A 56,587-nucleotide genomic window follows, 5' to 3' on the forward strand; every position below is an offset into this window, starting at 1 on the left:
CGAGATCGGCCTCGACGCGACGGTCCACGCGATCGGCGATGCCGCCGTCACCGCCGCCATCGACGCCTTCGAGCGCGCGGGCATGACGGGCGGACGGATCGAGCACGCCCAGCTCGTCGCGGGCGTCGACATCCCGCGGATGGCGAGGCTCGGCATCGTCGCCTCGATCCAGCCGGAGCACGCGCTCGACGACCGCGAGCTGACCGCCGCCCTGTGGGCCGACCGCAGCCGCGACGCCTTCCGCATCCGCAGCCTGCTCGACGCCGGCGTGCCCGTCGTGCTCGGCTCCGACGCGCCCGTCACGCCGCTCGACCCGTGGCTCGCCATCGCGACCGCGGTGACCCGCACGCGCGGCGACGAGTCGCCGTGGCAGCCGGAGGAGGCGGTCACGCTCGAGCAGGCCGTCGGCATCTCCGCGCGCTCCCGGCTCGCGGCGGGGGAGCCCGCCGACCTCGCGGTGCTCGGCGCTCCGCTGCCGGAGGGCGACGACCCGCACGCGGTCGCCGCGGCGCTGCGCGCCATGCCCGTCGCGCTCACGATGATCGAGGGCGAGACGGTGTTCGAGGGCTGACGCCGCCCGATCCGCGCCTGACCCTGCCCTCCGCCCGGCCGAACTGGCAGGATCGGTCCCGGCGAAGGAGCTCCTCATGCGCGATCGGATCACGCTGCGGTTCATGGCCGCACCCACGGATGCCGCGCATGGCGGCGGCACCGTCCAGGCCGGCCGCGTGCTCGAGTGGATCGACAAGGCCGGCTTCGCCTGCGCCGCGGGCTACTCCGGGTCGTACTGCGTGACGGCCTACGTCGGCAACGTGCACTACACGGCGCCCATCCGGCCGGGCAGCCTCATCGAGGCGAGCGCCCGCATCACGCACACCGGCCGCTCGAGCATGCACGTGTTCGTCACGGTCGAGGCCGCCGACCCGCGCACCGGCGAGTTCGAGGTGGCGCTCGACTGCCTGCTCGTGTTCGTGGCGGTCGACGAGCAGGGGAAGGCGAAGGCCGTGCCGCCGTGGCGGCCCCGCACGAGCGACGACGAGCTGCTCGCCCGCGGCAGCGAGGAGCGCATCGAGGCGCGGAAGCGCATCCACGACCTGCACACCGCGATCCAGTTCTCGCCGGCGATGACCGGCCCGTCCGAGACCTTCCGCTTCCTCGCGAACCCCACCGACGTCAACTGGGGCGGCAACGCGCACGGCGGCATCGTCATGCGCTGGATCGACGAGACCTCGACCGCGTGCGCCGCAGGCTACGCCGGCGCCGACCCGGTGGCCGTCTACACCGGCGGCATCCACTTCTACCGGCCGATCCACATCGGCCACATCGTCGAGATCGAGACGCGGCTGCTGCACACCGGCCCGCGCTCGATGCACATCCTCGCCCGCACCCGCACGGGCGACCCGCGCACCGACGAGCTCGAGCTCGCGACCCAGTGCATGTCGGTCTACGTGGTGCGCGGCGCCGACGGCGACGCGATGGCGATGGCGCCGCTCGTGCTGCGCTCGGAGGCCGACCGCGTCGCCGACGCCCAGGTGCGCGAGATCATCGCCGAGCGCGCGCAGCTGCCGCCGCTGCCGGTGCCGCGGCGCGACTGAGCCGATCTCGAGGGGTGCCTGTTCCGACAGCGGATGCGTCGGGCGGTTGTGGATGCGGCACAAGTGCCATCGGCCGGGTCCCTGGCCGTTCTGCGGGGGTGGCCAACGCCCGCGACAGACCCCGCGGGCGCGCCTACCGTGGGGGCGCATCCGATCCGTAAGGGGGATCCATGGCCGACCGCACCGCATCCGCACGCCTCGACCGTCGCCAGCGCTCGCGCAGCTCGGAGCCGCGACAGCACGCGCAGGTGGACGTCGACTGGCTCGGCCGCGACCTGCTCGGCGCGTGGCCCGAGCGCCGCCTCGCCGCCCGCGCGAAGGCCGCCGACCCGCGCTACCAGCGCCTCGACGACCTGACCGTGGCCGCGCACCGCGAGCGCGTGATGGACCAGATGCGCCAGCTCGTCGACGACGGCGCCGTGCTCGCCGCGTTCCCCACGCGCCTCGGCGGCCAGGACGACCACGGCGGCAACATCGCGGGCTTCGAGGAGCTCGTGCTCGCCGACCCCAGCCTGCAGATCAAGTCGGGCGTGCAGTTCGGCCTCTTCGGCGCCGCGGTGCTGCACCTCGGCACGCAGCGCCACCACGACGCCTTCCTGCCGGCGATCATGAGCCTCGAGATCCCCGGGGCGTTCGCGATGACCGAGACCGGTCACGGCTCCGACGTCGCGTCGATCGGCACCACCGCCACCTACGACCCGGAGACCGAGGAGTTCGAGATCCACACGCCGTTCCGCGGCGCCTGGAAGGACTACCTCGGCAACGCCGCGCTGCACGGCCGCGACGCCGTCGTGTTCGCCAAGCTCGTCACCCGCGGCGTCGACCACGGCGTGCACGCCTTCTACGTGCCGCTCCGCGACGAGACCGGCGCCTTCCTGCCCGGCATCGGCGGCGAGGACGACGGCTACAAGGGCGGCCTCAACGGCATCGACAACGGGCGCCTCCACTTCACGCACGTGCGCGTGCCCCGCACCAACCTGCTCAACCGCTACGGCGACGTCGCGGCGGACGGCACCTACTCGAGCCCCATCCAGAGCCCGGGCCGCCGCTTCTTCACGATGCTCGGCACCCTCGTGCAGGGTCGTGTCTCGCTCGACGGCGCGGCGGTCATCGCCCAGCAGGCGGCGCTCGCGATCGCGATCCGCTACGGCGCAGAGCGGCGGCAGTTCAACGCGTCGAGCGACGTGCAGGAGGAGGTGCTGCTCGACTACCGCCGGCACCAGCGCCGCCTCTTCACGCGCTTGGCGAAGGCCTACGCGCAGACCTACGCGCACGCGATCCTGCTGACGCAGTTCGACGGCGTCTTCTCCGGCCGCACCGACACGCCCGAGGAGCGCGAGGACCTCGAGACCCTCGCGGCGGGCCTCAAGTCGCTCTCCACCTGGCAGGCGCTCGACACCCTGCAGGAGGCGCGCGAGGCCTGCGGCGGCGCGGGCTTCCTGGGCGAGAACCGGCTCGTGCAGCTGCGCGCCGACCTCGACGTCTACGCGACCTTCGAGGGCGACAACACGGTGCTGCTGCAGCTCGTGGGCAAGCGCCTGCTCGGCGACTTCGCCAAGCAGTTCAAGGGCGCGTCGAAGGCCGACATCGCGCGCTTCGCCGCCGACCAGCTGTTCGACCGCGCGACCGCGCTCGTCGGCCTCCGGACGCTCGGGCAGGACGTGCGCGACCTGCGCCGCGTGCAGAACGCGTCCGTCGCCATCCGCGACCGCGACTTCCAGCGCGACATGCTCGAGGACCGCGTCGAGACGATGGTCGCCGAGATCGCCGGCCGCCTGCGCCACGCGCCGCGCGACCAGGCGAAGGCCGCTGCTGCCTTCAACGCCGAGCAGCACGAGCTCATCGAGGCCGGGCGCGCGTGGGTCGAGCTGCAGCAGTACGACGCGCTCGACGCGGCGGTCGAGCGGATGCCCGAGGCCACGAAGAAGGTCATGACGCACGTGCGCGACCTCTTCGCGCTCACGATCATCGAGGAGCACGCCGCCTGGCACCTGGAGAACGGCCGCCTGTCGGGCGCCCGCTCGAAGGCCGTCACCTCGACGATCGAGCGGCTGCTGCAGAAGCTGCGCCCGCACGCGCTCGACCTCGTCTCGGCGTTCGGGCTCACCGATGCGCACCTGCGCGCGAAGATCGCGACCGGCGCGGAGAGCGAGCGCCAGGCGGAGGCGATCGCGCACTACGAGGCGCTGCGCGCGTCGGGCGCGATGCCCGTGCCCGAGAAGCAGGCGCGCGAGGCGGCGGGGGAGGAGCGGCTCGCCGGGGCGGGCGCCGCGCCGCTGCCCCCGGAGGAGGTCGTCGCGATCGACCACGAGCTCGGCGACGAGCGGGACGCCGACGCGGTCGAGGCAGCGGATGCGGAGGCGGCGACCGAGGTCGCAGCCCGCTGACGCACGACGAAGGACCCGAGCGCCCACCCGGCGCTCGGGTCCTTCGCCGTCCCGGGACGGTGGGGTCGCGCATGGTGGGGTACAGCGCATCCATCTGCGAGTCATAGGTCGCATGCGGCTGGTGGCATTGCGTACGGCATACGCTGAAAGCATCCGGGGTTCGGAGCATGGATGCTCCCGACCCGTATGGACTGGGAAGTCGCTGCAGAGCCCGAGAGGGGCACAATGACCACCACGATGACCACTGGAGCCCTCCGCTCCACGATCCCCGCGAGCGAGCGCGCAGAGCGCGCCGAGCGCGCGGACTTCCGCGTCGTCGCGAAGGCCGTCCGCGATGCGGGCCTGCTCGAGCGACGCGTCGGCTTCTACGTCGGCGTGATGGTCGTCCTCGGCGTCGCCCTCGCCGGCCTGCTGGTCGGCTCGTTCCTGCTCGGCGACAGCTGGTTCCAGCTGCTCATCGCCGGCGCCCTGGGCATCCTCTTCACGCAGATCGCCTTCATCGCCCACGAGGCCTCGCACCGCCAGGTGCTGAAGAACGGCCCCGCCAACGACCGCCTGGGGCGCATCCTCGCCGCCGGCGTCGTCGGCATCAGCCACCAGTGGTGGATGACGAAGCACTCCCGCCATCACGCGAACCCGAACCAGATCGGCCGCGACCCGGACATCGACATCGACACGATCTCGTTCCTGCCGAGTGACGCGAAGAAGGCCCGCGGCATCCAGCGCTGGGTCACGCAGCGACAGGGCTGGCTGTTCTTCCCGCTGCTCACCTTCGAGGGCGCCAACCTCCACGTGCGCTCGATCATGACGCTGCTCGAGCGCCGCCCGGTCGTCGGCCGCTGGCTCGAGCTCGGCCTCATCGCCACCCGCTTCACGCTCTTCATCACGTTCCTGCTGCTCGTCATGCCGCCGCTCATGGCGCTGGCGTTCCTCGGCGTGCAGCTCGCCGTCTTCGGCATCGGCATGGGCGCCTCGTTCGCGCCGAACCACAAGGGCATGCCGACCGTCGGTCGCGACGTGAAGCTCGACTTCTTCACGAAGCAGGTGCGCACCTCCCGCAACATCCGCGGCTGGGGCATGAGCACGCTCATGGGCGGCCTGAACTACCAGGTCGAGCACCACCTCTTCCCGAACATGGCCCGCCCGCACCTCAAGGCGGCGAGCGAGATCGTGCGCGCGCACTGCGCCCAGCACGGCATCCCGTACACCGAGACGAACCTCGTCGGCGCGTACGGCTCCGTCATCCGGTACCTGAACCGCGTGGGCCTCGCCGCCCGCGACCCGTTCGACTGCCCGATGCTCGACGCACGCCGGTGACCGGAGGCCCCACCCGGCCGCGGCTCCCCGTCCGCCACGCGCTCGCCGCCCTGCACTGGCGGCTGAGCCCGTGGCGGCTCGTGCGCGAGCAGCCGCCCTATGACGGCCCGCGGCTGCTCATCGGCGCCCCGCACACCTCGAACCGCGACTTCGTGCTGATGCTCGCCATCTCGTGGGATGCGCGGCTGCCGGTGCGCTGGCTCGGCAAGCGGGAGCTCTTCCAGGGCCCGTTCGGCCGCGTCATGCACTGGCTCGGCGGCATCCCCGTCGACCGGGATGACCCGGCGGGCCTCGTCGACCGCATCGTGCAGCTCGTGCGCGACGACCCGCACGCGGCGATCGTCGTCACGCCTGACGGCACCCGCAGCTCGACGCTGTGGAAGAGCGGCTTCTACCGCATCGCGCTCGAGACGGGCATCGGCGTCACGCTCGGCTGGGTCGACAGCGCGACCGGCACGACGGGGCTCGGCCCGACCATGACGATGACCGGGGATGTGCCGGCCGACATGGACCGCATCCGCGCCTTCTACGCGGGCAAGGTGGGCATCAACCCCGAGCGGACGACCGAGCCGCGACTGGCCGACGAGGCCGGCCTCGCCGCGCGGCTCGCCGAGGAGCGCGGCCGGCGCTGACCGCAGCGGCGCCGGTGCGCCCCTGGTGCGCCGGCCCCGCCGGTGCGAGCATGAGGCCATGGACGAGAGCCCCGTGCACGAGATCAGCGAGGCGGAGTGCCGCAAGCTGCTCGCGGCCTTCGAGTTCGGGCGCATCGCGTTCCGGGTCGGCGACGTGCTCGAGGTGTTCCCGGTGAACTACCACGCCGACGGCAGCGCCATCACGTTCCGCACGTCGCCCGGCACGAAGCTCGCCGGGGTGCTGCTCGCCGACGACGTCGTGTTCGAGATCGACCACATCGGCGTGCGCGAGGCCTGGAGCGTCATCGGCCACGGGCAGGCGCGCCACCTCGAGTCGAGCGACGAGATCGCGGCGGCCGAGCGGCTGCCCATCCACCCGCTCATCCCGACGGTCACCCGCGAGTTCGTGCGCATCGATCTCGCCCGCCTCTCCGGCCGGCGCTTCCACCGCCAGGCGGCCCCGGCGCCCGAGAGCGAGCCGGCGGCCAGCGCCACCGACTGACGGCCCGGCCGCGGCCGCGGGAATGCCGTGCCGGGGCCCTCGCGTTGGATGATGGTGACGGGTCGCGGACGAGCGCGCCCGCAGCAGGGGAGCATCCGCATGACGCAGCCGGCCGAGTCCAGCACGAGCACGCTCGACGCCGATCGATCGATCGAGCGCGCGGGCGGCGCGACGCTGACACTCGGCATCCTGGGTGCCGGCAAGGTCGGCACGGCGCTCGCGCGGCGCGCGCTCGCGGCCGGGCACCGCACGCTCATCGCAGGCTCCGGCATCCCCGAGCGCATCCGCCTCATCACGCAGTACCTCGCGCCGGGCGCCGAGGCGATGACGGCGGCGGAGGTCGCCGCAGCCGCCGACGTCGTGATCCTCGCGCTGCCGCTCGGCCAGCACACCGCGCTGCCGGTCGAGGCGCTGGGTGGCAAGCTCGTCATCGACGCGATGAACTACTGGTGGGAGACCGACGGCATCCGCGACGAGTTCACCGACCCGTCTCGGCCGACGAGCGTCATCGTGCAGGAGTTCCTGCCGGGCTCGCGGGTCGTCAAGGCCTTCAACCACATGGGCTACCACGACCTCGCGGACTGGCCGCGGCCCGCGGGCAACCCGCAGCGCCGCGCGATCGCCGTCGCGGGCGATGCCGGCGCCGACGTCGACCTGGTCGCGCGGCTCGTCGACGAGTTCGGCTTCGACCCCGTGGTGCTCGACTCGCTCGAGGCGGGCCTGCGGCTGCAGCCGGGCTACCCGGCGTTCGGCGCGAACGAGGACGCCGCGACGCTCCGCGCGCTCATCGGCTGAGCGCTCAGGTCAGAAGACCTCGATGCCCTGGCGGTCGGCGGCGAGCAGGAGCTCGTCGTAGGTCGAGCGCGTGCCGAACGCCGGGCACGAGTGCGTCGAGTCGCTCCGGGCGATGAAGCTGCCGCTCCAGGGCGAGCCGAGCGGGTAGTCGATGCGCACCTGGTCGAGCCGATGCGTCACGCGCGCGCCGTCGAGCAGCGAGAGCCGGCCGTCCTCCTCGATGTAGACGAGCGCCTGGTCGGGTCCGCGCTCGGGCCACACGTGCGCCTCCGCCCCGGACACGGCCAGGCTGAGGTGCGGCAGCAGGTGCCCGCCGTCCTTGGCGCAGCGACGCCCATCCGGGTCCGTCTCGCTGCAGCGCGCGGGTGCCGCGATCGCCTCGCGGCGCCGCGTCGGCGGCCGATCCAGCACCATCGACCTCAGCACCTCGACTGCCCGCATGTGCGCCCCCTCGCGTCGCGAACGACGTTACAGAACGAGGCAGCGGGTCCAGGGCAGGATTCGCTCAAGGCGAGGTGAGCACGTGCTTCGGTCGCTCGCTCCGGGAACGACGAAGCCCCCGCGCGGCGGGGGCTTCCGGTGTGGCTCCGACGGGCGTCGATCCCGTGACCTCACGATTTTCAGTCGTGCGCTCTACCAACTGAGCTACAGAGCCAGGCGGAACATCGTCCGCCCTTGCACGAGGCCCTCTCTCTCGAGAGGGCCAAGGGCAATGGCGACCCTGACGGGACTTGAACCCGCGACCTCCGCCGTGACAGGGCGGCGCGCTAACCAAACTGCGCTACAGGGCCATGCTGGTAGACCCATCGTACAGAACGAATCTGCCCTGAGTGACCCCAACGGGATTCGAACCCGTGCTGCCGCCGTGAAAGGGCGGTGTCCTAGGCCTCTAAACGATGGGGCCGGGCGCCGGAGCGCTCGACTACCGAGGGTAGACGCTACAGCACGCCGGAGGCTCGGTGCAAACCGGGCGCGGATGCCGCGTGTCTGCACGGCCCGCGAGCCCCTTGGCGCGGGCGTTTCGGGTTCGGGCGGGTTCGTCGACACGCCATAGCGCATCGCGAGGAATCCAACCTTCAGCCGGAGCATGAATGTTGGTAGAGTTGCCCCCATTGTGAGCGCGCACCGCGGTGGCACGATGGACCTGAGCAGCGCCTGGCGCTGCCGAACGAGGAGTCACATGGCGAGGCCCGACCGGACCGGCGCTGGCGAGGCGACCGCCCACTGGCGCGGCCTGCGCCACGCGATCGCCACCTCCGCCGCGGTCGCGGGCATGGTGCTCGTCATGGTCGTGCCGGGCACGCCTGCCGCCGACGCCGTCGACGACTGGGGCTTCCCCACCTGGGCCGAGGTCGAGGCCGCGCGCGGCAACGAGTCCGCGAAGAACGAGCAGATCGCGCAGATCCAGGGCCTCATCGCCCAGCTGGAGTCCAACCTCCAGTCGGCGCAGGCCGAAGCCGAGCGACTCGCTGCCGAGGCCATCGAGGCGCAGACCCGCTACGACGAGGCAGTGGCGGTCGCCGGGCGCCTCCAGCAGCAGGCCGACGAGGCCTCGACCCGCGCGACCGACTCCGAGCGCGCCGCGGGCCAGCTGGCAGCGCAGCTCGCGCGCTCCGGCGGCACCGGCGACATGAGCGCCGAGCTCTTCGCGAACCCCGGCTCGGCCGACACCTGGCTCTACCGCCTCGACCTGATGGACCGCGTCGCCGGCACCGCCGACTCCCTCTACGAGCAGGCGCAGCGCGACGCCAACACCGCGCAGGCGCTCCAGGACCAGGCCGCCGTCGCGCGCGAGGCGCTCCTCGAGCTCAAGCAGGAGGCCGACGCGGCCTACACCGCCGCGCAGGACGCCGCCACCGCCGCGCAGGCCGCCGTGGAGCTCGAGCAGGCGAATCGCGTCCAGCTGGAGACTCAGCTCGCGGTGCTCGTCGAGAACCGCGTCGCGACCGAGGAGGACTACCAGGCCGGCCAGCGCTGGCAGGCCTACCTGGCCGAGCAGGAGCGCATCCGCCTCGCCGCCGAGGCCGCCGCCCGCGAGGCGGAGCGGCAGCGGTGGATCGCCGAGCAGCAGCGCCAGGCGGCAGCAGCTGCAGCGGCCGCAGCAGCCGCAGCCGAGGCGGCTGCGAACGCGGGCAACGGCGGCGGTGGCGGCAGCGGCGGCGGCGGCAGCGGTGGCGGCGGGTCCGTGCCGGTCGCGCCGCCCGCATCCAGCGGCTGGCAGACGCCGCACTACGGCCGCTTCAGCTCGGCCTACGGCTGGCGCAACGACCCGCTGGGCGTGCTCGGGCGCAAGCTGCACGCGGGCGTCGACATCGTCGCCGGTTGCGGCACGCCGATCTACGCGCCGGCGAACGGCACGGTCGCGCTGCGCGGCCGCGACATCTACGGCGCGAACATCCTCTACATCAGCCACGGCGGCGGCGTGCAGAGCGAGTTCGCGCACATGATCGCCCCGGCGGTCGTCTACCCCGGCCAGAGCGTCCGCGCGGGCCAGGTCGTCGGCTACGAGGGCTCGACGGGCCACTCGACCGGTTGCCACCTGCACTTCCAGATCCGCGTGAACGGCTCGCTCGTCAACCCCGAGCCGTTCCTCAACGCGCGGGGCGTCTACCTGCGCTGAGCCGCCTGCCCGAGCGGCGCAGACATGCGAAGAGGGGCGCACCTCGCGGTGCGCCCCTCTTCGCGTCTCGTCTCAGGCGGTGACGTCGCGGCCGCCCTCGGGCTTCTCGACGCTCTCGCCGGACTGGTCGCCGTGGGCGGCGTCGAAGGCGGCGTAGCCGGCCTGGACGGTCGCCTCCGCGGCCTCCACGCCCTCCCACTCGCCGAGCTTGGCCCACTTGTTCGGCTCGAGGTCCTTGTAGTGCAGGAAGAAGTGCTCGATCTCGTCGCGCGTCTGCTGCGGCACATCCGTGATGTCCTGGATGTGCGCCCAGCGCGGGTCCTTCTCGAGCACGCAGATGACCTTCGTGTCGATGCCGCCGTCGTCCTCCATGTTGAGCTGGCCGACGGGGCGCACGCGCACGAAGACGCCCGGGGGCACCGAGTACTCGAGCAGCACGAGCGCGTCGACCGGGTCGCCGTCGAGGCCGAGGGTGCCCTCGAAGAAGCCGTAGTCCGTCGGGTAGACGAAGGTCGTGAAGAGCACGCGGTCGAGGTACACGCGACCCGTCTCGTGGTCCACCTCGAACTTGTTGCGGCTCCCCTTGGGGATCTCGATGACGACGTCGTAGGCGGCCAAGAGCGGCTCCTTCTCGTGGTGGTGCGGAATCGGCATAAGGTTACTTCATGCCCGAAAGCGACCGTCGACCGCGGCTGACGCCTGCCGTCGCCGACGTCCGCCGGGCCGTGCGCGAGTCGATCGCCGACCTGCCGGAGGGCGCGCTCGTGCTCGTCGCCCTGTCTGGCGGACCCGATTCGCTCGCCCTCGCATCGGCCACCGCGTTCGAGGCCGCCCGGTCCGGAGTCCGGGCCGGCGCCGTGATCGTCGACCACGGCCTGCAGCCCGGCAGCGCCGACATCGCCGAGCGTGCTGCGGACCAGGCGCGCGAGCTCGGCCTCGACCCGGTGCGCGTGATGCCCGTGCAGGTCGCGACCGACGGCAGCCCCGAGGCGGCCGCCCGGCAGGCCCGATACGCCGCGCTGCTGCAGGCGCGCAAGGAGGAGGGCGCCGCCGCCGTGCTCCTCGGCCACACGCTCGACGACCAGGCCGAGACCGTGCTCATCGGGCTCGCGCGCGGGTCGGGCTCCGAGAGCCTGTGGGGCATGCACCCGCGCATCGGCTTCCTCCGCAGGCCGCTGCTGCAGGTGCGGCGCGCGACCACGCACCAGTCCTGCCGCGACCAGGGCCTCGAGGCGTGGAGCGATCCGCACAACGACGACGACCGCTTCCTGCGCGTGCGCGTGCGGCACCGGGTGCTGCCGATGCTCGACGAGGTGCTCGGCGGCGGGGTCGCGCTCGCGCTGACGCGCACCGCCGACACGCTCCGCGAGGACGCCGAGGCGCTCGCCCACTTCGCGCAGGAGCAGATCCTCGACCTCGTCGAGCACGCCGAGGGCGGTCTCTCGCTCGACGTGGGCGGGCTGGGCGCCAACCCGCCCGCGCTGCGCCAGCGGATCATCCGCCTCGCCGTGCAGAGCGAGTTCCACGTCGCGCTCTCGCGGCAGCAGACCCTCGAGGTCTCGCGCCTCGTGACCGACTGGCACGGCCAGGGGCCGATCCACCTGCCGGGCATCCGCGTGACGCGCGACGGGCGTCGGCTCGTCTTCGTCGCGGCCTGAGCGCTGCCTCGTGGCGCGGTGTGACCGTCGCGCGCTGCCGGACATGTCAGGTTCGACGGACGCGCCGCGTCCGCTGACCGGAGGAGCCACCTGATGCGTCCCCCTCGCGACCGCGCCGCACGGGCGCTGCGCGCTGCCGCGCTGCTGCTGCCGCTGCTCGTGCTCGCCGGGTGCGCGCCGAGCCCCGCGCCGGCCGACTCCGCGCCGCCCGCGCCGTCGGCGACCGGCGAGTCCCCGACGCCGACCCCAGTGCCGACCCCGGTGCCGACCCCCGTGCCGACCGCGACGCCGACACCGACCGCGGTGCCGGCGCCTCCCGCGACCGCGACGCCGGCGCCCCCGGTCGCGACGGCGAGCCCCGGGTGGCAGCGCTACGAGGCGCCGGACGGGCGGAGCAGCTGGCGCATGCCGCCGGGCTGGACCGTCGACATCACGACCGAGGTCGTCGAGGGCAACCCGGCGTGGACCGACCACCGCGGGCTGGTGCGCGACGGCGCGGGCACCCCGATGCTCCGGTTCGAGGCGGTCGCGAGCGGCGGCCAGTACGCCAGCGACTCCACGCCGTGCACGAGGCCCGCCACCGAGGTGCTCGACGCGGCACCGATGGGCGGTGCGGTGGCCTCCGCGGGCGCCGCGCGCGTCGCGGTCGCCTACGAGGGCTCGAGCGGCGTGATCTTCGCGGCCGGCATCTCGCAGAACGATCCGCATGCCGCGTGCGAGCCGGGGATCATCGCCCTCTACGACGTGGGGTACGACTACCTGGTCTTCGAGATCGTCGACGACGCCGGGCTCGCGGCGCCGGTGTTCGACAGCTTCGGCGCGGCGCGCGCGTATGCGGAGACCGACGAGTACCGCGCCATCCGCGATGTGCTCGCGTCGTTCGAGGTCGTTGCACGATCGTGATGCGCCGTCCAGTCGACGGCCACCTGCCGGCGGCCGTGGTGCGGTTCGATGCAGTGGAGTGCTTCGTGATCGAACCGTGACCTCGCGGGGGTGACCTCGCCCCCGGGGCGGACATGTCGGGTTGCACGACACCTGCATCTTCGTCACGAGAGGATCACGATGATCACCCCACGGCTGCGCGCGGTCACCGCCGCACTCGCCCTCACCGCGCTGCTGGCGGGCTGCGCCGCCCCCGCGGCGGAACCGACCGAGGCCCCCTCGGCCACGACCGGGACGCCCACGACCGAGGCACCCGGCGCCACCGCGGCGTCGTCGACCCCCACGCCCAGCGCCTCCTCGGCCGACGAGCGGGACGCGCACTCCGAGGCACCGGGCGTGACGGTCGCGCCGCCGGCGCCCGAGCCTCCTGCCTGGTCGGGGCCCTCGGCAGTCGACACCACGGACTGGCAGACGTTCACGATGCCCGGCGGCGAGGCGTCGTTCCGGCTCCCGCCCACCTGGGAGGTGCGCGGCGTGCACGCGTTCGCTCCGGGCACGGCGGAGCCGGCGGGCTACGCGCACGTCTACACCGATGACGGGGAGCACCTGCTGGGCCTCCACCTCGACGCGGAGCCGTGGACGCTGCGATGCGACGGCCCCGGGATCGACGCGCGCGTCCTGCACGAGGAGCCGGTGGAGCTCGCGATCGACACGCTTGGGCAGCTCTCGACCCAGGTGCGCTTCGACGCGCTCGGCGTGAGCGGATCGATGTCGATCTCGCTGACCGACGGCCGGCCGGACGCCGAGGGCTGCACCGACTCGTCGGTGGACGTGACGAGCGGTGCCAACGGCATCGCATCCGTCGCCTTCGGCACCGGCAGCCCGGGCCCCAGCCTGTCGTCACCGCCATCCTTCGCCGGCTTCTCCTCGGCCGGCCGGGCGCTGGAGCTGGTCGATCAGGACCGGCTCGCCGCCGCCTGGACGATCGTGCGCTCGCTCGAGGTGACCCCGTGAGCGCCGCGCGACGGTCCGCCGTCCTGTCGCTCCTCGTCGCGCCGCTGCTGCTCGTCGGCTGCGCCGGCGCAGCGCCGGCGGCGTCGACCGCACCGCCCGCTTCGTCCGCGCCGGCGTCCGCGTCCCCGACTGCTGCCGCCTCGCCGACCGCTGCGCCGGAGGCGACGTGGCACCGCTTCTCGACGGAGAGCGGCATGGCCTCGGTCAGCATCCCCCCAACCTGGACGGTCGAGGGCGGGGCCGTGGCGAGCGACGTGGGCGACGTGGAGTGGATCTGGGTCCGCAACTCGCTGCAGCACGAGATGGCGCTCCTCGCCATCGGCAACGGAGGCGACCGCGGCGGGGCATGCGACGACTGGGACGGCGACGGCACCGCGTTCGTGCCCGCGCGCATCCACCTGGTGGAGGAGGTCGACGTGACGGGCGAGAGCCTCGACGACGGACCTCCGGCGTTCCTCTACGCAGCGACCGTGCAGCCGGCCGAGGGGGACTTCTCGTTCCACGTCGGCTACAGCACCGAACGGCCAGAAGGAGATCGCATGCCGTGCCTCACCTACGACGACGTCGCCGTGCCGGAGGGCTACCCCTGGGTCACGCTCGGCACGCCCTCGGCGTCGATGGGCGGAGGGCTCTGGCAGGTCGACTCGTTCGACGCCGGGGCCGCGTACGCCGAGACCGAGGAGTACGCCGCGCTGGTCGACGTGCTCCGGTCGCTCCGGCTCGAGGCCGCACGATGAGCCGCCGCGGTGCGGCAGCAGCAGCGCTGACCACGATCGCGCTGCTGGTCGCGGGCTGCGCCCCGTCGGCCGGGGGTCCGGGGGAGACGCCCGCGGCGACGCGCACGGCCACGGCCACGGCGAGCGCCGAGCCGACGATGACGGCGAGCGCCGAGCCGACGCCCGTGCCGACTCCGACGGCGACGCCGACCGATCCGAGCGCCGACTGGCAGGAGATCGCGACGCCCAACGGCACGGCGACGTTCCGCATCCCGCCCGGATGGACGGCGGAGGTCGGCGGGGAGGAGGTCGCGTACGACGGCGAGCAGCACTGGGTCAACGCCATCGCCGTGCGCAACGAGACCGGGACCGTGACCGCCAGCTACGACGACGGCCCGTACGACGACGTGGGTGCGGCCGCCGACTTCGGCGTCGTGCGGTCGACGCCCGTCGAGACGCTCGACGCCGACGAGCTCGCGGCAGCGGGCGACACGAACCGCACGTACCTCGAGCACTTCGCGAGCGCGTGGTGGACGACGGGCGACGGCACCACCTTCACCGCGCACGCCGGGCTGGCCACGTCGCCGGCGGGCGAGAGCGCACCGGCATCGACCGTCATCGACGGGGAGCGCACCGTGTCGTTCGGCGTCCGCGGCGAGTTCGCCAGCGAGGCGGAGGCCGTCGCGTGGCTCGAGAGCGACGACGTCACGGCGCTGCTCGAGATCGTCGCGACGCTCGACCTGACCGGCATCCCTGCCCCGGCGCTCCCATGAGGACGCGCTTCAGCCATCACGAGAGGACTCCCATGCACGACGCCCGACTCCGAGGAGCGGCAGCCGTGCTCGCGCTCGGTGCGCTGCTCGCCGGCTGCGCCGCACCCGCGACCGAGCCGAGCGCCGCGCCCACCGCGACCGATGCCCCGGCCGCGACGCCGACCGCCACGGCTGCGCCGACCGCGAGCGCCGACCCGATGGCGGACTGGCAGCTCATCCAGCCGGAGTCCGGACGCGCACAGTTCCGCATCCCCGCCGACTGGAGCGCCGACGTGACCTTCGCGGAGCAGGATGGCGAGCCGATCGACGGCGTCACCGTGCGGCGACCCGACGGGCAGCCGCAGCTCACCTTCTCGCAGGCGCCGGGCGACGTCGGCGGGATCTGCACCGTCGAGGGCAGCGATGGCGTCTCGACGCCGATGCTGCCGGACAGCGAGCTGCTCGACACGGCTCCACTCGCCCTCGGCGACGGCTCGGCCGATGCCGAGGCGGTCGCGTTCGGGGCGGTCGCGGTCGAGCTCGAGGACGGGCGCTGGATCTTCGGCATGGGCATCACCGCCGAGGAGTGGCTGCAGGAGCCGCTCGGCTGCCCGTTCTACTTCATCACCACCGGTCCGGCACCGGAGGGCGAGCCCGGCGGCATCATGACCTTCGCCACGGAGTCGCAGCTGAGCGGCATGGGCGACGCCGCCATCTGGATCGTCGACTCGATCGAGGACGCGCGCGCCTACCTCGAGACCGAGGAGTACGCGACGCTCAAGCAGATCCTGCTGTCGTTCGAACCCCGGGTCTGACGCGCGAGCGCGGTGCGACCGGCCGGTAGGTTGGTCGCACCGCCGACGCCGACCGCCAGGAGCGCAGATGGACTTCACGCACGTCGAGGGCGACCTCGCCAAGACCCTCATCACCGAGGACGAGCTGCACGCCAAGCTCGAGGAGCTCGCCCGCCAGATCGAGGAGGACTACGAGGGCCTCGACCTGCTGCTCGTCGGCGTGCTGCGCGGCGCGGTCATGGTGATGGCCGACCTCTCGCGCACGCTCCGCCGCCACATCGAGATGGACTGGATGGCCGTCTCGTCGTACGGCTCCGGCACCGTCTCGTCGGGCGTCGTCCGCATCCTCAAGGACCTCGACACCGACCTCACCGGCCGGCACGTGCTGATCGTCGAGGACATCATCGACTCGGGCCTGACGCTCTCGTGGCTCAAGGCCAACCTCGAGTCGCGCGGCGCCGCGTCGGTCGAGATCTGCACGATGCTGCGGAAGCCCGACGCGCTCAAGGTGCAGGTCGAGGTGAAGTACTGCGGCTTCGACATCCCCAATGAGTTCGTCATCGGCTACGGCCTCGACTACGCCGAGAAGTACCGCAACCTCCGCGGCATCGGCGTGCTCGCGCCCCACGTCTACAACTGACGGCCGGGCAGGACCCGTCGGGCACGATCGTGATCGGATCGTGACCGCCCGGATGTGACGCGTGGGCGACGATCGGACATGTCGGTTCGAGGGGCCGCCGCGCCCGATGAGCCCGAGGAGTCACGATGACCAGCACCACCGCCGCCGTCCGAGCGTCCGTCGCCGTCCTGGCGGCGCTCGCGCTCGCGTCATGCGCCCAGCCCGGCGCCGAGCCGACGGTCGCGCCCGACGGCCCGCCGCCCAGCGCATCCGCCACCGCGGCCCCGACCGCCTCGGCGTCCCCGACGCCGAGCGCCGCCGCCGGGGCGGCGTCGCGGGTGTTCGAGGCGCAGGACGGCGCGGTGCGGTTCTCGCTGCCGGAGGGCTGGTCGGTCGACGACCGCAGCGCGATGCACGAGGCGTCCGAGATGTACGACAACGGCCCCAGCTGGCTCAACGAGCTCGTCGTGCTCGACGAGGACGGCGACCGCATGCTCTGGTACCGCGAGCGCCCTGGCAACGACTCCGTCGACTGCCGCGAGGTGTCGGCAGACGCCGAGCGGACCGAGATCACGCCGTTCTCCGAGGAGCTCGTCGCCGCGCGTGCAGCAGAGGGCGAACCGATCGGGCCGACCTTCGCGCTCGCCGAGCTCGGCGAGGCTGCGCAGTTCGACGCGGCAGGGGAGCCCGGCGAGTGGTCGATCGTGATGGGTGTCGTCACCACCCTGCCCGTCGCGCAGGACGGCTGCTCCGACCTCACCGACGTGCTCTGGAGCGGCAGCCGCGTGGTGCTGCTCGATGTGGTCGGCGACGCCGAGCGCGAGGACGGCATCCCCGACCCGACGATCGACTTCCCCGACGAGCAGTCCGCTCGCGCGTGGCTCGGGAGCGCCGAGCACGACGCCATCATCGGCGTGCTGCAGTCGCTCGAGCTCACCGACGCGCCGCTGCTGGACGCGGCGCCATGACGCTGCCTCGGCGTGATCGCCCCGCCGCTCGCACCGGCGCGCTCACAGCCGAGCGTCCCCCACGGTTTGGGATGATGGAGCCATGACGTCCCCCGCCCGGCTGCTCGCCCCGATCGCCCTCGCGATCGCTGCCTCGGTCCTCGTCGGCTGCTCCGGCACGCCGTCGCCCGACCCCCAGCCGACCATCCCTCCGGGCATCACCGCCCCGCCGCCCACCGTGCCGGCCACGCCGACGCCGACCGTCACGTCGGCCCTGCCCGCCGAGATCGCCGGCGTCGACACGAGCGGCTGGCAGCAGGTCCCGGTGCCGAGCGGCGCCGCCACGTTCCGCATCCCCGCCGACTGGTCGGTCGCGGAGGCCGCGGGCGGGCTCGACATCCTGCGCGCCGACGGCCAGCGGCAGCTCGGCTACGCCGAGGGCGTCTCGGCCGGCGACGGCAGCTGCGTCGACGGCTCCGGCACGCCCGTCGGCTGGCGCACCGCGGTGCTCGACCGCCAGGACGTCACCCTCACCGGCGCGGCCGGCATCGCCTTCGGCGCGGCCGCCCTGCAGCTGGGGGAGCAGTGGGTGGTGAGCGTCGGCCTCCGCCCCGCCGCCGACGCGCAGACGCCGCGCTGCCCGATCGTCAACGTCATCGAGACGCCCGCCGGCCTCATCAGCTTCGGCTCGGAGGTCAACGTCACCGGCGCCGGCGTCGGCGCCCCGTGGGCGGTCGACTCCGTCGCGGCTGCGGAGGAGTACCTCGGCAGCGAGGAGTACGCGACGATCCGCGCGATCGTCATGTCGCTCGAGCTGCTCGAGCCGTCCGCGCCCTGAGCGAACAGGCGGCGAGGTCGCTCACCGCCGGGGATAGCCTGGTGCCCTCCCGACCCAGAAGGACGTCATGAGCTTCAAGAAGTTCCTGCGTGGGCCGATCCCGTGGATCGTCCTCGCACTCCTCATCGTCGGAGTCGCGTTCAGCTTCTTCATGACGCCGCAGTTCCGTCCGGTGCAGACGGATGTCGGCATGCAGATGATCCAGGACGGCCGCGTGCAGCAGGCGCGCATCGTCGACGGCGAGCAGCGCGTGGACCTCATCCTCACCGAGCCCGACGCCGAGCTCGGCGCGCAGGTGCAGTTCTACTACGTCGCGCCCCGCGGACCCGCGGTCGTCGAGGCCATCGCGGCCGCCGACCCCGCCGAGGGCTACATCGACGAGGTGCCGCAGGGCAACTGGCTGCTGTCGCTGCTCGGCATCCTGCTGCCGGTGCTGCTGCTCGGCGCGCTCTTCTACTTCTTCATGACGCGCCTCTCCGGCGGCAACAAGGGCGTCATGCAGTTCGGCAAGTCGAAGGCGAAGCTGATCACGAAGGACATGCCGCAGGTCAAGTTCGCGGATGTCGCGGGCGCCGACGAGGCGGTCGAGGAGCTCGGCGAGATCAAGGAGTTCCTGCAGGACCCGACGAAGTTCCAGGCGGTCGGCGCGCGCATCCCGAAGGGCGTGCTGCTCTACGGCGCCCCGGGCACCGGCAAGACGCTGCTCGCCCGCGCGGTCGCAGGCGAGGCGGGCGTGCCCTTCTACTCGATCTCGGGCTCCGACTTCGTCGAGATGTTCGTCGGCGTCGGCGCGAGCCGCGTGCGCGACCTGTTCGAGCAGGCCAAGCAGAACGCGCCCGCGATCATCTTCGTCGACGAGATCGACGCCGTCGGCCGGCACCGCGGTGCGGGCCTGGGCGGCGGTCACGACGAGCGCGAGCAGACGCTCAACCAGCTGCTCGTCGAGATGGACGGCTTCGACGTGAAGACGAACGTCATCCTCATCGCCGCCACGAACCGCCCGGACATCCTCGACCCAGCGCTGCTGCGCCCTGGCCGCTTCGACCGGCAGATCGGCGTCGACGCCCCCGACATGAAGGGTCGCGAGACGATCCTGACGGTCCACGCGAAGGGCAAGCCCATCGCGCCCGGCGTCGACCTGAGCGTGCTCGCCCGCAAGACGCCGGGCTTCACCGGCGCCGACCTCGCCAACGTGCTGAACGAGGCCGCGCTGCTGACCGCCCGCAACAACGCGACGCAGATCACCGACGAGTCGCTCGACGAGGCCGTCGACCGCGTGATGGCGGGCCCGCAGCGCCGCACGCGCGTGATGAACGACAAGGAGCGGCTCATCACCGCCTACCACGAGGGCGGCCACGCGCTCGCGGCGGCGGCCATGCGGCACTCCGACCCCGTCACGAAGGTCACGATCCTGCCGCGCGGGCGCGCCCTCGGCTACACGATGGTGCTCCCCGTCAACGACCGCTACTCCGTCACCCGCAACGAGCTGCTCGACCAGCTCACGTACGCGATGGGCGGCCGTGTGGCCGAGGAGATCGTGTTCCACGACCCCACGACGGGCGCGAGCAACGACATCGAGAAGGCGACCGGCATCGCCCGCAAGATGGTCACCGAGTACGGCATGACGGCAGCGGTGGGCGCGGTCAAGCTCGGATCCGCGCAGGGCGAGCAGTTCTTCGGCCGCGACATGGGCGGCAGCCGCGACTACTCGCCGACGCTCTCGGAGGCGGTCGACCGCGAGGTGCGGGCGATCATCGAGCAGGCGCACGACGAGGCCTGGCAGGTGCTCAACCGCAACCGCGACGTGCTCGACCGCCTCGCGGGCGAGCTGCTCGAGCGCGAGACGCTCGACCACCTGCGGCTCGCAGAGATCTTCGCGGACGTCGAGAAGCTGCCCGAGCGCCCGCAGTGGCTCTCGCACCCCGATCGACCGGTGAGCGACCGCCCGCCGATCGAGCTGCCCGTCTCGCAGCACGTCGACGAGGCCGTCGAGCCCGACACCGAGACCGTCGCCGAGGTCTGATGGCGGTCGACGGGGAGCGCATCGCCGCGGCGGTCCGCGAGCTGCTCGCGGCGATCGGCGACGACCCTTCGCGGCCGGGGCTCGCAGAGACGCCGCGGCGGGTCGCCGAGGCCTACGCGGACTACTTCGCGGGCGTCGGCGTCGACGCCTCCGCGCACCTCGACTCCGCCGACCTCGCGGGGGAGTCGGGCGAGCTCGTGCTGCTGCGCGACATCGAGTTCCGCTCGATGTGCGAGCACCACCTGCTGCCGTTCACGGGCGTCGCCCACGTGGCGTACCTGCCGAGCGACCGCATCGTCGGCCTCGGCCGCATCCCGCGCGTCGTCGAGACGATCGCGTCGCGACCGCAGATCCAGGAGCGGCTCACCGACGAGATCGCCGATGCGCTCGTCGCGGGCCTCGAGCCGCGCGGCGTGCTCGTCGTCGTCGAGGCCGCGCACGGATGCGTGGCCGCGCGCGGCGCGCGGCAGGCCAAGTCGTCGACCGTGACGATCGCGAGCCGCGGCACCCTCGCCGAGCCGATCGAGCGCGCCGAGATCATGGCGCTCATCGGGGAGCGGCGGTAGCGGTGGCGACGCAGCGCACCGAGGTCTGGGGCATCCTCAACGTCACCCCCGACTCGTTCAGCGACGGCGGCCGCTACATCGACGCGGGTGCGGCGATCGCCCACGCGCGGCGCATGCGGGCGCAGGGTGCCGGCGTCATCGACATCGGCGGCGAGTCGACCCGTCCTGGCGCCTCGCCCATCGATCCCGACGAGGAGCAGCGCCGCATCCTGCCGGTCGTGACGGAGCTCGTGCGGGAGGGCATCCGCGTCTCGGTCGACACGATCCACGCGGCGACCGCGCGCGCCGCGATGGCCGCAGGCGCCGAGATCATCAACGACGTGACGGCCGGCGAGCACGACCCCGACATGCTGCGCACGGTCGCGGAGGGCGGCGCGCGCATCGTGCTCATGCACTCCCGCGGCATCGACGTGACGCAGGACACGCACTACGACGACGTCGTGCGCGAGGTCGTCGAGCACCTCGAGCGGCGGATCGACGCCGCGGTCGACGCGGGCATCGCGCGCGAGCGCATCATCCTCGACCCGGGCTTCGGCTTCTCGAAGGGGGCGGCCGACAACTGGCGACTGCTCGCCGGGCTGCACCACCTCGTCGAGCTGGGGCTGCCCCTGCTCGTCGGCACGAGCCGCAAGCGGTTCCTCGGCGACCTCGTGCCCGAGGGCGCGCCCGCCTCGGAGCGCGATGCGGCGACCGCCGCGACCTCGATGCTCGCCGCCCAGCGCGGCGCCGGCTCCGTGCGCGTCCACGACGTCGCGTCGACGGTCTCCGCCGTGCGGTCGCTCGATGCCGTGCGACGCGCCGACGGCCCCGACTGGGACGTCGTGCTCGACGACGTCGAGCGGCTGCACGGCACGATCGACCTCCGCGGCATCCGAGCGACCGGGCACCACGGCGTGCTGCCCGAGGAGCGCAGGGACGGGCAGGAGTTCGTCGTCGACGTGTCGCTCGGCCTCGACGTGCGCGAGGCCGTCGCGACCGACGACGTCGCGCGCACCGTGCACTACGGCGAGCTCGCCGAGCGGATCGTGGCGGCGATCGAGCGCGACCCGGTCGACCTCATCGAGACGCTCGCCGACCGCATCGCGCACGTCTGCCTCGAGGACCGCCGCGTCGGGCACGCGGTCGTGACCGTGCACAAGCCGAGCGCGCCCATCGCCGTGCCGTTCGGCGACGTCGCGGTGACCGTGCAGCGGACGCGGCTGCGGCGCGGCGGGGGCATCCGTTGAGGCTCTCGCTCGAGCGGCGGGCCGTGCTGTCGCTCGGGGCCAACCTCGGCGACCGCGTGGCCACCATCGACCGCGCCGTGCGCGCGCTCGACGCGATCGACGGCATCCGGGTGCTCGACCGCTCGAGCACGTGGGAGTCGCCGTCGTGGCACCCCGACGGCGAGGGGCTCTCACCCGACTACGCCAACATCGTCGTGATCGTCGGCACGGCGCTCGAGCCGCTCGAGCTGCTCGACGCGATCCGGGCGGTCGAGGATGCGCTCGGCCGCGTGCGCGAGGAGCGCTACGGCAGCCGCACGATCGACATCGACATCGTCGCGATCGGCGCGCTCGAGCTCGACACCGACGAGCTGACGCTGCCGCACCCGCGCGCGCACGAGCGGCAGTTCGTGCTGCAGCCGTGGCTCGAGGTCGAGCCGGCCGCGGCGCTGCCCGCCCACGGCCCGATCGCCGAGCTCGCCGAGTACGCCGACGGCGACGTCTGGCGGCTCGCGTGAGGCGCACCTCCGCGACCGCGCTCATCCTCGCCGCGGTCGTCGCGGCTGCCCTCGCGTGGATGGTCGAGGCGATGCTCGTCATGAGCGGCCGGCCGGCGGTCGTGCCGACCGTGACGCTCGGCATCGCGCTCGCCCTGCTCGGGGGCGTGCTGCTGCTGCTCGCCTGGCCGGTGCGCCAGGCCGCGCGCGGCAGGCGGCGCGTCGACTACCGGCACGCGACGAGCGTGCTGGGCTTCGCGAAGGCCAACGCCGTCGTGGGCGCGCTGCTCACCGGCGCCGCGCTCGGTGCGCTCGCCTTCTTCGCGACCCGCGCGGTGGTCGCGGGCGACGCGGTGCTCGCGGTGACCGTGATCGCCGTCGGTGCTGCGATCGAGCTCGGCGCCGGCCTGCTCGCCGAGCACTGGTGCGTGCTGCCGCCCGACGACGAGGATGACGCCGCCGTCACGGGCTCCGCGCCGGAGCCGGCGTAGGGGAAGCGGCTAACGCTCCGCGGCGGGCTCGAACGTCGACATCGAGTCCTGGTCGAAGGCCTCGCGGATCTCCTCGACGCCCTCCCAGTTGACGTAGACGACCGACTGGTCGCCCTCCATGCCGGTGCCGAGCGTCGGCATCGTGAAGCTCTGGATGCGCGTCGAGTCGAGCTGCGCGAGCTGCGGCCCGAGGCCGAGCGCGACGGGCAGCGAGAAGGTGTCGGACGTCGCGAGGTGCGGCGTGACGGTGGCGAGCAGGTTCGCCATCCGCTCAGGGTTCGTGAGGTTCTCGCGCGTCATCATCTGCTCGATCGCGCCGCGCAGCAGCGCGCGCTGGTTGTGCGAGCGCTGGTAGTCGCCGTCGGAGAAGGGGTACCGGGCGCGCACGTAGGCGAGCGCCTCGTCGCCGGAGACGGTGATCTCGCCCGCGGGGAAGTCGTAGCCGCGGTCGCTGAAGGCGATGTCGTTCTGCAGCGTCACGCCGCCGAGCGCCTCCGTCAGGCCCTTGAAGCCCTCGAAGTCGATGACCGCGACGTGGTCGATGCGCTGGTCGATGATGCCCTCGACGGTCTGCACCATGAGCGGCACACCGCCGAGCGAGAGCGCGGCGTTGACCTTCTGGGTGCCGTGGCCCGGGATCTCGACCCACGAGTCGCGCATGATCGACATGATCTGCACCGTCTCGCGGTCCGGCGGGATGTGGGCGACCATGATCGTGTCGGCGCGGTCGCCGAGGCTCGTCAGCAGTGAGCCGTCCGAGGCGCGCGCATCGCTGCCGAGCAGCAGGACGTTGATGGGGGAGCCGGACTCGGTCGCCTGCTGGGTCGGGCGCAGCGACTCCTCGGGGAACGCGGTCTCGATCGTCTCGACCTGCTGCACCGAGGGGTTGATGCGCAGGAAGTACCACCCGATGGCCGCGAGCAGCGCCAGAACGATGACGCCGACGATCGACACGGCGATCCATCGGCCTGCATGCCGTCGTCGCGGCTGGGTCTCCGAAGTCACGAGGGCAGTATCGCAGACGGCCCGTTCAGCGCCCTCGGGCTAGCCTGGAGGCCGGCCGCCGAGGGCCGCCGGCGATCGCCGGAGAGCAGTGGAGGAACCCCGTGGCAGAACGCCTCGACGTCACCGGCGCCTGGCAGCGCATCAGCATGCGCTACGCGGTGGTCGAGTCGATCGGCTCCGTGATCGGCTGGGTCATCGTCGGCGTCGGCGTCACCGTCCCGCTCTGGCTCCTGCACGACGGCGACATGCCGCTGTGGGCGTGGCTGCCGCTCATCGGCGCGGCGATCCTCGCGATCGTCGGCGTCGTCTGGTCGTTCCTCCGCACCCGCACGATCGGCTACCTGCAGCGCGACGACGACCTGCTCGTGCGCCGGGGCATGCTGTTCCGCCGCTTCGTCGCCGTCCCCTACGGCCGCATGCAGATCGTCGACATCACGCAGGGCCCGATCGAGCGGATGTTCGGCCTCAAGTCGCTCAAGTTCGTCACGGCGGCCGCGTCGAGCGCCATCACGATCCCGGGCATGCCGGGCTCGACGGCGGAGGAGCTGCGCGACCACCTCGTGGCCGTCTCCGAGTCCCGACGGGCCGGTCTGTGACCGACGCGCCCCGCCCACCGCAGGCACCGGGGGAGCGGTGGCCGGCGCAGCAGCAGCCGACGCAGCAGTGGCCGCAGCAGCAGCCTTGGCCGCAGTCCCAGGGCGCTCCCCAGCAGCAGGGGGCTCCGCAGCAGCAGCAGCCCGCCGCGGGCGACGCGCGCGCGAAGGCGATTGAGCTCGTCGACGGCGAGTGGCACCGGCTGCACCCGGCGACGCCGCTGCTGCGCGGCGGCCTCGCCCTCATCATCGTCCTCGGCATCATCGTCTCGACGTTCCGCGATCGCCTCATCGGCATCGTCGTGCCCGAGGAGTGGAACGAGTTCGAGCAGGACCCGTTCGGCGACTTCATCATCGACCAGCTGCTGTGGGTCGCGCTCGGCACCGTCGGGCTCGCGCTGCTCGGCATCCTCGTCTTCTGGCTGAGCTGGCGCGTGCACCGCTTCCGCATCACCGGCGACGCGGTCGAGGTCCAGCAGGGCATCCTCGTCAAGCGGCACCGCCGAGCGCCGCTCGCGCGCATCCAGGCGATCAACATCCAGAAGCCCTGGTTCGCGCGGCTGCTCGGCGCGTGCAAGTTCGAGGTGCAGCAGGCGGGCAACGACGCCAACGTCGACCTCAACTACCTGAGCTCCTCGGTCGCGGATGCGCTGCGCTACGAGGTCATGGACCGCGCCTCCGGGCGGTCCGCCGCCGACGCCCAGCGCATGGCGACCGAGCGCGCCGGCACCGCGGGCGGCGTCGTCAACGAGTTCCTGCGGCCCGACGCCGAGATCGCGCACCTCGCGCCCCACTCGCTCGTGCGCATCCCGCTGGGCCGCATCGTCGCCTCGTCGCTGCTCGACGGCTGGATCGTGTGGGCGGTCGCCTACGCGATCGGCACGCTCGTCCTCATCATCGGCTTCCAGCAGTTCTGGGCCGTGTTCGCGCTGCTGCCCGGCGCGATCGCCTTCTTCGCCGCCGGCATGCGCTCGCTCGGCTCGAAGCTGCGCTACTCGATCGCGGCGACGCCCGACGGCATCCGGCTCGCCTACGGCCTCGCGTCGACGACGACCGAGATCCTGCCGCCCGGGCGCATCTTCGCGCTGCAGGTGAAGCAGCCGCTGCTGTGGCGGCCGTTCGGGTGGTGGCAGGTGACGTTCACGCGCGCCGGCAAGTCGAAGCCCGACGGCTCGGGCCAGGGCGGGCAGAGCAGCCAGATGGCGAGCTACCTGCTGCCGGTCGGCGACCTGCGCGACGTGCGCACGGTCGTCGGGCTCGTGCTGCCAGAGCTCGCGCACTCGCCGCTCGTCGACGCGGGGCTCTTCGGGCAGGCGCCCGACGCGTTCGTCGTGAGCCCGCCGCGGGCTCGGGCGTTCCGCTGGTTCTCGGTGCGCCGCAACGGCTTCCACGTGCACGACGCGGCGTTCCTGCTGCGGACCGGTCGCATCTGGCGCTCGCTGCAGCTCGTGCCGCAGGCCCGCGTGCAGTCGGTCGCGCTGCAGCAGGGGCCGATCTACGGCCTCGCGCGGCTGGGCCGCGTGCAGTTCCACGTGCCCGACACCGTGCTCTCGCCCGGCATCGGCGCGATCGACCAGGGCGACGCGCGCATCCTCTTCGACCACGCGATGCGCACCGTGAAGGTCGCGATCGACCGGGATGCGTCGGAGTCGTGGGCCGCGTCGCTCTCGCGCAACGCCGTGCTCGAGACGGCGCCCGCGGTGCAGGACGGCCTGATGTCGCCGCCGAGCCCGCCGGTCGCGGCGCCGTGGCAGCAGGTGCAGCAGCAGCCGTGGCAGTCGCCGTCGCAGCAGTGGCAGCAGCAGCCCCCGCAGCAGCAGCCCGCATGGCAGCACCCGCAGCACGCGCAGCAGAGCCCGCCGCGCGCGCCGCAGCAGTGGGCGCCCGCGGGGCCGCCCGCCGGGCCCGGCCAGCAGTGGACGCAGCAGCGCCCGCCGGGCCAGCACGCGGCGCCGCCGCAGCCGTGGCCCGCGCAGCCGCAGTCGTCGCAGCAGCCGCAGCCGCCGCAACCGCAGCAGCAGCCGTGGCCGCCGCAGCAGCAGCCGCAGTCGCAGGCGGCGCCGCCGACCTCGGTGCCGCAGCCCCCGACCCAGCCGCCCCAGTCCCCGCAGCAGCACCCGGACCCGCGCTGGCAGCGGCCGCGGGACGAGTCGTGAAGCCCGGCAGGCTCGGCGTCGGCATCATCGGCGCCGGCCGCGTCGGCCCCGTGCTCGGCGCGGCCCTCGCGGGCGCGGGCCACGCGATCGTCGGCATCGACGCCACCGGCGAGGACGCGATCGAGCGCGCCGAGGCCGTGCTGCCGGGCGTCGAGCTGCTCGACGCGCCGACGATCGTCGAGCGGGCCGAGCTCGTGCTGCTCGCCGTGCCGACCGCCGAGCTGCCGGGCCTCGTCGCGGGGCTCGCGGCGACCGGCGCGTGGCAGCCTGGCCAGCTCGTGGTCCACACGGCGGCCGAGCACGGGGTCGCGGTGCTGCAGCCCGCGGTCGCCCGCGGCGCCATCCCGATCGCGCTGCACCCGGCGATGACCTTCACCGGCACGTCGCTCGACCTCTCTCGCCTGCTCGACGCCACCGTCGCCGTGACCGCGCCCGGCCCCGTGCTGCCGATCGGGCAGGCGCTCGCGGTCGAGATGGGCGCCGAGCCGATCGTCGTCGACGAGGCCGACCGGCCCGCCTACGCCGAGGCCGTCGGCGTCGCGGCCGGCTTCGCCGACGGCCTGGTCGCGCAGGCGATGCGGCAGCTGCACGAGATCGGCGTCGAGCGGCCCGCGCGGGTGCTCGGCGGCGTCGTCCGCTCGGCCGTCGAGTCGGCGCTCGCCCGCTACCCCGACCCGCCCCTCCAGCCCTGATCTCGACGTCGCCGGTGGTCGCTGACGGCCGCATGGCCGATGCGCGACCACCGGCGACGTTGGGATGGACGGGGGATGGGCGCGCCTAGGCTTGCGTGGTGCCCGACGCCATCCAGACCCTGACGACCATCGACGCCGCTCGCGCGCTCGTCCGCGCCGCCCGCGCCGAGGGCAGGCGCATCGCGCTCGTGCCGACGATGGGCGCGCTCCACGACGGGCACGTGGAGCTCATGCGCGAGGCCCGCGAGCACGCCGACCTCGTGATCGCGTCGGTGTTCGTCAACCCGATGCAGTTCGGGCCGCACGAGGACCTCGCCCGCTACCCCCGCACCCCGGAGGCCGACACCGATCGGCTCGCGGAGCTCGGCGTCACCGCGGTCTTCATGCCGACCGTCGAGGAGATGTACCCGGACGGCGGCCGCTCGTCCACCGTCGTCACCGCCGGCCACCTCGGCACGGTGCTCGAGGGCCGCAGCCGGCCCGGTCACTTCGACGGCATGCTCACCGTGGTCGCGAAGCTGCTCGCCATCGTGCAGCCCGACGTCGCCGTCTTCGGCGAGAAGGACGCCCAGCAGCTCTTCCTCGTGCGGCGCATGGTGCGCGACCTGAACGTGCCGGTCGAGGTGCTCGGTGTGCCGACGGTGCGCGAGTCCGACGGCCTCGCGCTCTCGAGCCGCAACCGGTTCCTGCAGTCGGGGGAGCGGGCGGATGCGCTCGCGCTCTCGCGCGCGCTCGAGGCGGCGGGCGCGGCATCCGACCGCGGCGTCGAGGCGATGCTCGCCGCCGCGCAGGGCGTCATGCAGGACGATTCCGGCGTGCGACTCGACTACCTCGCCGTGGTCGACCCGCGCACCTTCACCGGGGCATCCGAGCACCACCGCGGCCCCGTGCAGGTGCTCGTCGCCGCCCGCGTCGGCACGGTCCGGCTGATCGACAACGCCACGTTCACGATCGGCTGACCGCGCGGGAACGATCGGCTGACCGCGGCGCCGCCGCCCCGGCTCGGTAGGATCGATGGTCGTGACCGAGTCCCAGCAGCCATCGCCCGAGCCCGCCACCGAGCACGAGCGCGCCGACTGGGTCTCCCGCCTCGCCGACGAGGTCATCGCCGAGGCCGAGCGCCGCGGCACCCGGCCGGTCGCGGCATCCGGCATCTCGCCGTCGGGACCGATCCACCTCGGCAACTTCCGCGAGGTGATGAGCCCGCACCTCGTCGCCGACGAGCTGCTGCGCCGCGGCGTCGACGCCGAGCACCTCATCTCCTGGGACGACTACGACCGCTTCCGCAAGGTGCCGGCAGGCATCGAGGGCGTCGACGCGTCGTGGGCGGAGCACATCGGCAAGCCGCTCACGAGCGTGCCCGCCCCTCCCGGCAGCACGGCGGACTCCTGGGCCGCCCACTTCCGCGCGCAGGCCGAGGCGTCGTTCGCCGAGGCCGGCGTGCGCTACCGAGGCATCAGCCAGACCGAGCAGTACGCCGCGGGCGCCTACACCGAGCAGATCCTGCACGCGATGCGCCACCGCCGCGAGATCGACGCGATCCTCGACCAGTACCGCACGCTGCCCGCCGCGAAGGACGAGGACGAGGCGCTGCAGGCCGCGCTCGACGCCGGCTCCGGTGCCGCGGCCGAGGACGACGGCTCGGCGGGCGCCGAGTACTACCCGTACAAGCCCTACTGCACAGTCTGCGGCACCGACCTCACGACGATCGAGGCGTACGATGACGACTCGACCGAGATGACGTACGCGTGCCAGTGCGGGCACCGCGAGACGGTGCTGCTGCGCGAGTTCCGCTCCGGCAAGCTCGTCTGGAAGGTCGACTGGCCGATGCGCTGGGCCTACGAGCGCGTCGTCTTCGAGCCCTCGGGCGTCGACCACCAGTCGCCAGGGTCGTCGTTCCAGGTCGGCCTCGAGCTCGCGCCGGTGTTCGGCTGGGAGCGGCCGCTCGGCCCGATGTACGCGTTCGTCGGCTTCGGCGGCGTCGCGAAGATGTCGTCGTCGCGCGGCGGCGCCCCGGTGCCGGCGGATGCGCTCGCCGTCATGGAGGCGCCGGTGCTGCGCTGGCTCTACGCTCGGCGCCGCATGAACCAGTCGTTCGACGTCGCGTTCGGCTCCGACCTGCAGCGCACCTACGACGAGTGGGATGCGCTGCTGCGCAAGGCGGCCGCTGGCACGGCCCAGCCTGCCGAGCTCGCGGCGCTCGAGCGCGCGACCGCGACGGCGCACGAGCGCCTGCCCGAGACGCCGCGCCGCGTCGCGTACCGCACCCTCGCATCCGTCGTCGACATCACGTTCGGCGACGAGGCGCAGATCCTGCGCATCCTGCGCGGGCTCGACGAGACCGACCCGATCGTCGACCTGGACCCGCTGCGGCCCCGGCTCGACCGGGTGGAGGCGTGGGTCGCGACGCACATGCCCGCCGACGAGCACACGACCGTGCGGGAGTCGCCCGACCGCGAGGCGCTCGACGCGCTCACCGAGGTCGAGCGCGAGGCGCTGGGCCTGCTGCTCGACGGCGGTCAGGGGCTGCCCGCCATCGAGGACAGCTGGACGCTCGACGGCCTCACCCACCAGACCTACGGCGTCGCGAAGGTGCAGCGCGGGCTCGAGCCCGACGCGATCGTGAAGGGCGACAAGGCGCTCTCCGCCGCGCAGCGCGCGTTCTTCGCGCTGCTCTACCGCCTGCTCGTCGGGCGCGACACCGGCCCGCGCATCCCGACCCTGCTGCTGGCGATCGGCTCCGAGCGCGTCCGCGCGCTGCTCACCGCCTGACCCCCTCGCGAACTTCCCTCAACCGCGGGGTTCGGCGCGAGGAACCCGCGGTTCGGGGAAGCTCGGCGTCGTGGCCGGGCGGGCGCGGTACCCTGGATGCATGCCTGAGAGCTGGTGGGGGAACGCGATCTTCTCGCTCATCCCGACGATCGTGCTCGGGCTCATCTTCTGGATGGTCATGCGAATGATCATCCGCGGCGATCGCACCGCCCGCCTCAAGTACGACCAGATCGAGGCCGAGGAGCGCGCGAAGGCTGGCCTGCCGCCGCGCGCGACCGCTGCCGCCGCGCCCGTCGCCGGCCAGCCTGCCGCGACGATTGCCACGGCGGCCGAGCGGCCGCCCGAGGCAGCGCCCGGACAGGACCGCACCCCCGCCTAGCGCAGCGCGCGCTCATCGGTGCGCTGCTCAGTGCTCCGATCGGCGCTCCAGGCAGCGCACCGCTCAGGGCCCTCCGCTCAGTGCCCTCCGCTCAGCGCGCCCCGACCGGCTCGGGCGTCGGCTGCACGCGCGTTGCCTCCGGCTGGGGCTCGAGCAGCTCGGCACCCGGAGCGCCGACCGTCGAGCGCTGCGACCTCGCGAGGAAGAAGTGCACGGCCACGTAGGCGAGGCCGAGCGCGAGCGCGGTGATGCCGAACGACATCCAGTCCTCGCCGGCCACGGGCTGCGACGAGGCGAACGCCGACGTGCCGGTGAGGGCGAGCGGCACCATGATGAAGACGTTGTTCGCGGTGTGCAGCACCGACGCGGCCTCGAGCCCGCCCGTGCGGTAGGTCAGCATCGAGCAGGTGAAGCCGACGAGCGAGAGCTGCAGCGTCGCCGAGATCGACGGATGCGCGTGCATCGCGCCGAAGAGCAGCCCGGTCGCGAGGCCGGTCCAGATCGCGTTGCCGAAGCGTCCGCGCAGCACCCACGGCCCGACCGCGGCCGCGACGAGCGCGAGCAGCGACAGGTACCAGGTGGCGGGCTGCAGCACCATGACGGCGGCCACCGGCAGCAGCATCACGAGCGCAGGCACGTAGCGGTGCACGCGCCAGCCGGCCATCATCTGCGGCAGCAGGCCGCGGAACGTGAACTCCTCGCCCGTCGCCTGCAGCGGCGTCGTCAGCAGCACGATCGCCACGAGCCCCCAGTTGGGATTCCACTGCCACTCGACCGACGGGTCGAGCCACAACGAGATGCCGATGTAGACGGCGAAGATCGGCAGGATCACGATCGCGGCGCGGCCGACGGTGCCCCAGCGCCAGCGGCCAACGACGCTCGATGCGTAGCCCGCGGCGCCCTTGCCGAACGCCGCCATCGCCACGATCGCGCCCGGGATCATCGCGGCCCACGCCATGTTGACGCCCGCCATGCCGAGCGGCGTGCCGAGGATCTCGCCGAGCAGGTCGGCGGCGATGTCCGGGTCGCTCGCGGTGGCCGGGTCGAGGGTGCTGAAGAAGTCGACCATGCCGGGCATGAGCAGCGCGACCGAGACCACCTGGCCGCCGAAGAAGAAGCCGATGGCGATCGCCCAGGCGAGGAACCAGCGGCCCACGCGTCGCTCGAGCGGCTGGAACGCCATCGCGTAGGGCTGGCCGTCGACGGGCAGCGCGGCCGGCAGCAGCGCCGGCTTCTTCGGCGGCGCGGGCTGCGGCGCGAAGCCGGGCTGGCCGTAGGGCGCGGGCGCGTACGACGGATGCGGAGCGCCCTGGGCGTAGGGCGGCTGTCCGTAGGGCTGCTGCCCGTAGGCGGGCTGGCCGTACTGCGGCTGCCCGTACTGCGGTTCCCCGTACTGAGGCTGTCCGTACTGGGGCTGCTGCCCGTAGTGCGGCTGCTGCCCGTACGGCGGCTGCACCTGCTGCTGCATGCCCTGGTCGTGCTGCGGCTGGCTCCAGGGCTGGGCGGGCTGATCGGTCACCATGCTCCTCGCGTCTGAACCTCGAGGCTACCGAGGCCGCTTCTGCGTTCGATGGGTGTCGACTGCGAAGAGGTCGCCGGGCTGGCAGTCGAGCGCGTCGCACAGCGCGATGAGCGTCGAGAACCGGATCGCGGCGACCGCTCTCAAGCGTCCTCCCGTGTCGCGCCGACAGCGAACACGGCCCCTCGCGAGAACCCCCGCGACTACGCTCGCAGTCAAGGAAGGGAGCCAGCGATGTTCGAGAGATTCACCGACCGCGCTCGCCGCGTCGTGGTGCTCGCCCAAGAAGAGGCGAAGCTGCTCAACCACAACTACATCGGCACGGAGCACATCCTGCTCGGGCTCATCCACGAGGGTGACGGCGTCGCCGCGAAGGCCCTCGAGCAGCTCGGCATCTCGCTCGATGCCGTGCGCGCCCAGGTCCAGGACATGATCGGCACCGGCAGCCAGCAGACGACGGGACACATCCCGTTCACGCCGCGCGCCAAGAAGGTGCTCGAGCTCAGCCTGCGCGAGGCGCTGCAGCTGGGCCACAACTACATCGGCACCGAGCACGTGCTGCTCGGCCTCATCCGCGAGGGTGAGGGCGTCGCCGCACAGGTGCTCGTCAAGCTCGGCGCCGACCTCAACCGCGTGCGCCAGACGGTCAACCAGCTCCTCGCCGGCTACCAGGGCAAGGAGACGACGGCCGTCGGCGGCGAGCAGACGCAGCAGACCGACGCCAAGGGCTCGCAGATCCTCGACCAGTTCGGGCGCAACCTCACGCAGGCCGCGCGCGACGGCAAGCTCGACCCGGTCATCGGTCGCGAGAAGGAGATCGAGCGGGTCATGCAGATCCTCTCGCGCCGCTCGAAGAACAACCCGGTGCTGATCGGTGAGCCCGGCGTCGGCAAGACCGCCGTCGTCGAGGGCCTCGCGCAGGCGATCGTCAAGGGCGAGGTGCCCGAGACGCTCAAGGACAAGCAGGTCTACACGCTCGACCTCGGCTCGCTCATCGCGGGCAGCCGCTACCGCGGCGACTTCGAGGAGCGCCTCAAGAAGGTGACGAAGGAGATCCGCACCCGTGGCGACATCATCACCTTCATCGACGAGATCCACACGCTCGTCGGCGCAGGTGCTGCCGAGGGCGCGATCGACGCCGCCAACATCCTGAAGCCGCTGCTCGCCCGCGGCGAGCTGCAGACCATCGGCGCCACGACGCTCGACGAGTACCGCAAGCACTTCGAGAAGGATGCCGCGCTCGAGCGGCGCTTCCAGCCCATCCAGGTGCAGGAGCCGTCGGTCGCACACACGATCAACATCCTCAAGGGCCTGCGCGACCGCTACGAGTCGCACCACAAGGTGACGATCACCGACGGCGCGCTCGTCGCGGCCGCCAACCTGGCGGACCGCTACGTGCAGGACCGCTTCCTGCCCGACAAGGCGATCGACCTGATCGACGAGGGCGGCGCCCGCCTGCGCCTCTCGATCCTCTCGGCACCGCCCGAGCTCCGCGAGTTCGACGAGCGGATCGCCGGCGTGCGCACCCGCAAGGAGGCCGCCATCGACGGCCAGGACTTCGAGGCCGCAGCTCGACTGCGCGACGAGGAGAAGGAGCTGCTCGGCGAGCGCCTCCGCACCGAGAAGCAGTGGCGCAACGGCAACGGCGGTCCGACCGGCGTGCTCGACGAGGGCGTGATCGCCGAGGTGCTCGCCAACGCGACCGGCATCCCCGTGTTCAAGCTCACCGAGGAGGAGTCGGCTCGGCTCATCTTCATGGAGAAGGCGCTGCACCAGCGCGTGATCGGCCAGGACGAGGCGATCAGCGTGCTCGCCAAGACCATCCGCCGGCAGCGCGCGGGCCTCAAGGACCCCCGCCGCCCCTCGGGCTCGTTCATCTTCGCCGGCCCCACGGGCGTCGGCAAGACGGAGCTCGCGAAGGCGCTCGCGGAGTTCCTCTTCGACGACCAGGATGCGCTGATCTCGCTCGACATGTCGGAGTACAGCGAGAAGCACACCGTCTCGCGGCTCTTCGGCGCCCCTCCCGGGTTCGTCGGGTTCGAGGAGGGCGGCCAGCTCACCGAGAAGGTGCGCCGCAAGCCGTTCTCCGTGGTGCTCTTCGACGAGATCGAGAAGGCGCACAACGACATCTTCAACTCGCTGCTGCAGATCCTCGAGGAGGGTCGTCTCACCGACGGCCAGGGCCGCGTCGTCGACTTCAAGAACACCGTCATCATCATGACGACGAACCTCGGCACGAAGGACATCTCGGGCGGCCCCGTCGGCTTCGTGCTCGAGGGCTCGACGCACGGCGACTACGAGCAGATGCGCGCGAAGGTCCGCGAGGAGCTCAAGCGCAACTTCAAGCCGGAGTTCCTCAACCGCGTCGACGAGACGATCGTCTTCCCGCAGCTCAGCAACGACGAGCTGCTGCAGATCGTCGACCTGTTCATCAAGCGGCTCCAGGAGCGCCTGCTGGACCGGGACATGACGATCGAGCTCACCGAGCCCGCCAAGAAGCGGCTCATCCAGGTCGGTCACGACCCGGCGCTCGGCGCACGGCCGCTGCGTCGCGCGGTGCAGCACGAGATCGAGGACGTGCTGAGCGAGAAGATCCTGCACGGCGAGCTCGGATCGGGCGAGCACGTGACGGTCGACTTCGCCGACAACGAGTTCGTGTTCACGCACACGAGCCCCGAGCCGCACCAGCCGGAGCTCGCGCCCGCCGACGCCTGATCGACGAGCGACGCAGCAGAGGGGACCCCGCGGGGTCCCCTCTGCTGCGTCTCCGGCATCGTCACCGGCTGTTCACCTCGCTGCAACGATTGGTCCTCGCGATTCGGCCTCCGACTTCATAGGCTCACCAGTGGCGTGTCCTGCTCGCCGTCTGGATCCCTTCGCATCGGAGAAACACCCGTGATCAAGCACATGAAGCGCAACCTGGCGGCTGGCGCCGCCTGCGCCGTCGCCATGGGGCTGCTCGTCGCCCCGCAGGCGGCGGTCGCCACCGGCGCCGGCACCGCCGACGTCGGCGCCGCGGCCGCCACCCCTGGCCTCGTGAACATCCTCCACTTCAACGACTTCCACGGTCGCCTGCAGGCACCGGCCGGCACCTCCGCCGACCCGACGCCGCGCGGCGGCACGGTGGGCTTCGCCGGCACGATCGAGCAGCTGCGCGCCACGCACGGCGACGATGCCTCGCTCCTGCTCTCCGGCGGCGACAACATCGGCGCCTCGCTCTACGCGTCCGCGTCGCAGCAGGACACCCCCACGCTGGAGGTGCTGAACGCGCTCGAGGTCGACGCGGCGGCCGCCGGCAACCACGAGTTCGACCGCGGCATCGACGACCTCCAGGGCCGCGTCCGCGACACCGCCGACTTCCCCTACCTCGCCGCGAACGTCACGCGCGACGGCACCCCGATCGACCAGGGCTACGAGCTCTTCGAGGTCAACGGCGTCACCGTCGGCGTCATCGGCGCCGTCACGCTCGAGACCCCGACGCTCGTCGACCCGTCCGGCATCCAGGGCGTCGTCTTCACCGACCCGGTCGACGCGGTCAACGCGATCGCCGCGCGGCTCTCCGACGGCGACGCAGCCAACGGCGAGGCCGAGCTGCTCATCGCCGAGTACCACGAGGGCTCGCAGGCGACGCTCGCGCTCAACGCGCCGCAGGACGTCCAGGCCGCCGCGCTCGAGGCGTCGATGGACTCGTCCGCCGCGTTCCGCTCGATCGTCGAGGAGACCGCCCCCGCCGTCGACGTGATCTTCAACGGCCACACGCACAAGCCGTACTCCTGGCTCGCGCCCGCCCCCGAGGGCAGCCAGCAGGACGTGCGCCCGGTCGTGCAGAGCGGCCAGTACGCCGAGAACGTGAGCCAGGTGGTCGTCGTCATCGACCCCGCCACCGGCGCAGCGACCTTCCCGACGGTGCAGAACGTCGCGCGCACGACGGCGCCGGCGTCCGAGCTGATCGCCGCGTACCCGCGCGTCGCAGCCGTCGACACGATCACGACCGCGGCGCTCGAGCAGGCGGCGGTCATCGGTCGCGAGCCGCTCGGCGAGATCACCGGCGACATCACCACCGCCTTCGTCGGCGAGGCCCGCGACGACCGCGCCAGCGCATCCACGATGGGCACGCTCGTCGGCAACATGCTGCGCGACCAGCTCTCCGCAGACAACCGCGGCGGCGCCGAGATCGGCATCACGAACCCGGGTGGCCTCCGCGACGAGTTCTACTTCGAGGCCGCCGAGGGCGAGTCCGAGGACGGCATCGTGACCGTCGGCGAGGCCGCCGCGGTGCTGCCGTTCGCGAACAACCTCTGGACGACGACACTCACGGGCGAGCAGCTGAAGGTCGTGCTCGAGCAGCAGTGGCAGCGGGCCGCCGACGGCACCGTGCCCTCGCGCGCCTACCTGCAGCTCGGCTTCAGCGACAACCTCGAGTACACCTACGACTCGACGCTCCCCGAGGGCTCCCGCATCACGGGCATCTGGGTCGACGAGCAGTGGGTCTCGGCGGCCGACACGTTCCGCGTGGCCGTGCCCAGCTTCCTGCTGTCGGGCGGCGACAACTTCCGCGGCTTCATCGCCGGCACGGACGACCGCGACTCGGGTCTCGTCGACTCCGAGGCCTTCGAGGCGTACCTCGAGGCGCAGTCCCCGATCTCGCCCGACTACTCGCGCCGCCAGCTCGAGGTCGTCGGCATGCCGACCGCCCCGGTCGCCGTGGGCTCCGAGGTGTCGCTGACCGTGAACGAGATCGACCTCACCTCGCTCGGCACCCCCGAGAGCGTCGAGCTCGACCTCTACTACGGCGAGGAGCTGCTCGGCTCGTACCCCGTCACCGACGACTCGGCGACCGTCACGTTCGACGTGCCGCTGCTGCGCGGCGACGACCGCTTCGAGCTGCGCACCGACTCGGGCACCGCGGTGCCGCTCGCGATCTCGATCGCGTTCGAGTCCGACCGCGTCGCGGGCGACGACCGCTTCGCGACCGCCGTCGAGCTCTCGGCGAGCACGTACGCCGACGGCGCTGACGTCGTCTACGTCGCGAGCGGCGAGAACTGGCCCGACGCGCTCGCCGCCGGCCCCGCCGCAGCGCACGAGGGCGGCCCGCTGCTCCTCGTCCGGAAGGGCGAGGCTCCGCAGATCGTGCTCGACGAGATCGAGCGACTCGGCGCCGGCCGCGTCGTGATCGTGGGCGGCGAGCCGACGATCAGCACGGCGACGCAGGCCCAGATCGACGCGCTCGCATCGGTCACGACGGTCCAGCGCCTCGCGGGCGACGACCGCTACGAGACCGCGCAGCTGGTCGCGGACTACGCCTTCGAGTCGGCGACGGGTGCCTACGTGGCGACCGGTCGCAGCTTCCCCGACGCCCTGTCGGCCGGCGCGGCTGCCGGTCACCTCGACCAGCCGCTGCTGCTCGTCGACCCGGACGAGCGGATCCCCGCCGCGACGCTCGGCTCGCTCGACGCGCTGGGCGTGGACCGCGTGCGCGTGACGGGCTCGATCGTCACCATCCCGTCGGCCATCGCCGGCGAGCTCGTCGACTCGGGCTTCACCGTGAGCCGCCTCGGCGGCATCGACCGCTTCGCGACGTCGGCCATCATCACGGCCTCGGCGTTCGACGCTCCGGTCGAGATGGCGTACCTCGCGTCCGGCGAGAACTACCCCGACGCCCTCGCGGGCGCCGCGGTGGCCGGCGCGACCGACGTGCCGCTGCTCATCACGCGCGCCACGTGCGTGCCGGAGCGGGTGCATGACGAGCTCGAGCGCCTGCAGGTGTCGAGCGTGTCGCTCATCGGCGGCGAGCCGACGCTGCACCCGGCGGTCGCGTCGCTGACCGTCTGCGGCTGATCGGCTGATCTGATCGACTCGGAGGGGCGGGGCTGCGGCTCCGCCCCTTCGGCGTCGGCAGGCTCATGGCCGCGCGCTCGGCGCCCGCGCGCGTAGGCTCGATGACCGTGACCACCGACGCAGTCCCCTCCGAGGCGCCCGCAGCCGGCGCATCCGCACCCGACCCCTCGGCGCTCGTGGTCCGTCGTGCCCGAACCGGCGACGTGCGGGCGATGCGCGACCTCATCGAGCCCTACGTCGAGCGGCGCATCCTGCTCGGCAAGGAGCTCGTCACGCTGTTCGAGGCCGTCCAGGAGTTCGTCGTCGCCGAGCGCGACGGGCAGATCGTCGGATGCGGTGCGCTGCACGTGCTGTGGGAGGACATCGGCGAGGTGCGCACGATCGCGGTCGCCGAGGGAGCGCTCGGCCGCGGCGTCGGGCACGCGATGCTCGAGGCGCTCGAGCAGCGTGCCATCGACCTCGGGCTCTCGCGGCTCTTCTGCCTGACGTTCGAGACCGCGTTCTTCGGCCGCCACGGCTACGTCGAGGTCGCCGAGCAGGTCGTGAGCCCCGACGTGTTCGCCGAGCTCGTCCGCTCGCCCGACGGCGGCATGGCCGAGTTCCTCGACCTCGCGCACGTGAAGCCGAACACGCTCGGCAACACGCGCATGCTCAAGCGGCTCTGAGCCGCCGCTCGCCTACCCTGGATCGATGAGCAAGGCACCCACTGCGAAGCGCCGCGCCGCCGTGCGTCGGCGACGCACGCTGCTGGCCCTGCTCGCGATCCTCGCCGTCGTCGCCGTCGTGCTGCTCGTGTGGCGCCCGTGGCAGGCGCCGGAGGCTGACGCGCCCGCGCCGAGCGGCAGCGCCGCGGCTCCCGTCGAGAGCCCCGCACCGAGCGAGACGCCCACGCCCACGCCGACCGGGCCCTTCACGCCCGTCGGCGGCAGCGACGAGACCGGCGAGCCGACCGAGCCGTGCGCGGCGGAGCAGATCGCCATCACCCCCTCGGTCGACAAGGACACCTACGCGGCCGACGAGCGGGTGCAGCTGTCGTTCACGATCGAGAACACCGGCGAGGGCGCCTGCTCGCTCAACGCCGGCACGAGCGTGCAGGAGTACGAGATCCGCGCGGGGGACCAGGTCGTCTACCGCTGGTCGGACTGCGCAGCAGACGTGCAGGACAACGTCGTGCAGCTCGAGCCGGGCGTGGCCCAGTCGACCGTGCCGATCGAGTGGGACCGCACCGCCTCGTCGATCGAGACGTGCACCGCGGAGCGGCCACAGGTCGACGCCGACGGCGCCACGTACACGCTCGCGGTGCGCGTGGGCGACTACGCGAGCCAGCAGAGCGCGCAGTTCGTGCTGCAGTGATCCCAACCGGGTCTGTGGTCGGCGGAAGCAACTACTGCGTCGGCTGACCGCAGAGCCGGTTGAGATGCGGGGATCGGGCGCCGGGGCTCAGAATTCGGGGACGGCCACCAGATGGCTCGGCTCCGCCTGCTTGCGGCCGGCGGCGATCGTCTCGGCGACCGCGATGCGCACGAGCGCCACGCCGTCGTCGACGAAGCGCGAGTAGCCGAGCCGTCGTGCCTCGCCCTCGCGCCGCTTCGTCGCTGACGCGGCGCGGATCTCGCCCGCGAGCGAGATCTCGCCCACGGCGGCGAGCGCGCGCGGCAGCGCGACGTTGCGGTGCGCGCTCGCGATCGACAGCGCGATGGCCAGGTCGGCGCCGGGCTCGGTGAGCTTGATGCCGCCGACCGTCGAGACGTAGACGTCGTGGCTGCCGAGGCTGAGCAGCGCGTGCCGCTCGAGCACCGCGAGCACCATCGCGACGCGCGACGCGTCGACGCCGTTGACGACCCGCCGCGGCTGCGCGGTCGAGGCCGGCACGACGAGCGCCTGCACCTCGACCGGAAGGGCCCGCCGACCTTCGAGCGCGATCGTGACGCACGTGCCGGCGAGGGGCGTCGCCGAGCGCGACAGGAAGAGGCCGGAGGGGTCGGGCACCTCGACGATCCCGTCGCCCGTCATCTCGAAGCAGCCGACCTCATCCGTGGGGCCGAAGCGGTTCTTCGACGCGCGCACGAAGCGCAGCGCCGTCTGCCGGTCGCCGTCGAAGTGCGCGACCACGTCGACGAGGTGCTCGAGCACGCGCGGGCCGGCGACCGAGCCGTCCTTCGTGACGTGGCCGACGAGCAGCAGCGGCACGTCCGCGTCCTTCGCCGCTCGCGTGAGCGCGGCAGCCACATCGCGCACCTGGCTCGGCCCGCCCGCGAGCGCCTCGTTCTCGGCGTTCGCGACCGTCTGCACCGAGTCGATGATCACGAGCTCCGGGTCGGTGTCGCGGATCTGCCCGAGGATCGTGGCGAGGTCGGTCTCGCTCGCGAGGTACAGCTGCGGCTCGAGCGCGCCGGTGCGCTCGGCGCGCAGCCGCACCTGCGCGAGCGACTCCTCGCCCGAGACGTAGAGCACGCGACGACCCGAGTGCGCGGCCTTCGCGGCGACCGCGAGCAGCAGGGTCGACTTGCCGACGCCCGGCTCGCCCGAGCACAGCACGACCGCGCCGGGCACGAGGCCGCCGCCGAGCACCCGGTCGAACTCGGCGATCCCGCTGGGCCAGCGCGGCGCCTCGGCCGTGCGCAGCTCGGTGATGGGGCGCGCGGCGCGCGCGTCAGGCACCGCGGCGGGCGCCACGCGCCTCGCCTGCACGCCGGCCTCGCCGACCGTGCCCCACTGCTGGCACTCGCCGCAGCGACCGACCCACTTCAGGGTCGTCCAGCCGCACTCGGAGCAGCGGTACGCGGGTGCCTTGACCATGTCTGCGAGGCTATCGGCGACCGCCCACCCCGCCCGGCGACGCTCCCCGGGCGCGGGGCGACGCGCCGGTCCACGCGGGCGCGCGGAGACGAAGATGGCTCGGATTGCGGCGCAAATGGCCGACGACCGGCTACCGTGACCCCATGCTCACCGTCGGCTCGATCGTGATCCGGTGCAGCGACCTCGAGCGTCAGCTGCTGTTCTGGACAGCCGCGCTCGACTACGAGCCGCGCCTGCCGATCGACGACGACTTCGTGCTGCTGCGGCCGCGCGCGGACACCGGGCCCAACGTGTCGCTCGATGCGAACCCCTCCGAGCGGGTGCTGCCGCCGCGCATCCACCTCGACCTGTACGCCGACGACCAGGCCGCCGAGGTCGAGCGCCTCGAGTCGCTCGGGGCGCAGCGCGTGCACTGGCCCAAGCGCCCGCCGGACGCCGACTACCTCATCATGGAGGACCCCGAGGGCAACCGCTTCTGCGTCGTCGACGCCTCACCGGGGGATGCGGCATGAGCGCCCACGTGCGCGAGGCGACGGTCGCCGACTCGGCCGGCATCGCCCGCGTGCGCATCGAGACCTGGCGCGCCGCCTATCGCGGCCTCGTGCCGCAGGAGGTGCTCGACCGGCTGAGCGTCGAGCGCGAGACGATCCTGCGCATCGAGCGGTGGGACGAGCACCACGCGGATGCCGCCGCCCACGACCTCGTCGCGGTCGCCGACAGCGAGGTGGTCGGCTGGGCGTTCGCGGGCCGCGCCCGCGATCCCGACCCGCCCGCGACCGGCGAGCTCTACGCGATCTACGCGATCGCCGAGCGGTGGTCGCGCGGCGTCGGGCACGCGCTGCTCATGGAGGTCGAGCGCAGGCTCATCGCCGACGGCCACGAGGGCGCCTACCTGTGGGTGCTGGCCGGCAACGCCCGTGCCGCGGCCTTCTACGAGCAGCACGGCTGGCACGCAGACGGCGGCCGGAAGGTCGAGGAGGGCATGCACGAGGAGCGGCGCGTGCGACTGTTCTCGGAGCGATTGGGCTCGGCCCCGAGCCTCGTGTAGGATCGTCCCTTGGTGACGTGTCCGAGCGGCCGAAGGTGCGACTCTCGAAAAGTCGTGTGGAGTAACCCTCCACCGTGGGTTCAAATCCCACCGTCACCGCCAGAGGCGAAGGCCCCGCATCCCGCAAGGGAGCGGGGCCTCTCGCATGTCCGGGCGCGGAGCGTCCCCGGGAAGCCAGGACTCGACGCGCCGCCCGGCCTACGCGGCAGGCGGGGTCGACTGGGAGTCGCTCGCCGGACCGTCCATCGACCCGCTCGGCGCGGCACCCGATCCCGACTCCGACCGCGCTGCCTCGTCTGCTCGCCGTCGTCGGACGAAGGACCGCTCGTGCAGGTAGATGCCGAGGTAGAGCGCGGCCAGGCCGCCGCCCCAGGCGTAGAACATCCAGTCGCGATCGCGATCGATCAGCAGCTGCCCCACCAGCCAGAGGAGCATCAAGCCGCTGGCCCACAACCAGGAGCGACGGGGCTGCGTGAGGGGAGCGGGCGCGGGAGTGACGCGCACGACGAGACCGACGGCGACGAAGACGACGCCCGAGATGAGGAGGCTCAGCGCCCACAGGCGCGCGTCGCCGAACGGCCCCGCATCGGTGACGGGCCCCGTCATCGGCAGCACGACGAGCCCCACCAGGCTGATGCAGGCTCCGAGCACCAGGAGGGCGGTGCTCCCGCGTCGTCGCCGTGCTTCCCGCTGCGCCGTGCTCGCCGTGCTCTCCATGCTCTCCGTGCTCTCCGTGGGCGTCATGGGGAGACCGTCGCAGGTGAGGGAGCCTCACGCAACAGCATTCGCGAGTGCGTGGGAGCGGACGCCTAGCGGCGGCGCCCGGGACCGGGGCGGCCCGACCTGCCGGGGCCGCCGGGACGGCGCGGGCGGTTCGGGCGCGGCGGCTGCTTCGGCTTCGAGGCGCGCGGCTTCGCGCCCGTCGCCGACTGGCCCGGCTGGACGCTGTGCTCCCGCTCGCCCTGCTCGCGCTCGGCGCCGCGGGACGAGCCGGGCTTGCGGCCGCGTGCGATGCCGATAAGCTCCTGGTGCAGCGGCGAGTCGGCGGTGCGCAGCCAGGCCAGCGCGATCGTCGTGGAGGGCACATCCGTGACCACGCGGTGCCGCGTCTCCTCGCCGCCGAGCGCGCGGGCGACCGACATCGGCACGATCGCGATGCCCGCACCCGTCGCGACGACCTCGAGCAGCTGGGCGGACGTCATGCCGTCCGCCTCGAGCATCGTCTCGCCCTCGAGGTCGGCGACGGCCACGGTGTCGAACGCGACGATCGGGTGGCCCTTCGCGGCGACCACGACCGGGAGCTCCTCGTAGAGCCCGACGACGTGCAGGTCGTCGAGCGCGTCCTCGTCGAGCGGCAGCCGCGCGAGCACCGCGTCGACCCGCCCGTCCTGGAGCGCACCCGCCGCATCCGCGTCGTCGACCGCGACGAGCTCGATCGGCACGTCGGGCATGCGCTCGGCCCACACCCGCATCCACTTCGCGGGCGTGACGCCGGGCACACCGCCCAGTCGGAACCGTTCCATGCCCTCAGTCTGCCGTGCGCTCGATCGGCCTGAGCGCCGAGGTAAGCGGGATGCGGGCGCGGTGCCGCGCTCAGCCCGATCGGACGCGCGGGTCGGGCGCCGGTCAGACGCGCTCGAGGAACGCGACGACGTCGGCGAGCTCCTCCGCGACGATCGAGTGCGCGCGGTGGTACGTGCGGCGCTCGACGTCGAAGTGCGCGTCGAGCCACGGCGCCGCGCGCTCGATCCTGTCGCGGTGGATCACGTCGTCGAGGTCGCCGATCGTGGTGAGCATCGGGATGCGCGGCTCGCGCGCGGCGAGCACCGCGTCGCCCGGCAGCTCGCCGTCGTGCACGAACGACGCGAGGTGCACGATCGACGCGAACCGCTCGGGCGCGAGCCGCGCGAGCTGCACGGCCATCACGCCGCCCTGCGAGAAGCCGAGCAGGTGCACGCGCTCGAAGCGGCGATCCAGCCCGTCGAGCCAGTGCAGCACGCCCTCGGCGCTCGCGTCGCGCGCGCGCTCGTCGCGGTCGATGGGCGACGGGTCGAACCAGGCGAAGCCGCCACCGTAGGGGAAGGGAGCGCGCAGCGAGGCGATCGTGAGCGACGCCGGCAGGTGCGGGGCGAGGCCGAAGAGGTCGCCCTCGTGCGAGCCGAGGCCGTGCAGCACGACGAGCAGGTCGCCCTCCCCGGACTCGCGCTCGCCGGACGCGCGCTCGCCCTCGCGCCAGCGCACCGCATCCGCGTCGATCTGCTGCATGGTGACCCCCTCCGGCCAAGACGGCCGACCGTCACGGCGGGGCTGCCCGCGCCGTCCCTCACACCGTAGCCTCGAAGCATGGAGCGCGGCACATGACGAGCACCTCGGCCACCACCCGGGTGATGCCGACGGCGCGCGCCCGGAGCGGTGCCGCCCGCCGGCCCCGCGGCAGGACGATCGGCCGGGTCGTCTCGCTCGATGCCGCCCGCGGACTGCTCGTGCTCGCGACGGTCGCGTGGCTCGCCGCGCCGCGCCGGCCGTTCCCGGCGTCGGAGCCGTGGGGCGCCGTCGGCCTCGACGCCATCGCGCTGCCCGCCTTCGCCGTCATCGCCGGCTGCGGCTTCGCGATGGCGCAGCACCGCGGCTGGACGAGCGGCGCGCGCGTGCTCGGCCGCGTCGCGCTACTGCTCGTCGCCGGCCTCGCGCTCGCGGCGGCGGTCGGGCTCATCGGCGGCGTCGCCGCGGGCATCGCCTTCGACCCGGCGGCTGGCACCCTCGGCGGGCTCGAGCGGATGCGTGTCGCCGGCCCGCTGCTGCAGCTCGGCGTCGCGCTCGCGGCGCTCGGCTTCCTCGGCCTGCTCGCGAGCACCTGGGCGGGCTGGGCGTGGGCGACCGTGATCACCGCCGCGATCGGCTCGGGCACGCTGTGGCTGAGCGCCGGCCTCTGCGGCGCCCCGCAGGGCGGGCTGAGCGACGCCTGCAGCCCGGCGACGCTCCTCGTCGGCGGCATCGCGGATGCGGCGGGCGTCTTCGCCGATCCCGCCGTCACGCAGGCGGTCACGACGGTGATCGCCGGACTGGGCCTCGCGCTGCCGGCCGCCGCGGGGGCCGCGCTCGTGCACGCGCTGCTGCGGGCTCGCAGCGTCGACGCCCGCCAGCGCGGTCGCGTCGTCGGCTACGGCCTGCTCGCCGCCGTGCTCTTCGGGGTGCTGGGCATCCTCGCCTACTTCACGCCCACCGTCTGGCTCCACCCGCCGCTCGAGCCCGCGACCGCGCTCTGGACGCCGCCGCTCACGCTCGCGGTCGCGAGCCTCATCGCCGTGCTCGCGAGCGTGACGCATCCGACGGTCGACACCGACCTCCGGGGCGGCACGTCGGCGCTCGGCGCCTTCGCGGAGCCCTTCGCCGCCGTCGGCCGCATCAGCCTGGTCGCGGTCGGGACGACGCTCGCCGTGCGCACGCTGCTCGAGGCGCTGCCCGACCCGGACCCGGTCGGCTGGTTCGCGGCGCTCGGCGACATCCCGTCGATCGTGCTCGGCCTGCTCGCCGTCGCGGCGTGGCTCGCGCTCGCGCTCTGGGCGCAGCGCCGGGGCGTGCGACTGCGTCCCTGACGCCCGCATCGCGCGAGGAGCGCGAGCGGGCACAATGGGGCCATGGCTGTGCGCACCCCCGACCCCAATCCAGGCTGGCTCAGCGACGAGGAGCTGCAGCAGGCGCGCGAGCGCCTGCCGATCCTCTACGTCGAGGCGATCCCGGTGCGGCTCGACGGCATCGGGCAGGTGACGGACGTCGGCCTGCTGCTGCGCATGAACGAGCACAGCCAGATGACGCGCACGATCGTCTCCGGCCGGGTCATGCGCGGGGAGCGGGTGCGCGACGCGCTCTACCGCCACCTCGAGAAGGACCTCGGGCCGATGGCGTTCCCGCAGCTGCCGGCGAGCCCGGTGCCGTTCCACATCGCCGAGTACTTCCCGATCCACGGCGACGGGCTCTACTCCGACGACCGCCAGCACGCCGTGTCGCTCTGCTACATCGTGCCGGTGACGGGGTCGTGCGATCCGCGGCAGGACGCCCTCGAGCTCACGTGGCTGAGCCCGGAGGCCGCGGCCTCGGAGCTCATCGCCACCGAGATGGAGGGCGGCCGCGGCAGCCTCGTGCGCGCGGCGCTCGCCCACTGCGGCGCGCTCCGCTGAGCGGCGCGGCGCCGACGCTCGGGATGCGTCCGGCGGGCGTCCGTAGGCTTGCCGCATGAGCGCCCAGTACCAGGTGACCCTCGAGTGGGGAGCGGCAGCCATGCGCGCGGCCGCCGCCGACGTCGTCGTCATCGCCGACGCGGATCGCGGAGCCGAGACGACTGAGCTGCACGACCTCGCCCCGCGCACGTCGCTCGTGCTCGACGCGACGCTCGCGAGCGCATCCGCCGTCGCCCGCGCGGCGCTCGACGAGCAGGAGCGGCGCGGTGACCGCGCCTCGATCGCGATCGTCGCCGCCGGCGCGCGGTGGACCGACGGCTCGCTGCGGCCCACCGCTGCCGACCTGCTCGTCGCCGGCCGCGTCGTTGACGAGCTCGCCGAGCTCGGCATCGACTTCCACAGCCCCGCGTGCGCCGCCGCGTGCGCGGCCGCCGTCGCGCTGCGCGGCGCCACCGAGACCCTCGTCGCGGCCGACGCCGCCGCGATCCAGTCCGCGACCGACCACCGAGCAGGAGCCGAACGATGACCTGGCAGGCCGACCCCGCACGCTACGACGCCGAGCGCCCCGGTGCCATGCAGTATCGCCGCGCCGGTGCATCCGGACTGAAGCTGCCGCTGCTGACGCTCGGCATGTGGCACAACTTCGGCGACGACGTGCCGCTCGACCGCCAGCGCGACCTGCTGACCACCGCGTTCGACCGCGGCATCACGCACTTCGACCTCGCGAACAACTACGGCCCGCCCTTCGGCGCCTCGGAGCAGAACTTCGGGCGCGTGATGGCGAGCGACCTGCACGCGCACCGCGACGAGATCCTCGTCACCACGAAGGCGGGCTGGGACATGTGGCCCGGACCGTACGGCATCGGCGGCAGCCGCAAGTACCTCATCGCGAGCCTCGACCAGTCGCTCGCGCGCATGGGGCTCGACTACGTCGACATCTACTACCACCACCGTCCCGACCCCGAGACGCCGCTCGAGGAGACGATGGCCGCGCTCGACCACATCGTGCGCACCGGCCGCGCCCTCTACGTGGGCGTCTCGAGCTACTCCGCCGAGGACACGCGCCGCGCGCACGAGATCCTCGCGTCGCTCGGCACGCCGCTCACGATCCACCAGCCCTCGTACTCGATGCTGAACCGCTGGATCGAGCGGGACGGCCTGCTCGATGCCGCGGGCGAGCTCGGGATCGGCGTGATCGGCTTCACCGCGCTCGCCCAGGGGCTGCTGACCGGCAAGTACCTCGAGGGCGTGCCGTCCGACTCGCGCGCCGGCCGCGGCAGCGCGCGCAAGCCGCTCGACCCGAACGTCTCGCCCGAGGCGATGGAGCGCATCCGCGGCCTCGCGAGCATCGCGGAGGACCGCGGGCAGTCGCTCGCGCAGCTCGCGCTCGCGTGGGCGCTGCGCGACCCGCGCGTGACCTCGCTCACGATCGGCGCCTCGCGCGTCGAGCAGCTCGAGCAGAACATCGGCGCGCTCGACCGCCTCGACTTCACCGACGCGGAGCTCGCCGCGATCGACGAGCTCGCGCAGGACGAGCCGGGCGTCGACCTCTGGGCGCAGGCGCGCGACTCGCGAGGCTGATCGGCGCCGCCCGCGGGCCGCCGGGAGCACCCGGCGACTCGCGGGTGTCGCGTGTGGGCGGCCCCGGCTAGCGTGTCGGCCATGACGGCGACGAAGCCCACGACGTCCGGTGAGCGCACGTTCCTCCACGTGCTGGCGAACACCGCGCTCGCGAACATCACGACGAGCTTCCTGTGGTTCGCGCTCACGTTCTGGGTCTACCTCGAGACCCGATCGGTGCTCGCCACCGGCATCATCGGCGGCGCGTACATGCTGTTCGTCGCGTTCAGCAGCATGCTGTTCGGCTCGATCGTCGACCACCACCGGAAGCTCCGGGTGATGCTGCTCTCGGGCAGCATCACGCTCACGGCGTTCGCGCTCGCCGGCGCGATGTACCTGCTGCTGCCGGAGCCGGCGCTGCTCGACCTGACCCAGCCGTGGTTCTGGCTCTTCACGACGATCATCCTCGCCGGCGCGGTCGTCGAGCACATGCGCAACATCGCGCTGTCGACGACCGTCACGATCCTGGTGCCCGACGAGCGGCACGCGAACGCCAACGGCATGGTCGGCACGGTGCAGGGCCTCGCCTTCATCATCACGAGCGTGTTCTCCGGCCTCGCGATCGGGCAGCTCGGGATGGGGTGGACGATCGCGATCGCCATCGCGCTCACGACCGTGAGCCTCGGCCACCTCGCGACGCTGCGGATGCCGCAGGACATCGTCGCGCTCGACGACGACGACACCGCGCGCGGGATCGACCTCCGCGGCTCGATCCGGGCGGTGCTCGCGATCGGCGGCCTCTTCGCGCTCATCGTCTTCTCGACCTTCAACAACCTCATCGGCGGCCTCTACATGGCGCTCATGGACCCCTACGGGCTCGAGATCTTCTCGGTCGAGATGTGGGGCCTCGTGCTCGGCGTCACCGCGACAGGCTTCATCATCGGCGGCCTCGCGATCGCGCGCTTCGGGCTGGGCAAGCGGCCCATCCGCACGCTGCTCCTCGTCGTGATCGCGATGGGCGTGCTCGGCGCGCTCTTCGCCGTCCGCGAGCAGTGGTGGCTGTACGCCGGCGGCATCTGGCTCTACATGTGCTTGATCCCCGCTGCCGAGGCGGCCGAGCAGACGGTCATCCAGCGCGTCGTGCCGCTCAGCCGGCAGGGCAGGGTGTTCGGCTTCGCGATGGCGTTCGAGTCGGCTGCCGCGCCCATCACCGCGTTCCTCATCGCCCCGATCGCGGAGTTCTGGGTGATCCCCTGGGCGCGCTCCGGCGAGGGATCCGCGACCCTCGAGCCCTGGCTCGGCACAGGCAGCACCCGCGGCATCGCGCTCGTCTTCGTCATCGGCGGCGCGATCATGGTGCTGGCGGCGATGCTCGCGTTCCTCACCCGCTCGTACCACCGGATCAGCGCGTCGTACGACGCATCGGCACCGGCGGCCGAGGGCGATGATGCGCCCGACGCCGACGCCGACGCCGACGCCGGTCAGTCGTCCGTCGGGTCCGTGAGCGAGGGCGGCAGCGAGGCGGAGCCGAGGTAGGCCGACCGCACGGGCGCGGGGGAGTCGACCGCCGTCGCGTCGCGCACCGGCGCTGGCGCCGTGTCGGCAGCGAAGAGTGACAGCCGCCGCCCGGCGACGACCGCGGCCGGTGGCGGGCCGACGCGGACGCGCTCGCGGATGTCGTCGGCCGGCAGCGGCGCATCGCTCGCGACGAGCACGAGGTTGCTGTGGCGGGCGCCCGCGAGCGTCGAGCCCGTCGAGATGAGCGCGACGTGCGCGAAGACCGCCTGCAGCGTGGCGATCTGGCTCCGCACGAAGCGCAGCGGCGGGCCGTCGGCGGTGTTCACGACGAGCGTGCCGCCGGGGACGAGCGCGGCTCGCGCCGCCGAGAAGCACTCGACGGTCGTGAAGGCCGCGGGGACGCTCCCCGCGCCGAAGACGTCGATCGTCACGAGCGCGACCGGCGATGGCACGCGCTCGAGCACGGCGCGACCGTCTCCGACGACGACCTCGATGCCGGGCGGCAGCGGCGCGCCCTCGGCGACGAGGTCGACGAGCGCCGGCTCGAGCTCGACGACGCACTGCCGGAGCCCCGGCAGCGCATGCTGCAGCGCGCGCGGCAGCGCGGCAGCGCCGCCGACGAGGTGCAGCGCGGCGGTGCCGCCGTTGACACGGGGCTCGGCACCGCTGGCGAGGAGCGGCTCGCCGCCGGGCTGCAGCGGATCCGTCCGCGCACCGAGCGCGGCGATCGAGGCCGCGAGCATCCAGCGATGCGAGGCGTGCCGTGGCGGCGCGCCCGGCTCCCCGAGGTGCGACTGCTCGATGCCGTCGATCACGAGGACGAGCCCGTGCGCGTCGGGGCGGAGGGTCGCCTCGAGCCCGTTCGAGAGCGTCCGCCGCGCAGGAGGCGCGTCGCGCCGCGTCACGCGGCGCTCGTGCGCCGCTGCCAGCGGATCTCGACGACCCGGCGCGCGGCGCGCGTGCACGCCCGGCAGGCGTAGCGGCCGCGCGGCGCGCGGAACCGCACGTGCTCGTGCCCGCCGGGGCAGGAGCCGACCCACCCGGCGCGCTCCGACGCGATCTCGCCCTGGTGCGTGCGCCCGCCGACGTAGCCGAGCTCGCGCGCCGTGCGCTGCCACCGCGGACCGTGCCCGGCGCCGGGGCCCGCCATCGCGTGCGCGACCTCGTGCAGCAGCGTCTGGTGCACGTCGTCGTCGTCCCAGCGCGCGGCGAGGTGCTTCGAGACCGAGATGCGGCGCGCGGTGTAGTCGGTGAGCCCGGCGCGCTTCACGGCCCGGTCGAAGCCGAACGTCCAGTCGTCGTCGAGGTGCAGCCGGATGAGGGCCTCGGCCCACACGCGCACGCGCTCGAGATCCGCCACCGCGAGCCCCTTCCGCCTGCTCAGCCCTGCATCCGACCCCGCGAGCATGCCAGCCGCCGTCGATCCGGCGCGAACCGGCGACCGCATCCTGTGGATGCGGCTCAGCGACCGCCCCAGATCGGGTGCGTCGCGCGCGGCACGTCCTGCTCGGCGCGGAGCGCCTCGGTCTGCGCGCGGTCGGTCGCCACGAGCAGCGCGACCTCGGCAGCCTGCAGCTGCTCGGCGGGCAGGTCGGCCTCGCGGCACAGCTCGACGGCCACGGTGAAGTCGACGCACGCGTCGTGCCACTGGTGCAGCGCGAAGTGCACCGTGCCGCGCTGCTGCAGCGCGTGCGCCCACAGCTCGACCCAGTCGTTCGAGCGGGACTCGGCGATGAGCGCCGTGCACTCGCGCAGCGCCGTGCGCAGGTCGCCGCGCGTCTGCACGACGGATGCGCGCAGCAGCCGGGCCTCGGCGACGCGGTCGCGCGAGCCGGATGCGCGAGCGAGCGTCACGGCCTCGGTCGCGGCCGTGAGCGCCTCGTCGAGCCTGCCGATGCTCTCGAGCAGCCACGCGCGCTCCGACACCGCGGCGAGCGAGCGCTCGCGGCCGAGCTGGCGCAGCCTGCGGGCCGCCGCCGCGACGTCGACGGCGTTCCGCAGCGCGGTCTGGTCGTAGCCGATCGACTCGCTCATCCCCACATCGTCGCGCATCGGCACCGGTTTGCCCGGAGCACGCGCCGCGATCCGCGACGAGCCGTCCCTGCGCAAGATGGGATCTCGACGTCGCGGGTGGTCGAACGACGCCGCATGCGGCGCGAGCGACCACAGGCGACGTCGAGATCGGGGTCAGCCGAAGACGCCCCTGCCGGGCGCGGGGCTCGGCGTCGCGTCGGCGTCGCGGGCGGGCGACGCGCCGCCGAGGAAGCGTCGCAGCTCGGCGCCGGCCACGACCTTGCCGGGCAGCGGGTCTCGGCGCAGCGCGCGGCCGATGTCGTCGAGGTCGGGCAGCTCCCGACCGGCGACCGCCACGACGTTGCCGAAGCGCCTGCCCTTCAGCATGCCGGGGTCGGCGAGCGCCGCCGCGTCCTCGTGCACCTCGAGCAGGGCGGCGAGCTGCCGCTTCGCGAACGCGAGCGTGCGGTCGTCGGCGATGTTCACCACCACCACCCCGGTGGGGGCGAGGAGGTCGCGCACGAGCGCGTGGAACTCGACGGTCGTCACGTGCGCGGGCGTCTGCGCGCCCGAGAAGACATCGACGATGACGAGGTCGACGGTCCCGCGGAGCCCCGCGGGCAGCCGGGAGAGCTGCTCGCGGGCGTCGCCGTAGCGCACGCGCACGCCCGCGCCGCGGGGGAGCGGGGCCACCTCGCGCACGAGCTCGACGAGCAGCGGCTCGAGCTCGATCACCTGCTGCCGAGAGCCGGGCCGGGTCGCGTCGACGTAGCGGGGGAGCGTGAGCGCGCCCGCCCCGAGGTGCACGGCGGTGATCGGGCCGGCGGGCAGCGCGTCGATCACATGGCCGATCTGCTGCACGTACTCGTACATGAGCAGCTGCGGCTGGTCCGGGTCGACGTGCGACTGCGGGGTGCCGTCGACGACGAGCTGCCAGCCCGACGAGGCGTAGCGCATCTCGGCGTGCAGGCCGCTCGAGAGGCGGCGGCTGGGGGTGCTCACGGGCACCATCCTCCCGCGTGCGGCCCCGTTGCATCCCCGATCGGACGCGCGCTACCACCGGCCGGCGGCGACCCACTCGACGACACGCCGAGGGACTGGACACGCAGGGCCCAGCCGCGTATCGTGGCTAGTTGCGCTCACAGACATCCCCTCTGCCTTCATATTGCGGTCGGCGCGCGCCCGGACAGGGCGCTTCAGGGTGTTGACGAGTCTCTCACCGACGACACGATCCCGGGAAGACCCGCAACCCTTCCCGGCCCGGAGGTATCTGCCTTGGCTGAACTGGCCCCCAAGACCGGTCGGCGCGCAAGCCGACTGAGCTTCGCGCACATCTCGGAGACGCTCACCGTCCCCGACCTGCTGGCGCTCCAGACCGAGAGCTTCGAATGGCTCATCGGTGACGACGCCTGGAAGGCGCGCCTCGATGAGGCGAACGCCGAGGGTCGCGACGACATCCCCGCGCACTCGGGCCTCGAGGAGATCTTCGAGGAGATCTCCCCGATCGAGGACCTGAGCGAGAAGATGCAGCTCTCGTTCTCGGAGCCGGTGCTCGACGTGCCGAAGTACACGATCGACGAGTGCAAGGAGCGCGGCAAGACGTACGCCGCGCCGCTGTACGTGTCGGCCGAGTTCATGAACCACGAGACGGGCGAGATCAAGTCGCAGACCGTCTTCATGGGCGACTTCCCGCTCATGACCGAGAAGGGCACGTTCATCGTGAACGGCACCGAGCGCGTCGTCGTCTCGCAGCTCGTGCGCAGCCCCGGTGTCTACTTCGAGCGCACCCCCGAGAAGAACTCGGACAAGGACGTCTACTCGGCTCGCGTCATCCCCAGCCGCGGCGCATGGCTCGAGTTCGAGGTCGACAAGCGCGACGCCGTCGGCGTGCGCATCGACCGCAAGCGCAAGCAGTCGGTCACCGTCTTCCTCAAGGCCCTAGGCATGACGAGCGAGGACATCGCCAAGGAGTTCGCCGGCTACGAGTCGATCATCGCGACGCTCGAGAAGGACGCGCCGATGTCGAAGGAGGACGCCCTCCGCGACATCTACCGCAAGCTGCGTCCGGGCGAGCAGGTCGCCGCCGAGGCCGCCCGCGCGCTGCTCGACAACTTCTACTTCAACCCGAAGCGCTACGACCTCGCCAAGGTGGGTCGCTACAAGATCAACCGCAAGCTCGGCATCGACGTGCCGATGAGCGACTCGGTCCTGTCGGTCGAGGACATCGTCGCGACGATCAAGTACCTCGTCGCGCTGCACGCCGAGCAGACGACCCTCCCGGGCGTCCGCAAGGGCGAGCCCGTCGAGATCCGCCTCGACGTCGACGACATCGACCACTTCGGCAACCGCCGCATCCGCGCGGTCGGCGAGCTCATCCAGAACCAGGTCCGCACGGGCCTGGCTCGCATGGAGCGCGTCGTGCGCGAGCGCATGTCGACGCAGGACATCGAGGCGATCACGCCCCAGACGCTCATCAACGTGCGTCCGGTCAGCGCTGCGATCAAGGAGTTCTTCGGCACCTCGCAGCTGTCGCAGTTCATGGACCAGAACAACCCGCTCGCGGGTCTGACCCACAAGCGCCGCCTGTCGGCGCTCGGCCCCGGCGGCCTCTCCCGTGAGCGCGCCGGCGTCGAGGTCCGTGACGTCCACCCGTCGCACTACGGCCGCATGTGCCCGATCGAGACGCCGGAAGGCCCGAACATCGGCCTCATCGGCTCGCTCGCGACCTTCGCGCGCATCAACTCGTTCGGCTTCATCGAGACGCCGTACCGCCGCGTCGAGAACGGCGTCGTCTCCGAGAAGATCGACTACCTGACCGCCTCGGAGGAGGACGAGTTCGTCGTCGCGCACGCGAACAACCGCCTCAACTCGAAGCAGCAGTTCATCGAGGAGCGCGTCGTCGCCCGCCGCAAGGGCGAGGAGGTCGAGCTGGTCGTCCCGACCGAGGTCGACTACATGGACGTCTCGCCGCGCCAGATGGTGTCGGTCGCGACGAGCCTCATCCCGTTCCTCGAGCACGACGACGCGAACCGCGCCCTCATGGGTGCGAACATGCAGCGCCAGGCGGTGCCGCTGGTCCGCAGCGAGTCGCCGTTCGTCGGCACCGGCATGGAGGGCTTCGCGGCCATCGACTCCGGCGACGTCATCACCGCGCAGGGCGCGGGCGTGGTCGCAGAGGTCTCGGCCGACATGGTCTCGATCCAGCTCGACGAGGGCGGCACGCAGCAGTACTTCCTGCGCAAGTTCGACCGCTCCAACCAGGGCACGTCGTACAACCACCGCGTCATCGTCTCGGCGGGCGACCGCATCGAGGCCGGCGAGGTCATCGCCGACGGCCCCGCGACCGACCAGGGCGAGCTCGCCCTCGGCCGCAACCTGCTCGTGGCGTTCATGCCGTGGGAGGGCCACAACTACGAGGACGCGATCATCCTCAGCCAGAACCTCGTGAAGGACGACGTGCTCTCGTCGATCCACATCGAGGAGTACGAGGTCGACGCCCGCGACACGAAGCTCGGCAAGGAGGAGGTCACCCGTGACCTCCCCAACGTCGGCCCGGACCTGCTGGCCGACCTCGACGAGCGCGGCATCATCCGCATCGGCGCCGAGGTCGTCCCCGGCGACATCCTGGTCGGCAAGGTCACGCCGAAGGGCGAGACCGAGCTGAGCGCCGAGGAGCGCCTGCTCCGCGCGATCTTCAACGAGAAGAGCCGCGAGGTGCGCGACACGTCGCTCAAGGTGCCCCACGGCGAGCAGGGCACGGTCATCGCGGTCAAGCAGTTCCGCGCTGAGGACGGCGACGACGAGCTGGGCTCGGGCGTGCACGAGAAGGTCGTGGTCTACATCGCGCAGAAGCGCAAGATCACCGAGGGCGACAAGCTCGCCGGCCGTCACGGCAACAAGGGCGTCATCGCGAAGATCCTGCCCGAGGAGGACATGCCGTTCCTCTCCGACGGCACGCCGGTCGACATCGTGCTGAACCCGCTCGGCATCCCGAAGCGCATGAACTTCGGCCAGGTGCTCGAGACGCACCTCGGCTGGATCGCGAAGACGGGCTGGAAGGTCGAGGGCACCCCGGAGTGGGCGGAGGGTCTCGACCCGCGCACGCTCGAGGCGCCCGCCGACACGAAGGTCGCCACGCCGGTGTTCGACGGCGCGACCGAGGAGGCCATCATCGGCCTGCTCGACGCGACGCTCCCGACGCGCGACGGCCAGCGGCTCGTCGACGGCTCCGGCAAGGCGAGCCTGTTCGACGGACGCTCCGGTGAGCCGTACCCGTACCCGATCTCGGTCGGCTACATGTACATCCTCAAGCTCCACCACCTCGTCGACGACAAGATCCACGCCCGCTCGACCGGCCCGTACTCGATGATCACGCAGCAGCCCCTGGGCGGTAAGGCCCAGTTCGGCGGCCAGCGGTTCGGCGAGATGGAGGTCTGGGCGCTCGAGGCGTACGGCGCCGCCTACACGCTGCAGGAGCTGCTCACCATCAAGTCGGACGACATCGTCGGCCGGGTGAAGGTGTACGAGGCGATCGTCAAGGGCGAGAACATCCAGGAGCCCGGCATCCCCGAGTCCTTCAAGGTGCTCATGAAGGAGATGCAGTCGCTGTGCCTGAACGTCGAGGTGCTGAACGCAGCCGGCGAGCTCGTCACGCTGCGCGACGACGAGGACGAGGCACTGCGCACGGCCGAGGAGCTCGGCATCAACATCTCCAGGCCGGAGATGTCGTCGATCGACGACATCTGATCCGCCGCGAACTGAACTCAGACAAGAGGGAATTGCATTGATCGACGCAACCACGTTCGATGAACTGCGGATCGGCCTGGCCACGGCCGACCACATCCGTGCCTGGTCCTATGGCGAGGTCAAGAAGCCGGAGACCATCAACTACCGCACGCTGAAGCCGGAGAAGGACGGTCTGTTCGGCGAGCAGATCTTCGGCCCGTCGCGCGACTGGGAGTGCGCGTGCGGCAAGTACAAGCGCGTGCGCTTCAAGGGCATCGTCTGCGAGCGATGCGGCGTCGAGGTCACGAAGTCGTCGGTGCGCCGCGAGCGCATGGGCCACATCGAGCTCGCCGCCCCCGTCACGCACATCTGGTACTTCAAGGGCGTGCCGAGCCGCCTCGGCTACCTGCTGGACATGGCGCCGAAGGACCTCGAGAAGGTCATCTACTTCGCCGCGTACATGATCATCCGGGTGGACGCGGATGCTCGTCACGAGCGCCTGCCCCAGCTGGAGCAGGAGCTGCGCCTCAAGACGGGCGAGATCGAGAAGCGCCGTGACGCCGACATCGCCGAGCGCCTCGCGCAGCTGGAGACGGACGTCGCCCAGCTCGAGGAGGAGGGTGCCAAGGCGGACCAGAAGCGCAAGGTCCGCGACGCCGGTGAGCGCGAGATGGCGCAGCTGCGCAAGATCGCCGACGACCAGATCGCCCACCTCGAGCGGGTCTTCGACGACTTCCGCTCGCTGAAGGTCGGCGACCTCAAGGCGGAGGACGCGGTCTACCACGACCTCGTCGACCTGTACGGCGAGTTCTTCGACGGCCACATGGGTGCGGAGGCCATCAAGCTCCGCCTCCTGGCGTTCGACCTGGCGGCCGAGTCCGAGGACCTGCACAAGCAGATCGCCGAGGGCAAGGGCCAGCGCAAGATCCGTGCGATCAAGCG

General features: G+C 72.7%; 54 protein-coding genes and 4 tRNA genes (2 of these 58 only partly in view). 42 read left to right on the forward strand and 16 right to left on the reverse strand.

Annotation, left to right across the window (positions count from 1 at the left end; translation table 11 throughout):
- From ACVWW9_RS06845 to ACVWW9_RS06875, 7 genes are all read left to right on the forward strand, one after another.
- Positions 1–571, forward strand: partial view of an amidohydrolase gene (locus ACVWW9_RS06845; protein WP_456514913.1) — the end only. 878 nt of this gene lie to the left of the window's left edge; only the last 571 of its 1,449 coding nucleotides appear in the window; the start codon falls outside the window, past its left edge; it ends in the stop codon at positions 569–571.
- Between the two features lie 76 nt (positions 572–647).
- Positions 648–1,595 (forward strand): acyl-CoA thioesterase, encoded by a 948-nt coding sequence (locus tag ACVWW9_RS06850; RefSeq protein WP_456514914.1) that lies wholly within the window; start codon positions 648–650, stop codon positions 1,593–1,595.
- A 170-nt stretch (positions 1,596–1,765) separates the two neighbouring features.
- Entirely contained in the window at positions 1,766–3,982 is a 2,217-nt protein-coding gene (locus ACVWW9_RS06855) for an acyl-CoA dehydrogenase family protein (RefSeq protein ID WP_456514915.1), read from the forward strand.
- A gap of 225 nt (positions 3,983–4,207) precedes the next feature.
- Positions 4,208–5,299 carry a fatty acid desaturase family protein gene (locus ACVWW9_RS06860; protein WP_456514916.1) on the forward strand — a complete coding sequence of 364 codons (1,092 nt, stop codon included), beginning with the start codon at positions 4,208–4,210 and terminating at the stop codon, positions 5,297–5,299.
- Entirely contained in the window at positions 5,296–5,931 is a 636-nt protein-coding gene (locus ACVWW9_RS06865) for a 1-acyl-sn-glycerol-3-phosphate acyltransferase (RefSeq protein WP_354256719.1), read from the forward strand. The genes ACVWW9_RS06860 and ACVWW9_RS06865 overlap by 4 nt, the downstream gene beginning before the upstream one ends.
- A 58-nt stretch (positions 5,932–5,989) precedes the next feature.
- Positions 5,990–6,433, forward strand: coding sequence for a pyridoxamine 5'-phosphate oxidase family protein (locus ACVWW9_RS06870; RefSeq protein ID WP_456514917.1), 444 nt, complete (start codon positions 5,990–5,992; stop codon positions 6,431–6,433).
- A 99-nt stretch (positions 6,434–6,532) separates the two neighbouring features.
- Positions 6,533–7,228 carry an NADPH-dependent F420 reductase gene (locus tag ACVWW9_RS06875; protein ID WP_456514918.1) on the forward strand — a complete coding sequence of 232 codons (696 nt, stop codon included), beginning with the start codon at positions 6,533–6,535 and terminating at the stop codon, positions 7,226–7,228.
- Between the two features lie 9 nt (positions 7,229–7,237).
- On the opposite strand, the gene ACVWW9_RS06880 is transcribed toward ACVWW9_RS06875, so the two are convergent.
- The 4 genes from ACVWW9_RS06880 to ACVWW9_RS06895 form a co-directional block, all read right to left on the reverse strand.
- Positions 7,238–7,669, reverse strand: a complete 432-nt coding sequence (locus ACVWW9_RS06880) for a hypothetical protein (protein WP_456514919.1) — start codon at positions 7,667–7,669, stop codon at positions 7,238–7,240.
- A 141-nt stretch (positions 7,670–7,810) separates the two neighbouring features.
- Positions 7,811–7,883 (reverse strand) — tRNA-Phe (locus tag ACVWW9_RS06885).
- A gap of 58 nt (positions 7,884–7,941) precedes the next feature.
- Positions 7,942–8,019: transfer RNA gene (locus ACVWW9_RS06890), tRNA-Asp, on the reverse strand.
- A 40-nt stretch (positions 8,020–8,059) separates the two neighbouring features.
- Positions 8,060–8,132, reverse strand: a tRNA-Glu gene (locus ACVWW9_RS06895).
- Positions 8,133–8,408: 276 nt separating this feature from the next.
- Between ACVWW9_RS06895 and ACVWW9_RS06900 the strand changes: the two genes are divergently transcribed.
- On the forward strand, positions 8,409–9,848 hold the full coding sequence (locus tag ACVWW9_RS06900; RefSeq protein ID WP_456514920.1) for a M23 family metallopeptidase: 1,440 nt from the start codon (positions 8,409–8,411) through the stop codon (positions 9,846–9,848).
- A gap of 72 nt (positions 9,849–9,920) precedes the next feature.
- Here the strand turns inward: ACVWW9_RS06900 and ACVWW9_RS06905 are convergent, their stop codons facing one another.
- Complete coding sequence (locus ACVWW9_RS06905) at positions 9,921–10,466, reverse strand: inorganic diphosphatase (RefSeq protein ID WP_123696972.1); 546 nt, start codon at positions 10,464–10,466, stop codon at positions 9,921–9,923.
- 47 nt (positions 10,467–10,513) lie between these two features.
- Here ACVWW9_RS06905 and tilS point away from each other — a divergent pair, with 47 nt between their 5' ends.
- The 14 genes from tilS (at position 10,514) to ACVWW9_RS06975 (ending at position 22,850) form a co-directional block, all read left to right on the forward strand.
- Positions 10,514–11,506, forward strand: coding sequence for a tRNA lysidine(34) synthetase TilS (gene tilS / locus ACVWW9_RS06910; RefSeq protein WP_456514921.1), 993 nt, complete (start codon positions 10,514–10,516; stop codon positions 11,504–11,506).
- Positions 11,507–11,599: 93 nt separating this feature from the next.
- Complete coding sequence (locus ACVWW9_RS06915; protein WP_456514922.1) at positions 11,600–12,409, forward strand: hypothetical protein; 810 nt, start codon at positions 11,600–11,602, stop codon at positions 12,407–12,409.
- A 159-nt stretch (positions 12,410–12,568) separates the two neighbouring features.
- Positions 12,569–13,402: a hypothetical protein gene (locus ACVWW9_RS06920; protein WP_456514923.1), complete on the forward strand. Its 834-nt coding sequence runs from the start codon at positions 12,569–12,571 to the stop codon at positions 13,400–13,402.
- On the forward strand, positions 13,399–14,139 hold the full coding sequence (locus tag ACVWW9_RS06925; RefSeq protein WP_456514924.1) for a hypothetical protein: 741 nt from the start codon (positions 13,399–13,401) through the stop codon (positions 14,137–14,139). Before ACVWW9_RS06920 ends, ACVWW9_RS06925 begins: the two co-directional genes overlap by 4 nt.
- Positions 14,136–14,891 carry a hypothetical protein gene (locus ACVWW9_RS06930; RefSeq protein WP_456514925.1) on the forward strand — a complete coding sequence of 252 codons (756 nt, stop codon included), beginning with the start codon at positions 14,136–14,138 and terminating at the stop codon, positions 14,889–14,891. The genes ACVWW9_RS06925 and ACVWW9_RS06930 overlap by 4 nt, the downstream gene beginning before the upstream one ends.
- A gap of 32 nt (positions 14,892–14,923) precedes the next feature.
- Positions 14,924–15,685 (forward strand): hypothetical protein, encoded by a 762-nt coding sequence (locus ACVWW9_RS06935; protein WP_456514926.1) that lies wholly within the window; start codon positions 14,924–14,926, stop codon positions 15,683–15,685.
- A 67-nt stretch (positions 15,686–15,752) separates the two neighbouring features.
- A complete protein-coding gene (hpt, locus tag ACVWW9_RS06940; protein ID WP_354256681.1) occupies positions 15,753–16,304 on the forward strand; it encodes a hypoxanthine phosphoribosyltransferase in 552 nt (183 codons plus the stop codon).
- A 125-nt stretch (positions 16,305–16,429) separates the two neighbouring features.
- Entirely contained in the window at positions 16,430–17,251 is an 822-nt protein-coding gene (locus ACVWW9_RS06945; RefSeq protein WP_456514927.1) for a hypothetical protein, read from the forward strand.
- A gap of 82 nt (positions 17,252–17,333) precedes the next feature.
- On the forward strand, positions 17,334–18,068 hold the full coding sequence (locus ACVWW9_RS06950; protein ID WP_456514928.1) for a hypothetical protein: 735 nt from the start codon (positions 17,334–17,336) through the stop codon (positions 18,066–18,068).
- A 67-nt stretch (positions 18,069–18,135) separates the two neighbouring features.
- Positions 18,136–20,091 carry an ATP-dependent zinc metalloprotease FtsH gene (gene ftsH / locus ACVWW9_RS06955; protein WP_123696980.1) on the forward strand — a complete coding sequence of 652 codons (1,956 nt, stop codon included), beginning with the start codon at positions 18,136–18,138 and terminating at the stop codon, positions 20,089–20,091.
- The gene (gene folE / locus ACVWW9_RS06960) at positions 20,091–20,657 is read left to right on the forward strand and encodes a GTP cyclohydrolase I FolE (RefSeq protein WP_456514929.1); all 567 of its coding nucleotides are present in this window, start codon (positions 20,091–20,093) and stop codon (positions 20,655–20,657) included. Before ftsH ends, folE begins: the two co-directional genes overlap by 1 nt.
- A gap of 2 nt (positions 20,658–20,659) precedes the next feature.
- Positions 20,660–21,883, forward strand: coding sequence for a dihydropteroate synthase (gene folP, locus ACVWW9_RS06965; RefSeq protein WP_456514930.1), 1,224 nt, complete (start codon positions 20,660–20,662; stop codon positions 21,881–21,883).
- Positions 21,880–22,380 carry a 2-amino-4-hydroxy-6-hydroxymethyldihydropteridine diphosphokinase gene (gene folK, locus ACVWW9_RS06970; RefSeq protein WP_456514931.1) on the forward strand — a complete coding sequence of 167 codons (501 nt, stop codon included), beginning with the start codon at positions 21,880–21,882 and terminating at the stop codon, positions 22,378–22,380. Before folP ends, folK begins: the two co-directional genes overlap by 4 nt.
- On the forward strand, positions 22,377–22,850 hold the full coding sequence (locus ACVWW9_RS06975) for a DUF3180 family protein (RefSeq protein ID WP_456514932.1): 474 nt from the start codon (positions 22,377–22,379) through the stop codon (positions 22,848–22,850). Before folK ends, ACVWW9_RS06975 begins: the two co-directional genes overlap by 4 nt.
- Positions 22,851–22,859: 9 nt before the next feature.
- Here ACVWW9_RS06975 and ACVWW9_RS06980 read toward each other — a convergent pair whose 3' ends face one another.
- Entirely contained in the window at positions 22,860–23,804 is a 945-nt protein-coding gene (locus ACVWW9_RS06980; RefSeq protein ID WP_354256661.1) for an LCP family protein, read from the reverse strand.
- A gap of 152 nt (positions 23,805–23,956) precedes the next feature.
- Here ACVWW9_RS06980 and ACVWW9_RS06985 point away from each other — a divergent pair, with 152 nt between their 5' ends.
- The 6 genes from ACVWW9_RS06985 (at position 23,957) to ACVWW9_RS07010 (ending at position 30,447) form a co-directional block, all read left to right on the forward strand.
- Positions 23,957–24,451 (forward strand): PH domain-containing protein, encoded by a 495-nt coding sequence (locus ACVWW9_RS06985; protein ID WP_456514933.1) that lies wholly within the window; start codon positions 23,957–23,959, stop codon positions 24,449–24,451.
- A complete protein-coding gene (locus ACVWW9_RS06990; RefSeq protein WP_456514934.1) occupies positions 24,448–26,604 on the forward strand; it encodes a PH domain-containing protein in 2,157 nt (718 codons plus the stop codon). The genes ACVWW9_RS06985 and ACVWW9_RS06990 overlap by 4 nt, the downstream gene beginning before the upstream one ends.
- Positions 26,601–27,296 (forward strand): DUF2520 domain-containing protein, encoded by a 696-nt coding sequence (locus ACVWW9_RS06995; protein ID WP_245989791.1) that lies wholly within the window; start codon positions 26,601–26,603, stop codon positions 27,294–27,296. Before ACVWW9_RS06990 ends, ACVWW9_RS06995 begins: the two co-directional genes overlap by 4 nt.
- A gap of 95 nt (positions 27,297–27,391) precedes the next feature.
- Positions 27,392–28,255, forward strand: coding sequence for a pantoate--beta-alanine ligase (gene panC / locus ACVWW9_RS07000; RefSeq protein WP_456514935.1), 864 nt, complete (start codon positions 27,392–27,394; stop codon positions 28,253–28,255).
- A gap of 61 nt (positions 28,256–28,316) precedes the next feature.
- Positions 28,317–30,068 (forward strand): lysine--tRNA ligase, encoded by a 1,752-nt coding sequence (locus ACVWW9_RS07005; protein WP_456514936.1) that lies wholly within the window; start codon positions 28,317–28,319, stop codon positions 30,066–30,068.
- Positions 30,069–30,168: 100 nt separating this feature from the next.
- Entirely contained in the window at positions 30,169–30,447 is a 279-nt protein-coding gene (locus ACVWW9_RS07010; protein ID WP_456514937.1) for a hypothetical protein, read from the forward strand.
- 91 nt (positions 30,448–30,538) lie between these two features.
- On the opposite strand, the gene ACVWW9_RS07015 is transcribed toward ACVWW9_RS07010, so the two are convergent.
- Complete coding sequence (locus tag ACVWW9_RS07015; protein ID WP_456514938.1) at positions 30,539–31,966, reverse strand: CPBP family glutamic-type intramembrane protease; 1,428 nt, start codon at positions 31,964–31,966, stop codon at positions 30,539–30,541.
- Positions 31,967–31,993: 27 nt separating this feature from the next.
- Entirely contained in the window at positions 31,994–32,317 is a 324-nt protein-coding gene (locus tag ACVWW9_RS07020; RefSeq protein WP_456514939.1) for a helix-turn-helix domain-containing protein, read from the reverse strand.
- On the opposite strand from ACVWW9_RS07020, the gene ACVWW9_RS07025 reads away from it, so the two are divergent.
- From ACVWW9_RS07025 to ACVWW9_RS07040, 4 genes are all read left to right on the forward strand, one after another.
- A complete protein-coding gene (locus ACVWW9_RS07025; RefSeq protein WP_123696992.1) occupies positions 32,201–34,681 on the forward strand; it encodes an ATP-dependent Clp protease ATP-binding subunit in 2,481 nt (826 codons plus the stop codon). The genes ACVWW9_RS07020 and ACVWW9_RS07025 overlap by 117 nt on opposite strands.
- Before the next feature lie 180 nt (positions 34,682–34,861).
- A complete protein-coding gene (locus ACVWW9_RS07030; protein WP_456514940.1) occupies positions 34,862–37,804 on the forward strand; it encodes a cell wall-binding repeat-containing protein in 2,943 nt (980 codons plus the stop codon).
- 176 nt (positions 37,805–37,980) lie between these two features.
- Positions 37,981–38,469, forward strand: a complete 489-nt coding sequence (locus tag ACVWW9_RS07035; RefSeq protein ID WP_354261512.1) for an amino-acid N-acetyltransferase — start codon at positions 37,981–37,983, stop codon at positions 38,467–38,469.
- A 25-nt stretch (positions 38,470–38,494) separates the two neighbouring features.
- Entirely contained in the window at positions 38,495–39,157 is a 663-nt protein-coding gene (locus ACVWW9_RS07040) for a hypothetical protein (protein WP_456514941.1), read from the forward strand.
- Between the two features lie 87 nt (positions 39,158–39,244).
- Here the strand turns inward: ACVWW9_RS07040 and radA are convergent, their stop codons facing one another.
- Positions 39,245–40,603, reverse strand: coding sequence for a DNA repair protein RadA (gene radA, locus ACVWW9_RS07045; protein ID WP_123696996.1), 1,359 nt, complete (start codon positions 40,601–40,603; stop codon positions 39,245–39,247).
- A 143-nt stretch (positions 40,604–40,746) separates the two neighbouring features.
- Here radA and ACVWW9_RS07050 point away from each other — a divergent pair, with 143 nt between their 5' ends.
- From ACVWW9_RS07050 to ACVWW9_RS07060, 3 genes are all read left to right on the forward strand, one after another.
- On the forward strand, positions 40,747–41,115 hold the full coding sequence (locus ACVWW9_RS07050) for a VOC family protein (RefSeq protein ID WP_456514942.1): 369 nt from the start codon (positions 40,747–40,749) through the stop codon (positions 41,113–41,115).
- Positions 41,112–41,651, forward strand: coding sequence for a GNAT family N-acetyltransferase (locus tag ACVWW9_RS07055; RefSeq protein WP_354256625.1), 540 nt, complete (start codon positions 41,112–41,114; stop codon positions 41,649–41,651). Before ACVWW9_RS07050 ends, ACVWW9_RS07055 begins: the two co-directional genes overlap by 4 nt.
- Before the next feature lie 11 nt (positions 41,652–41,662).
- Positions 41,663–41,753, forward strand: a tRNA-Ser gene (locus ACVWW9_RS07060).
- A 96-nt stretch (positions 41,754–41,849) separates the two neighbouring features.
- On the opposite strand, the gene ACVWW9_RS07065 is transcribed toward ACVWW9_RS07060, so the two are convergent.
- From ACVWW9_RS07065 to ACVWW9_RS07075, 3 genes are all read right to left on the reverse strand, one after another.
- Entirely contained in the window at positions 41,850–42,395 is a 546-nt protein-coding gene (locus ACVWW9_RS07065; protein ID WP_456514943.1) for a hypothetical protein, read from the reverse strand.
- Between the two features lie 65 nt (positions 42,396–42,460).
- Positions 42,461–43,174 (reverse strand): LysR substrate-binding domain-containing protein, encoded by a 714-nt coding sequence (locus tag ACVWW9_RS07070; protein ID WP_456514944.1) that lies wholly within the window; start codon positions 43,172–43,174, stop codon positions 42,461–42,463.
- A gap of 103 nt (positions 43,175–43,277) precedes the next feature.
- Complete coding sequence (locus ACVWW9_RS07075) at positions 43,278–43,916, reverse strand: alpha/beta hydrolase (RefSeq protein WP_456514945.1); 639 nt, start codon at positions 43,914–43,916, stop codon at positions 43,278–43,280.
- 92 nt (positions 43,917–44,008) lie between these two features.
- On the opposite strand from ACVWW9_RS07075, the gene ACVWW9_RS07080 reads away from it, so the two are divergent.
- From ACVWW9_RS07080 to ACVWW9_RS07100, 5 genes are all read left to right on the forward strand, one after another.
- A complete protein-coding gene (locus ACVWW9_RS07080; RefSeq protein ID WP_456514946.1) occupies positions 44,009–45,247 on the forward strand; it encodes a hypothetical protein in 1,239 nt (412 codons plus the stop codon).
- Positions 45,248–45,289: 42 nt separating this feature from the next.
- On the forward strand, positions 45,290–45,829 hold the full coding sequence (locus tag ACVWW9_RS07085; RefSeq protein ID WP_123697002.1) for an NUDIX hydrolase family protein: 540 nt from the start codon (positions 45,290–45,292) through the stop codon (positions 45,827–45,829).
- Between the two features lie 55 nt (positions 45,830–45,884).
- Positions 45,885–46,355, forward strand: coding sequence for a hypothetical protein (locus tag ACVWW9_RS07090; RefSeq protein WP_456514947.1), 471 nt, complete (start codon positions 45,885–45,887; stop codon positions 46,353–46,355).
- Positions 46,352–47,410 (forward strand): L-glyceraldehyde 3-phosphate reductase, encoded by a 1,059-nt coding sequence (gene mgrA / locus ACVWW9_RS07095; RefSeq protein WP_354256605.1) that lies wholly within the window; start codon positions 46,352–46,354, stop codon positions 47,408–47,410. Before ACVWW9_RS07090 ends, mgrA begins: the two co-directional genes overlap by 4 nt.
- Positions 47,411–47,491: 81 nt before the next feature.
- Entirely contained in the window at positions 47,492–48,925 is a 1,434-nt protein-coding gene (locus tag ACVWW9_RS07100) for an MFS transporter (RefSeq protein WP_456514948.1), read from the forward strand.
- On the opposite strand, the gene ACVWW9_RS07105 is transcribed toward ACVWW9_RS07100, so the two are convergent.
- From ACVWW9_RS07105 to ACVWW9_RS07120, 4 genes are all read right to left on the reverse strand, one after another.
- Positions 48,871–49,812 carry a spermidine synthase gene (locus ACVWW9_RS07105; protein WP_456514949.1) on the reverse strand — a complete coding sequence of 314 codons (942 nt, stop codon included), beginning with the start codon at positions 49,810–49,812 and terminating at the stop codon, positions 48,871–48,873. The genes ACVWW9_RS07100 and ACVWW9_RS07105 overlap by 55 nt on opposite strands.
- Positions 49,809–50,267 (reverse strand): SprT-like domain-containing protein, encoded by a 459-nt coding sequence (locus ACVWW9_RS07110; protein WP_354256594.1) that lies wholly within the window; start codon positions 50,265–50,267, stop codon positions 49,809–49,811. Before ACVWW9_RS07110 ends, ACVWW9_RS07105 begins: the two co-directional genes overlap by 4 nt.
- 101 nt (positions 50,268–50,368) lie before the next feature.
- Entirely contained in the window at positions 50,369–50,941 is a 573-nt protein-coding gene (locus tag ACVWW9_RS07115; protein WP_354256591.1) for a hypothetical protein, read from the reverse strand.
- Between the two features lie 153 nt (positions 50,942–51,094).
- On the reverse strand, positions 51,095–51,931 hold the full coding sequence (locus ACVWW9_RS07120) for a spermidine synthase (protein WP_456514950.1): 837 nt from the start codon (positions 51,929–51,931) through the stop codon (positions 51,095–51,097).
- 264 nt (positions 51,932–52,195) lie between these two features.
- Between ACVWW9_RS07120 and rpoB the strand changes: the two genes are divergently transcribed.
- The gene (gene rpoB, locus ACVWW9_RS07125; protein WP_354256586.1) at positions 52,196–55,666 is read left to right on the forward strand and encodes a DNA-directed RNA polymerase subunit beta; all 3,471 of its coding nucleotides are present in this window, start codon (positions 52,196–52,198) and stop codon (positions 55,664–55,666) included.
- Between the two features lie 37 nt (positions 55,667–55,703).
- A protein-coding gene (gene rpoC, locus ACVWW9_RS07130) for a DNA-directed RNA polymerase subunit beta' (RefSeq protein ID WP_354256584.1) crosses the window boundary here: on the forward strand, positions 55,704–56,587 show its beginning. Its footprint extends 3,004 nt past the window's final position; 884 of the gene's 3,888 nt are visible here — the first part of the coding sequence; the start codon lies at positions 55,704–55,706; the stop codon falls past the right edge of the window.

The sequence above is a fragment of the Agrococcus sp. UYP33 genome, assembly GCF_054060915.1.

What these genes read in the sequence shown, in the direction of transcription:
- ACVWW9_RS06850 (WP_456514914.1), top strand. Translation starts at nt 648, where the DNA reads ATGCGCGATCGGATCACGCTGCGGTTCATGGCCGCACCCACGGATGCC.
- ACVWW9_RS06855 (WP_456514915.1), top strand. Translation starts at nt 1,766, where the DNA reads ATGGCCGACCGCACCGCATCCGCACGCCTCGACCGTCGCCAGCGCTCG.
- ACVWW9_RS06860 (WP_456514916.1), top strand. Translation starts at nt 4,208, where the DNA reads ATGACCACCACGATGACCACTGGAGCCCTCCGCTCCACGATCCCCGCG.
- ACVWW9_RS06870 (WP_456514917.1), top strand. Translation starts at nt 5,990, where the DNA reads ATGGACGAGAGCCCCGTGCACGAGATCAGCGAGGCGGAGTGCCGCAAG.
- ACVWW9_RS06875 (WP_456514918.1), top strand. Translation starts at nt 6,533, where the DNA reads ATGACGCAGCCGGCCGAGTCCAGCACGAGCACGCTCGACGCCGATCGA.
- ACVWW9_RS06880 (WP_456514919.1), bottom strand. Translation starts at nt 7,669, where the DNA reads ATGCGGGCAGTCGAGGTGCTGAGGTCGATGGTGCTGGATCGGCCGCCG.
- ACVWW9_RS06900 (WP_456514920.1), top strand. Translation starts at nt 8,409, where the DNA reads ATGGCGAGGCCCGACCGGACCGGCGCTGGCGAGGCGACCGCCCACTGG.
- tilS (WP_456514921.1), top strand. Translation starts at nt 10,514, where the DNA reads ATGCCCGAAAGCGACCGTCGACCGCGGCTGACGCCTGCCGTCGCCGAC.
- ACVWW9_RS06915 (WP_456514922.1), top strand. Translation starts at nt 11,600, where the DNA reads ATGCGTCCCCCTCGCGACCGCGCCGCACGGGCGCTGCGCGCTGCCGCG.
- ACVWW9_RS06920 (WP_456514923.1), top strand. Translation starts at nt 12,569, where the DNA reads ATGATCACCCCACGGCTGCGCGCGGTCACCGCCGCACTCGCCCTCACC.
- ACVWW9_RS06930 (WP_456514925.1), top strand. Translation starts at nt 14,136, where the DNA reads ATGAGCCGCCGCGGTGCGGCAGCAGCAGCGCTGACCACGATCGCGCTG.
- ACVWW9_RS06935 (WP_456514926.1), top strand. Translation starts at nt 14,924, where the DNA reads ATGCACGACGCCCGACTCCGAGGAGCGGCAGCCGTGCTCGCGCTCGGT.
- hpt (WP_354256681.1), top strand. Translation starts at nt 15,753, where the DNA reads ATGGACTTCACGCACGTCGAGGGCGACCTCGCCAAGACCCTCATCACC.
- ACVWW9_RS06945 (WP_456514927.1), top strand. Translation starts at nt 16,430, where the DNA reads ATGACCAGCACCACCGCCGCCGTCCGAGCGTCCGTCGCCGTCCTGGCG.
- ACVWW9_RS06950 (WP_456514928.1), top strand. Translation starts at nt 17,334, where the DNA reads ATGACGTCCCCCGCCCGGCTGCTCGCCCCGATCGCCCTCGCGATCGCT.
- ftsH (WP_123696980.1), top strand. Translation starts at nt 18,136, where the DNA reads ATGAGCTTCAAGAAGTTCCTGCGTGGGCCGATCCCGTGGATCGTCCTC.
- folE (WP_456514929.1), top strand. Translation starts at nt 20,091, where the DNA reads ATGGCGGTCGACGGGGAGCGCATCGCCGCGGCGGTCCGCGAGCTGCTC.
- ACVWW9_RS07010 (WP_456514937.1), top strand. Translation starts at nt 30,169, where the DNA reads ATGCCTGAGAGCTGGTGGGGGAACGCGATCTTCTCGCTCATCCCGACG.
- ACVWW9_RS07025 (WP_123696992.1), top strand. Translation starts at nt 32,201, where the DNA reads ATGTTCGAGAGATTCACCGACCGCGCTCGCCGCGTCGTGGTGCTCGCC.
- ACVWW9_RS07040 (WP_456514941.1), top strand. Translation starts at nt 38,495, where the DNA reads ATGAGCAAGGCACCCACTGCGAAGCGCCGCGCCGCCGTGCGTCGGCGA.
- radA (WP_123696996.1), bottom strand. Translation starts at nt 40,603, where the DNA reads ATGGTCAAGGCACCCGCGTACCGCTGCTCCGAGTGCGGCTGGACGACC.
- ACVWW9_RS07050 (WP_456514942.1), top strand. Translation starts at nt 40,747, where the DNA reads ATGCTCACCGTCGGCTCGATCGTGATCCGGTGCAGCGACCTCGAGCGT.
- ACVWW9_RS07055 (WP_354256625.1), top strand. Translation starts at nt 41,112, where the DNA reads ATGAGCGCCCACGTGCGCGAGGCGACGGTCGCCGACTCGGCCGGCATC.
- ACVWW9_RS07065 (WP_456514943.1), bottom strand. Translation starts at nt 42,395, where the DNA reads ATGACGCCCACGGAGAGCACGGAGAGCATGGAGAGCACGGCGAGCACG.
- ACVWW9_RS07070 (WP_456514944.1), bottom strand. Translation starts at nt 43,174, where the DNA reads ATGGAACGGTTCCGACTGGGCGGTGTGCCCGGCGTCACGCCCGCGAAG.
- ACVWW9_RS07075 (WP_456514945.1), bottom strand. Translation starts at nt 43,916, where the DNA reads ATGCAGCAGATCGACGCGGATGCGGTGCGCTGGCGCGAGGGCGAGCGC.
- ACVWW9_RS07080 (WP_456514946.1), top strand. Translation starts at nt 44,009, where the DNA reads ATGACGAGCACCTCGGCCACCACCCGGGTGATGCCGACGGCGCGCGCC.
- ACVWW9_RS07085 (WP_123697002.1), top strand. Translation starts at nt 45,290, where the DNA reads ATGGCTGTGCGCACCCCCGACCCCAATCCAGGCTGGCTCAGCGACGAG.
- ACVWW9_RS07090 (WP_456514947.1), top strand. Translation starts at nt 45,885, where the DNA reads ATGAGCGCCCAGTACCAGGTGACCCTCGAGTGGGGAGCGGCAGCCATG.
- mgrA (WP_354256605.1), top strand. Translation starts at nt 46,352, where the DNA reads ATGACCTGGCAGGCCGACCCCGCACGCTACGACGCCGAGCGCCCCGGT.
- ACVWW9_RS07100 (WP_456514948.1), top strand. Translation starts at nt 47,492, where the DNA reads ATGACGGCGACGAAGCCCACGACGTCCGGTGAGCGCACGTTCCTCCAC.
- ACVWW9_RS07115 (WP_354256591.1), bottom strand. Translation starts at nt 50,941, where the DNA reads ATGAGCGAGTCGATCGGCTACGACCAGACCGCGCTGCGGAACGCCGTC.
- ACVWW9_RS07120 (WP_456514950.1), bottom strand. Translation starts at nt 51,931, where the DNA reads ATGGTGCCCGTGAGCACCCCCAGCCGCCGCCTCTCGAGCGGCCTGCAC.